The organism is Roseovarius sp. MMSF_3359 (genome assembly GCF_030733385.1).
Classification (GTDB): Bacteria; Pseudomonadota; Alphaproteobacteria; order Rhodobacterales; family Rhodobacteraceae; genus Roseovarius.
Genome location: NZ_JASHJC010000016.1, coordinates 1 through 56152, shown reverse-complemented (window position 1 = coordinate 56152; position 56152 = coordinate 1). Strand labels below are relative to the sequence as shown.

At 61.2% G+C, this 56152-nt stretch carries 58 protein-coding genes (1 of these 58 cut by a window edge); 31 read left to right on the top strand and 27 right to left on the bottom strand.

Translation table 11 applies throughout. The features are described from left to right. The 6 genes from RBB29_RS19115 to RBB29_RS19090 form a co-directional block, all read right to left on the bottom strand. Positions 1-483 carry the 5' portion of a DUF2189 domain-containing protein gene (locus RBB29_RS19115; RefSeq protein WP_306116353.1) on the bottom strand. Its footprint begins 303 nt before the window's first position, so 483 of the gene's 786 nt are visible here — the first part of the coding sequence; it begins with the start codon at positions 481-483; its stop codon lies off the left edge, out of view. Between the two features lie 63 nt (positions 484-546). After that, the gene (locus RBB29_RS19110; protein ID WP_306116354.1) at positions 547-1956 is read right to left on the bottom strand and encodes an amidase; all 1410 of its coding nucleotides are present in this window, start codon (positions 1954-1956) and stop codon (positions 547-549) included. Positions 1957-2025: 69 nt separating this feature from the next. Further along, positions 2026-3153 (bottom strand): peptide chain release factor 2, encoded by a 1128-nt coding sequence (prfB, locus tag RBB29_RS19105; RefSeq protein WP_306116355.1) that lies wholly within the window; start codon positions 3151-3153, stop codon positions 2026-2028. Positions 3154-3244: 91 nt separating this feature from the next. After that, positions 3245-5767: a penicillin-binding protein 1A gene (locus tag RBB29_RS19100; protein WP_306116356.1), complete on the bottom strand. Its 2523-nt coding sequence runs from the start codon at positions 5765-5767 to the stop codon at positions 3245-3247. A gap of 97 nt (positions 5768-5864) precedes the next feature. Further along, positions 5865-7091 (bottom strand): N-acetylmuramoyl-L-alanine amidase, encoded by a 1227-nt coding sequence (locus RBB29_RS19095; protein ID WP_306116357.1) that lies wholly within the window; start codon positions 7089-7091, stop codon positions 5865-5867. Between the two features lie 83 nt (positions 7092-7174). After that, entirely contained in the window at positions 7175-8338 is a 1164-nt protein-coding gene (locus RBB29_RS19090; protein ID WP_306116358.1) for a pyridoxal phosphate-dependent aminotransferase, read from the bottom strand. A gap of 62 nt (positions 8339-8400) precedes the next feature. Here RBB29_RS19090 and RBB29_RS19085 point away from each other — a divergent pair, with 62 nt between their 5' ends. Beyond that, positions 8401-9726, top strand: coding sequence for a M48 family metalloprotease (locus tag RBB29_RS19085; RefSeq protein ID WP_306116359.1), 1326 nt, complete (start codon positions 8401-8403; stop codon positions 9724-9726). 4 nt (positions 9727-9730) lie between these two features. Then, the gene (locus RBB29_RS19080) at positions 9731-10480 is read left to right on the top strand and encodes a DsbA family protein (RefSeq protein ID WP_306116360.1); all 750 of its coding nucleotides are present in this window, start codon (positions 9731-9733) and stop codon (positions 10478-10480) included. A 78-nt stretch (positions 10481-10558) separates the two neighbouring features. Here RBB29_RS19080 and ispG read toward each other — a convergent pair whose 3' ends face one another. The 3 genes from ispG to hemA form a co-directional block, all read right to left on the bottom strand. Beyond that, positions 10559-11686: a flavodoxin-dependent (E)-4-hydroxy-3-methylbut-2-enyl-diphosphate synthase gene (gene ispG / locus RBB29_RS19075; RefSeq protein WP_306116361.1), complete on the bottom strand. Its 1128-nt coding sequence runs from the start codon at positions 11684-11686 to the stop codon at positions 10559-10561. Positions 11687-11851: 165 nt separating this feature from the next. Continuing rightward, positions 11852-13093, bottom strand: a complete 1242-nt coding sequence (locus tag RBB29_RS19070; protein ID WP_306116362.1) for a helix-turn-helix domain-containing protein — start codon at positions 13091-13093, stop codon at positions 11852-11854. A gap of 117 nt (positions 13094-13210) precedes the next feature. Then, a complete protein-coding gene (hemA, locus tag RBB29_RS19065; protein WP_306116363.1) occupies positions 13211-14434 on the bottom strand; it encodes a 5-aminolevulinate synthase in 1224 nt (407 codons plus the stop codon). Between the two features lie 225 nt (positions 14435-14659). On the opposite strand from hemA, the gene RBB29_RS19060 reads away from it, so the two are divergent. Further along, a complete protein-coding gene (locus RBB29_RS19060) occupies positions 14660-16036 on the top strand; it encodes a M20/M25/M40 family metallo-hydrolase (RefSeq protein ID WP_306116364.1) in 1377 nt (458 codons plus the stop codon). A 19-nt stretch (positions 16037-16055) separates the two neighbouring features. On the opposite strand, the gene RBB29_RS19055 is transcribed toward RBB29_RS19060, so the two are convergent. After that, positions 16056-16553, bottom strand: coding sequence for a hypothetical protein (locus RBB29_RS19055; RefSeq protein ID WP_306116365.1), 498 nt, complete (start codon positions 16551-16553; stop codon positions 16056-16058). Positions 16554-16698: 145 nt separating this feature from the next. Here RBB29_RS19055 and RBB29_RS19050 point away from each other — a divergent pair, with 145 nt between their 5' ends. Beyond that, positions 16699-17343 (top strand): alpha/beta fold hydrolase, encoded by a 645-nt coding sequence (locus tag RBB29_RS19050; RefSeq protein ID WP_371931526.1) that lies wholly within the window; start codon positions 16699-16701, stop codon positions 17341-17343. Beyond that, complete coding sequence (locus RBB29_RS22320; protein WP_371931525.1) at positions 17288-17584, top strand: alpha/beta fold hydrolase; 297 nt, start codon at positions 17288-17290, stop codon at positions 17582-17584. Before RBB29_RS19050 ends, RBB29_RS22320 begins: the two co-directional genes overlap by 56 nt. A gap of 6 nt (positions 17585-17590) precedes the next feature. Here the strand turns inward: RBB29_RS22320 and RBB29_RS19045 are convergent, their stop codons facing one another. The 4 genes from RBB29_RS19045 to RBB29_RS19030 are packed head-to-tail and all read right to left on the bottom strand — an operon-like array spanning position 17591 to position 21809. After that, positions 17591-18802, bottom strand: a complete 1212-nt coding sequence (locus RBB29_RS19045; RefSeq protein WP_306116366.1) for a beta-ketoacyl synthase — start codon at positions 18800-18802, stop codon at positions 17591-17593. Next, the gene (locus RBB29_RS19040; protein ID WP_306116367.1) at positions 18799-19056 is read right to left on the bottom strand and encodes an acyl carrier protein; all 258 of its coding nucleotides are present in this window, start codon (positions 19054-19056) and stop codon (positions 18799-18801) included. The genes RBB29_RS19045 and RBB29_RS19040 overlap by 4 nt, the downstream gene beginning before the upstream one ends. A gap of 33 nt (positions 19057-19089) precedes the next feature. After that, a complete protein-coding gene (gene lpxD, locus RBB29_RS19035) occupies positions 19090-20181 on the bottom strand; it encodes a UDP-3-O-(3-hydroxymyristoyl)glucosamine N-acyltransferase (protein WP_306116368.1) in 1092 nt (363 codons plus the stop codon). A 26-nt stretch (positions 20182-20207) separates the two neighbouring features. Then, positions 20208-21809, bottom strand: coding sequence for a murein L,D-transpeptidase (locus RBB29_RS19030; protein WP_371931524.1), 1602 nt, complete (start codon positions 21807-21809; stop codon positions 20208-20210). A 339-nt stretch (positions 21810-22148) separates the two neighbouring features. Between RBB29_RS19030 and RBB29_RS19025 the strand changes: the two genes are divergently transcribed. Continuing rightward, a complete protein-coding gene (locus tag RBB29_RS19025; RefSeq protein ID WP_306116407.1) occupies positions 22149-22718 on the top strand; it encodes a DUF882 domain-containing protein in 570 nt (189 codons plus the stop codon). An 84-nt stretch (positions 22719-22802) separates the two neighbouring features. Here the strand turns inward: RBB29_RS19025 and lipA are convergent, their stop codons facing one another. After that, entirely contained in the window at positions 22803-23750 is a 948-nt protein-coding gene (gene lipA, locus RBB29_RS19020) for a lipoyl synthase (RefSeq protein WP_306116369.1), read from the bottom strand. 283 nt (positions 23751-24033) lie between these two features. On the opposite strand from lipA, the gene RBB29_RS19015 reads away from it, so the two are divergent. Next, positions 24034-24759: a VIT1/CCC1 transporter family protein gene (locus tag RBB29_RS19015; RefSeq protein ID WP_306116370.1), complete on the top strand. Its 726-nt coding sequence runs from the start codon at positions 24034-24036 to the stop codon at positions 24757-24759. On the opposite strand, the gene RBB29_RS19010 is transcribed toward RBB29_RS19015, so the two are convergent. Further along, entirely contained in the window at positions 24756-25877 is a 1122-nt protein-coding gene (locus RBB29_RS19010; protein WP_306116371.1) for a DUF6456 domain-containing protein, read from the bottom strand. The two genes, RBB29_RS19015 and RBB29_RS19010, sit on opposite strands and share 4 nt — an antisense overlap. Before the next feature lie 247 nt (positions 25878-26124). On the opposite strand from RBB29_RS19010, the gene RBB29_RS19005 reads away from it, so the two are divergent. Next, positions 26125-26442, top strand: a complete 318-nt coding sequence (locus RBB29_RS19005) for a DUF6477 family protein (RefSeq protein ID WP_306116372.1) — start codon at positions 26125-26127, stop codon at positions 26440-26442. Here the strand turns inward: RBB29_RS19005 and RBB29_RS19000 are convergent. After that, on the bottom strand, positions 26435-27979 hold the full coding sequence (locus RBB29_RS19000; RefSeq protein WP_306116408.1) for a trimethylamine methyltransferase family protein: 1545 nt from the start codon (positions 27977-27979) through the stop codon (positions 26435-26437). The two genes, RBB29_RS19005 and RBB29_RS19000, sit on opposite strands and share 8 nt — an antisense overlap. 192 nt (positions 27980-28171) lie before the next feature. Between RBB29_RS19000 and guaA the strand changes: the two genes are divergently transcribed. The 9 genes from guaA to RBB29_RS18955 all read left to right on the top strand — a co-directional run bounded on the left by guaA (position 28172) and on the right by RBB29_RS18955 (position 37571). Further along, complete coding sequence (guaA, locus tag RBB29_RS18995; protein ID WP_306116373.1) at positions 28172-29749, top strand: glutamine-hydrolyzing GMP synthase; 1578 nt, start codon at positions 28172-28174, stop codon at positions 29747-29749. Positions 29750-29996: 247 nt separating this feature from the next. Further along, positions 29997-30812 carry an FkbM family methyltransferase gene (locus RBB29_RS18990; RefSeq protein WP_306121204.1) on the top strand — a complete coding sequence of 272 codons (816 nt, stop codon included), beginning with the start codon at positions 29997-29999 and terminating at the stop codon, positions 30810-30812. A gap of 204 nt (positions 30813-31016) precedes the next feature. Continuing rightward, positions 31017-31844, top strand: coding sequence for a DMT family transporter (locus RBB29_RS18985; RefSeq protein WP_371931528.1), 828 nt, complete (start codon positions 31017-31019; stop codon positions 31842-31844). Positions 31845-31989: 145 nt separating this feature from the next. Further along, on the top strand, positions 31990-33060 hold the full coding sequence (locus RBB29_RS18980; RefSeq protein WP_306116376.1) for an OmpP1/FadL family transporter: 1071 nt from the start codon (positions 31990-31992) through the stop codon (positions 33058-33060). A gap of 120 nt (positions 33061-33180) precedes the next feature. Next, the gene (locus RBB29_RS18975) at positions 33181-34038 is read left to right on the top strand and encodes an ATPase (RefSeq protein WP_306116377.1); all 858 of its coding nucleotides are present in this window, start codon (positions 33181-33183) and stop codon (positions 34036-34038) included. Positions 34039-34113: 75 nt separating this feature from the next. Further along, on the top strand, positions 34114-35058 hold the full coding sequence (gene metA, locus RBB29_RS18970; RefSeq protein ID WP_306116378.1) for a homoserine O-succinyltransferase: 945 nt from the start codon (positions 34114-34116) through the stop codon (positions 35056-35058). A gap of 3 nt (positions 35059-35061) precedes the next feature. Further along, positions 35062-36033 (top strand): alpha/beta fold hydrolase, encoded by a 972-nt coding sequence (locus RBB29_RS18965; protein ID WP_306116379.1) that lies wholly within the window; start codon positions 35062-35064, stop codon positions 36031-36033. A 58-nt stretch (positions 36034-36091) separates the two neighbouring features. Beyond that, on the top strand, positions 36092-36961 hold the full coding sequence (gene ppk2 / locus RBB29_RS18960) for a polyphosphate kinase 2 (protein ID WP_306116380.1): 870 nt from the start codon (positions 36092-36094) through the stop codon (positions 36959-36961). Next, positions 36954-37571 carry a TetR/AcrR family transcriptional regulator gene (locus RBB29_RS18955; RefSeq protein ID WP_306116381.1) on the top strand — a complete coding sequence of 206 codons (618 nt, stop codon included), beginning with the start codon at positions 36954-36956 and terminating at the stop codon, positions 37569-37571. The genes ppk2 and RBB29_RS18955 overlap by 8 nt, the downstream gene beginning before the upstream one ends. 3 nt (positions 37572-37574) lie before the next feature. Here RBB29_RS18955 and RBB29_RS18950 read toward each other — a convergent pair whose 3' ends face one another. The 4 genes from RBB29_RS18950 to RBB29_RS18935 form a co-directional block, all read right to left on the bottom strand. Then, the gene (locus tag RBB29_RS18950) at positions 37575-39566 is read right to left on the bottom strand and encodes an acyltransferase family protein (RefSeq protein WP_306116382.1); all 1992 of its coding nucleotides are present in this window, start codon (positions 39564-39566) and stop codon (positions 37575-37577) included. Between the two features lie 122 nt (positions 39567-39688). Continuing rightward, positions 39689-40183 (bottom strand): 30S ribosomal protein S9, encoded by a 495-nt coding sequence (gene rpsI / locus RBB29_RS18945; protein WP_306116383.1) that lies wholly within the window; start codon positions 40181-40183, stop codon positions 39689-39691. Next, positions 40183-40647, bottom strand: coding sequence for a 50S ribosomal protein L13 (gene rplM / locus RBB29_RS18940; RefSeq protein ID WP_306116384.1), 465 nt, complete (start codon positions 40645-40647; stop codon positions 40183-40185). The genes rpsI and rplM overlap by 1 nt, the downstream gene beginning before the upstream one ends. A gap of 164 nt (positions 40648-40811) precedes the next feature. Continuing rightward, positions 40812-42188, bottom strand: a complete 1377-nt coding sequence (locus RBB29_RS18935; protein ID WP_306116385.1) for a PLP-dependent aminotransferase family protein — start codon at positions 42186-42188, stop codon at positions 40812-40814. Positions 42189-42279: 91 nt separating this feature from the next. Between RBB29_RS18935 and RBB29_RS18930 the strand changes: the two genes are divergently transcribed. Together RBB29_RS18930 and RBB29_RS18925 are read left to right on the top strand one after the other, a co-directional pair. Continuing rightward, complete coding sequence (locus RBB29_RS18930; RefSeq protein WP_306116386.1) at positions 42280-42510, top strand: DUF1127 domain-containing protein; 231 nt, start codon at positions 42280-42282, stop codon at positions 42508-42510. Between the two features lie 78 nt (positions 42511-42588). Beyond that, positions 42589-43167 (top strand): GNAT family N-acetyltransferase, encoded by a 579-nt coding sequence (locus RBB29_RS18925; protein WP_306116387.1) that lies wholly within the window; start codon positions 42589-42591, stop codon positions 43165-43167. Here the strand turns inward: RBB29_RS18925 and RBB29_RS18920 are convergent. Then, the gene (locus tag RBB29_RS18920; RefSeq protein ID WP_306116388.1) at positions 43143-43565 is read right to left on the bottom strand and encodes a PaaI family thioesterase; all 423 of its coding nucleotides are present in this window, start codon (positions 43563-43565) and stop codon (positions 43143-43145) included. The two genes, RBB29_RS18925 and RBB29_RS18920, sit on opposite strands and share 25 nt — an antisense overlap. Positions 43566-43608: 43 nt before the next feature. On the opposite strand from RBB29_RS18920, the gene RBB29_RS18915 reads away from it, so the two are divergent. Next, the gene (locus RBB29_RS18915) at positions 43609-44412 is read left to right on the top strand and encodes an enoyl-CoA hydratase (protein ID WP_306116389.1); all 804 of its coding nucleotides are present in this window, start codon (positions 43609-43611) and stop codon (positions 44410-44412) included. A gap of 24 nt (positions 44413-44436) precedes the next feature. On the opposite strand, the gene RBB29_RS18910 is transcribed toward RBB29_RS18915, so the two are convergent. After that, the gene (locus RBB29_RS18910; protein WP_306116390.1) at positions 44437-44676 is read right to left on the bottom strand and encodes a hypothetical protein; all 240 of its coding nucleotides are present in this window, start codon (positions 44674-44676) and stop codon (positions 44437-44439) included. 223 nt (positions 44677-44899) lie between these two features. Here RBB29_RS18910 and trmFO point away from each other — a divergent pair, with 223 nt between their 5' ends. From trmFO to gluQRS, 3 genes are read left to right on the top strand one after another with little or no spacing between them, the layout of a single operon-like run. Continuing rightward, positions 44900-46264, top strand: coding sequence for a methylenetetrahydrofolate--tRNA-(uracil(54)-C(5))-methyltransferase (FADH(2)-oxidizing) TrmFO (trmFO, locus tag RBB29_RS18905; RefSeq protein ID WP_306116391.1), 1365 nt, complete (start codon positions 44900-44902; stop codon positions 46262-46264). 12 nt (positions 46265-46276) lie between these two features. Continuing rightward, positions 46277-46891, top strand: a complete 615-nt coding sequence (locus tag RBB29_RS18900) for a class I SAM-dependent methyltransferase (RefSeq protein WP_306116392.1) — start codon at positions 46277-46279, stop codon at positions 46889-46891. Next, a complete protein-coding gene (gene gluQRS, locus RBB29_RS18895; RefSeq protein WP_306116393.1) occupies positions 46888-47829 on the top strand; it encodes a tRNA glutamyl-Q(34) synthetase GluQRS in 942 nt (313 codons plus the stop codon). Before RBB29_RS18900 ends, gluQRS begins: the two co-directional genes overlap by 4 nt. 30 nt (positions 47830-47859) lie before the next feature. On the opposite strand, the gene hisI is transcribed toward gluQRS, so the two are convergent. Then, on the bottom strand, positions 47860-48222 hold the full coding sequence (gene hisI, locus RBB29_RS18890; RefSeq protein ID WP_306116394.1) for a phosphoribosyl-AMP cyclohydrolase: 363 nt from the start codon (positions 48220-48222) through the stop codon (positions 47860-47862). A gap of 67 nt (positions 48223-48289) precedes the next feature. Here hisI and RBB29_RS18885 point away from each other — a divergent pair, with 67 nt between their 5' ends. Both RBB29_RS18885 and RBB29_RS18880 read left to right on the top strand, forming a co-directional pair. Further along, complete coding sequence (locus RBB29_RS18885) at positions 48290-48745, top strand: iron-sulfur cluster assembly scaffold protein (protein WP_306116395.1); 456 nt, start codon at positions 48290-48292, stop codon at positions 48743-48745. An 8-nt stretch (positions 48746-48753) separates the two neighbouring features. Next, complete coding sequence (locus tag RBB29_RS18880) at positions 48754-48945, top strand: cytochrome oxidase subunit III (RefSeq protein ID WP_306116396.1); 192 nt, start codon at positions 48754-48756, stop codon at positions 48943-48945. Between the two features lie 343 nt (positions 48946-49288). On the opposite strand, the gene lysM is transcribed toward RBB29_RS18880, so the two are convergent. Beyond that, positions 49289-49717 (bottom strand): peptidoglycan-binding protein LysM, encoded by a 429-nt coding sequence (gene lysM / locus RBB29_RS18875; RefSeq protein WP_306116397.1) that lies wholly within the window; start codon positions 49715-49717, stop codon positions 49289-49291. A gap of 101 nt (positions 49718-49818) precedes the next feature. Next, positions 49819-50247, bottom strand: a complete 429-nt coding sequence (locus RBB29_RS18870) for an Lrp/AsnC family transcriptional regulator (RefSeq protein WP_306116409.1) — start codon at positions 50245-50247, stop codon at positions 49819-49821. A 115-nt stretch (positions 50248-50362) separates the two neighbouring features. On the opposite strand from RBB29_RS18870, the gene rocF reads away from it, so the two are divergent. Genes rocF through RBB29_RS18855 form a run of 3 tightly spaced genes read left to right on the top strand, consistent with a single transcriptional unit; the run spans position 50363 to position 53274 of the window. Continuing rightward, positions 50363-51292 (top strand): arginase, encoded by a 930-nt coding sequence (gene rocF / locus RBB29_RS18865; RefSeq protein WP_306116398.1) that lies wholly within the window; start codon positions 50363-50365, stop codon positions 51290-51292. After that, positions 51289-52209 carry a citrulline utilization hydrolase CtlX gene (gene ctlX / locus RBB29_RS18860; RefSeq protein WP_306116399.1) on the top strand — a complete coding sequence of 307 codons (921 nt, stop codon included), beginning with the start codon at positions 51289-51291 and terminating at the stop codon, positions 52207-52209. The genes rocF and ctlX overlap by 4 nt, the downstream gene beginning before the upstream one ends. Positions 52210-52221: 12 nt before the next feature. Then, complete coding sequence (locus tag RBB29_RS18855; RefSeq protein WP_306116400.1) at positions 52222-53274, top strand: ornithine cyclodeaminase; 1053 nt, start codon at positions 52222-52224, stop codon at positions 53272-53274. Positions 53275-53337: 63 nt separating this feature from the next. Here the strand turns inward: RBB29_RS18855 and RBB29_RS18850 are convergent, their stop codons facing one another. Beyond that, positions 53338-53592 (bottom strand): EF-hand domain-containing protein, encoded by a 255-nt coding sequence (locus tag RBB29_RS18850; protein ID WP_306116401.1) that lies wholly within the window; start codon positions 53590-53592, stop codon positions 53338-53340. Positions 53593-53854: 262 nt separating this feature from the next. Here RBB29_RS18850 and RBB29_RS18845 point away from each other — a divergent pair, with 262 nt between their 5' ends. From RBB29_RS18845 to RBB29_RS18835, 3 genes are all read left to right on the top strand, one after another. Further along, positions 53855-54358, top strand: a complete 504-nt coding sequence (locus tag RBB29_RS18845; protein ID WP_306116402.1) for an RNA polymerase sigma factor — start codon at positions 53855-53857, stop codon at positions 54356-54358. 65 nt (positions 54359-54423) lie between these two features. After that, positions 54424-55059 carry an FkbM family methyltransferase gene (locus RBB29_RS18840; RefSeq protein ID WP_306116403.1) on the top strand — a complete coding sequence of 212 codons (636 nt, stop codon included), beginning with the start codon at positions 54424-54426 and terminating at the stop codon, positions 55057-55059. Positions 55060-55331: 272 nt separating this feature from the next. Then, positions 55332-55970, top strand: coding sequence for a hypothetical protein (locus tag RBB29_RS18835; RefSeq protein ID WP_306121203.1), 639 nt, complete (start codon positions 55332-55334; stop codon positions 55968-55970). Positions 55971-56152 lie beyond the last annotated feature (182 nt).

Genomic DNA, 56152 nt, shown 5'->3' with positions numbered 1-56152 from the left:
CCCGTTGCCGGTCAGGAACACCGCATAGGATGACGAGATATTGGTCATTGTCGACAGGCCAAGAAAGAGCGCGAAGATCATATGCGCCAGGAAGAACCAAAAGAGGAAGACGATGATGATAATGGCGCAGATCGACGGCAATTGCCGTCGTCGCTGATGCGCTATGACCCCCAGCACACCCGGCATGTCGAGCGCACGGCCTTCGTCGAGCCTGTGGCTCACCTCGTAAAGCCCAACGGCGGCAAAGGGGCCGATCAAGGGGAACCCGACAGCGGCGAAGATAAGCCAATAGCTATGCCCCGTCGCCAAGGTGATCCAGACCATCACCCAGCCGAGCAGAACGTAGGTCCCGGCGAAAAGCACCGCATAGCCGGGCGCCTGTTTCATATCGCTCCAACCCCGGCGGAGCGCCTCGCCCAACATCGGAAACGTCACCCGGCCCAGGTCGGGCACACCGTGTTCAGGCGTTATCACATCATCCATACCAAACCTCCCTCGCCGCACCGTATCGCGGCGGGGGGCCGGTAAAAAAGATGTAAGTCAGGTTCATATTTCGGGGGGACGTTTTTGCGGCCAAAGCGTCCGGCGGTGATAGGCCTGGCCGAGGGTCAGGACACCCTGATCGTCGCCATGCCGCCCGATGATCTGCATCCCCATGGGCAGGCCATGGGCGCCGAACCCTGCTGGCACCGCGAGGGCTGGCAGGCCGACCAGGCTCGCGGGGATCATCACCTCCATCCAGCGGTGATAGGTATCCATCCCCTGCCCCGCGATCTCGGTCGGATAGGCGGTGTCGATGGCAAAAGGCCAGACCTGCGCCGTAGGCGCTGCCAGCGCATCGTAGCGATCGAAAAGGGCTGCGGCGGCGCGGAACCATTCGGTGCGGATTTCGCTGGCGGCCTGCACCCCCGCCGCGCTCAGCGCCATACCGCGTTCGGCCTCCCAGATGGCCGTGTCCTTGAGCTGCGCCCTGGTATCCGGGCGCGCCATCAGGGGCGCAAGTCCAACGGAAACCGCCCAACTGCGCAACACGGTCCAGCTTTCCCAGAGGGCATCGCGGGAAAATGGCACGGGGATGGCTTCGACCTCACACCCGGCCTCGGCAAAGACGCCCAAAGCGGTCTCGCAGAGATCGAGAATGCCCGCCTCCATCGCCCAAGCCCCACCCCAATCGCGCAGCCAACCGATCCGCTTACCGCGAATTTCCGCATCCTCCGCACTGAAATGGTCCGCCTTCAACCCAAGAGGCTGACGCCCATCTGGCCCCGCCATGACGTTCAGCAACAGGGCGATATCCGCCGGGCTGCGCGCCATGGGGCCGTTGGTCGAAATCTGGTGAAGGTAGCCATCGCCCGCGGGTTCCGCCGGCACCCGCCCCCATGTGGGCCGGAAGCCATAGACATTGTTCCACCCCGCCGGGTTGCGCAGGCTGCCCATCATGTCCGACCCATCGGCAATGGCGGTCATGCGCGTGGCGAGCGCCACCGCCGCGCCCCCAGACGACCCGCCGCAGGTCACGGCTCGGTCATAGGGGTTGCGGGTGGCACCAAAGACCGGGTTGAACGTGTGGCTGCCCAGGCCGAATTCCGGCGCATTAGTCTTGCCGATGAAAATCGCCCCGGCGGCCCGCATCCGCGCCACGTGCAGATCGTCGGCAACCGCGACGCGATCGGCGAAGGCGGGGGAGCCTTCGGAGGTCACAATCCCCGCCACATGGGCGAGATCCTTCACCGCGACCGGAAGCCCATGAAAGGCCCCCCGGTCCGCGGCCTGATCCGCCGCCCGCGCCTCGGCAAGCAACACGTCAGCGTCCCGCAATGACACGACCGCATTGACCGTGCCATTGACCACCGCGATCCGGTCGAGGGTGGCCTCCATCAGCGCCTCGGCGGTCACTTCGCCCGTCGCCATTGCGGTGACAAGCGCGCCCGCGTCCATTTCAAGAAGATCGTCCATCACCGCAGGCTAGTGGCGACGGGGCCGAATACAAGCCCCTGTTTCAGCCGTCCTGCACCGCCGGGATTGTCAGCCGTCGCCCTGCGCCTCGGCACGGGATTTGCCGCTGACATCAAGCGCCAGCGTGGCCGCCATGAACGGATCGAGATCGCCGTCCAGAACACCCTTGGTGTCCGACGTCTCGTGGTTCGTGCGCAGGTCCTTGACCATCTGGTAGGGCTGCAAGACGTAAGACCGGATCTGATTGCCCCAACCCGCGTCACCCTTGCTTTCATGGGCCTCGGTAATTGCCGCATTCCGCTTGTCGAGTTCCAGCTGATAGAGCCGCGATTTCAGCGCCTTCATCGCGATGTCGCGGTTCTGGTGCTGCGATTTCTCCGAGCTGGTCACGACGATGCCCGTCGGGTTGTGGGTGATCCGCACGGCGGAATCGGTGGTGTTGACGTGCTGCCCACCCGCGCCCGAACTGCGGTAGGTGTCAATGCGGATATCGGCCGGATTGACCTCGATCTCGATATCGTCGTCCACCACCGGATAGACCCAGACCGAGCAGAAGGAGGTGTGCCGCTTCGCCGCGCTGTCAAACGGGCTGATCCGCACCAGCCGGTGCACACCGGATTCCGATTTCAGCCAGCCATAGGCATTGTGGCCGCTGATCTTGTAGGCGGCGGATTTGATCCCGGCCTCGTCACCCGACTGTTCCGACTGCAACTCGACGGTATAGCCCCGCTTTTCGGCCCAACGGACATACATCCGCGCCAGCATGCTGGCCCAGTCACAGCTTTCGGTGCCACCGGCCCCGGCATTGATCTCGAGGAAGGTGTCGTTGCCGTCGGCCTCCCCGTTCAAAAGCGCCTCAAGCTCCTTGGCCGCTGCGCGCTTGGCGAGTACCTTCAGCGCCGCTTCGGCATCGGCGACAATCTCGGCATCTTCTTCCATCTCACCCATCTCGATAAGCTCGACGCTGTCGCTCAACTCCTGCTGTATCGCATTGTGCGTGTCCATTGCATCGACAAGGCTCTGGCGGTCCCGCATCAGCTTCTGCGCCTTGGTCGGATCATCCCAGAGGTTCGGATCCTCGACCCGCGCGTTGAACTCCTCCAGCCGGTGCTGCGCGGTCTCCCACCCCATCCGCTGGCGCAACAGCTCCAGCGATTTCTCGATCTCGGAAACAAGGGTCTGGGTCTCGGCGCGCATTCGGGGGGGTCCTGACGGGATTGGTGTTTCTGCTCAGTTTCGGGTGATAGCGCAGCACCGTGCGACGGGCAAGATCACGCGCGATGCACCCTCAATAAAGCCCGCCCGAGCTCAACGTCCCAAAGGTGGCTTTTTCGCCCACCTGCCCAGTCCCGCCGGTCGAGGTAGTCACGTCGCGGATCTCTTCGCTTTCGCCGACACTGAACAGCTCCAGATCGGACCCCATGGCAAAGCCACCGTCAAACATCAGGCCAAAGATCGGGTCCTCGCCATCGCGGAAATACTCCGCCACCACGAAGTCGCCTTGCGAATCCGGCGACAGGCGCGCGCCGGTATAGCGGTCGATCTTAATGAAATGACCGCCCGGCGGGACACGGAATTCACTGCCGCCATACTTGGCCACGGCCTTGGTCATGAATTGCTGAAACACCGGGCCGCACATCGTGCCGCCATAGGCGCCCCGGCCCAGAGTGCGCGGCTGGTCATAGCCGATATAACAGCCGGCGACGATATTGCTGGTGAAGCCGATGAACCAGACATCAAGCGCATCGTTGGTCGTGCCGGTTTTGCCTGCCGTTGGCACCGGCAGGTTGACATGACGCGCCGCGGTGCCGCGTTCCACCACGCCCCGCATCATCGAGGTCAACTGATAGGCGGTGATCGGATCCATCACCTGCTCGCGGTTGGACAAAATTCGCGGCCCCTGCGACGCAGGCAGCGCCGGGTTGTCACAATCCACGCAGTCGCGGGTATCATGGCGATAGACGGTCTTACCGAACCGATCCTGCACCCGGTCAACGAGCGTGGGCTCCACCCGTTCGCCGCCATTGGCAAACATGGCATAGGCCGCCACCATCTTGTAAAGCGTTGTCTCCTCGGAACCGAGGGAGTTGGCGAGGAAAGTGCTCATGTAGTCGTAAACGCCAAACCGTTCGGCATATTGCGCCACGGTTTCCATCCCGACTTCCTGCGCAAGGCGGATGGTCATCAGGTTCCGCGATTGTTCGATCCCGGTGCGCAGCGGCGTCGGCCCGTAGAACTTGTTCGACGAGTTGCGCGGCCGCCAGAGGCCCTGCGGCGTGTCGATCTCGATCGGGGCGTCGATAACGATGGTCGCGGGCGAATAGCCGCTATCGAGGGCGGCGGCATAGACGAAGGGCTTGAAGCTCGATCCCGGTTGCCGCTGCGCCTGCGTGGCGCGGTTGAAAACCGAGTTCTGATAGGAAAAGCCGCCCTGCATCGCCAGGACACGACCGGTATTGACGTCCATCGCCACGAAACCGCCTTGCGCCTCGGGCACCTGCCGCAGGGTCCAGCGGATGAAGGTATCGCTTTCGTCGTCTTTCATCCGGCGGACATGGACGACATCGCCGGGCTCAAACGTCTGCTGGAAATTGCCGGGCAACCAACCGATATCCTTGCGCGGAATGACCTGCGGCTCGGTCTCGGTATTGGCGACGCCATCGACGCCGATCCGCATCTGCTCGTCACCGATTTCCAGCACAACCGCCGGGTACCAATACCCATCAAGGTCGATGTCCCGCGCCACGTCCAGCTCGGCCAACGCCTTCCGCCAGGCAGGCTCATCACCCAGCAGTTCGGCAGGCAATGTCTTGCCCGTGCCGCGCCATTTGCCCTGCGCGCGGTCATATTGCTCTAGCTGGCGCTGAAGTGCGTCCGCCGCCTCAACCTGCATTTCCGGGTCGATCGTCGCGCGCACGCTGAAGCCGCCGGTAAAGAACTCCCCCTCGCCGAAATCCTGGCTCAACTGACGGCGAATTTCGTCGGTGAAGTAATCCCGGGGTGGCAGGGCCTTGGCGAAGGGTTCAAAATCGCCGTTCTGCACGCTGCGCAGGGGCGCTTCGACTTCGGCCAGATAAACGTCCTGGTCGATATAGCCGTTTTCGCGCATCTCCTTCAGCACGAAATCCCGCCGCGCCAGCAGGCGTTCTTTCTGCCGGACGGGATGATAATCACTGGGCGCCTTGGGCATCGACGCAAGGAACGCCGCCTCATGGGGTGCCAGTTCAGCCAGCGTCTTGTTGAAATAGGTCTGTGCCGCGGCGGCAACGCCATAGCTGTTCTGACCCAGGAAGATCTCGTTGAGGTAGAGCTCAAGGATCTTCTCCTTGCTCAGCGTATCCTCGATCCGCGTGGCCAGGATGATCTCCTTAATCTTCCGTGCGATCTTGCGGTCGCCGGACAGAAGGAAGTTTTTCATCACCTGCTGCGTGATGGTCGAAGCCCCGCGCACATCGCGGCCCCGGGTCCGGACCGCTTCATAAGCGGCCGCCGCGATCCCGCGCGCATCATACCCGCCGTGGCTATAGAAATTCTTGTCCTCGGCCGAAATGAACGCCTGCTTGACCAGATCGGGGATCTCTTCGGCCGGAGTGAACAACCGCCGTTCCTGCGCAAACTCGTCGATGATCCGCCCCTCGCCCGAATAGATCCGGCTGATCGTCGGAGGCGTATAGTTCGCCAGTGAATCGTGGCTTGGCAGGTCCTTGCCATAGATGTGGAACACCGCGCCAATGCTGAGCGCGATCAACATGATGCCAAGGGTCATCACGCTGAAAATCGTGCCGAAAAAAGATGTTATTGCACGTAGCACACCACGCCCCACTCATCGTTAACGTCCATATAGGCATCCAGCGGCGCATCGTCAAAACACGATAGGTTGCATCCTGCGCCGGTTTCCGCCCACCCCGTCATTGCCGTACCAGTTCCGCAGCCGCGGCATCGGCGATCGACCAGGCCTTCAGCCCATCGACAATGCCCTGCGCCAGTTTCTGCCGCCAACTCGCGTCCTTGAGGTTTTCAAGATCGCGTGGGCTGGACAAAAACCCCAGCTCAAGCAGGACGGATGGAATATCGGGCGACTTCAGCACGGAAAACCCCGCGGATCGGATTGGCCGCGAATTGATCGGCAGGTCGAACTCCCCGATGCCGAGGATCAGCGCCTCGGACAACACCTTGGCGCGGGGTTGCGTCTCCTGCCGCGCCAGGTCGATCAGGATATCCGCCACGACGTCATCGGTGCCATGCAGGTCAATACCTGAGAGGATGTCACCCCGGTCATGACGTTCCGCAAGCGCCGCGCTGGCCTTGTCCGACGCGCTTTCCGACAGCACGTAGGCCGTCACGCCCGTGGCCTGCCCTTCGGTGACCGCATCCGCATGCAGCGAAATCATCAGGTGGCCTCCCATCTGGTGGGCCAGCGCCACGCGGCGTTCCAGCGAAACGAACACATCCTCTTCGCGGGTCATCACCACCTCGAAACCGCCTGCCCGGATGAGCGCCTCTTTCAGCTCGCGCGCGAAGCTCAGCATAAGGTCCTTTTCAACCGCGCCACCCTTCTCTGCCCCCGGATCAATGCCGCCATGGCCAGGGTCGAGCACCACCACCAGGGGTCCGTCACCGGCCCCGCGGGGGATCATTCGCGCCGGTGTGCCATCCGCGGGCAGATCCCACCCCGGCATGTCCGGGGCCCCTGCCGCCGCGGCGAAAGCCTCGGGCGTGTCCTGGCGCAGCACAACTTCGAGATCGGCCGATCCGTCCGTCGCATCGACGCTGACGGCGGTTGTCTTCAGGACAAATGGCCCCTCCAGGTCGATCACCATCCGCGACCATCCGGGCCGGAACCCGCCCACGCGCACATTGCTGACCCGTTCGCTCTGGTCCAACTCGCGCGGGGCCATGTCGCCCCAATCGACCTCGCGGAAATCCAGCACGAGGCGACGCGGCGCATCGAGTGTAAAGGCCCGGTACGGCACGCCCTGCGACAGCTTAAGATCAACAATCACACTGCGCCCCTTGTCGGTGATCCCGCTTGCCGCCACATCAAGCCGCGCAAGGCCGGAAAACTCCTGCGCAAGGGCGCCAGCGCCAAAACCACTGACCACCAGGGCCAGAAATATCCTGATAAATCTGCTCATTCGCCGATCTTTCGGTCTTCTCTGGCGCAGGCTACACCAACCCGCACCGCTTTGCACCCGCCTACTGCGCCTCACCGGTGAAATTACACAACGCCTGTCTGCGCGCCCCGCTCCGCCATGAACTGGGCCAGCCGCCGCAACCCCTCCTCGATATCCGCCGTGGACCGGGCATAGGAAAACCGGATCGTACCGCCTCCACGCGCCGGATCGAAATCCAGGCCCGGCGTGACCGCAACACCGGCTTTTTCAAGGATCTCCGCCGCGAATGCCCGGCTGTCATCTGTCAGGTGGCTGACATCCGCATAGACGTAAAACGCCCCATCCGGTGGCGCGATCCGGTCAAAGCCCGCCTTTGGCAAGCCCTCCAGCATCAACGCCCGGTTCGCGCGGTAGACATCCATGTTGGCCTGCAACTCCGCCCCACACTCCATCGCTGCCAGCGCCGCCACCTGGCTTGCATGGGGCGGGCAGATGAACAGGTTCTGCGCCAGACGCTCGACGACCCGCACATGATCCTCGGGCACAACCATCCAGCCGATGCGCCAGCCGGTCATGCTGAAATATTTCGAAAACGAGTTGATCACATAGCACTCATCGCTGATCTCCAACGCGCTGACCGCCTTCGCCTCGTATTCGATACCGTGGTAGATTTCGTCGCTGATAAACTGCGCGCCCTGCTCGGCGGTCGCCGCCATCAGCGCCCCAAGCGCCGCATGATCGAGCATCGTGCCGGTCGGATTCGCCGGGCTGGCGACCATTACCCCGGACAAGTCGCGCCCCACCAAGTCCGCGGGCACCGGCTGCAGGCGGCTTTCCGCTGCGGTCTCGATGTCGACGGGAACGAGGTCCAGCGCCTTGAGGATCTGCCGGTAGCTGGGATAACCCGGCGCGCCGATGCCCACACGGTCACCGGCATCGAAAAGGGCCGTGAACGCCAGGATGAAGGCACCGGACGACCCTGACGTGACCACCACCCGGTTGGGCGAGAGGTCGATGTCATACCAATCCCCGTAGAGCTGCGCGATGCGCTTGCGCAGTGCCGGCAGCCCAAGCGCCACGGTATAGCCCATCGCGTCCTCGGTCATTGCCGCGCTCAACGCCCGGCGTGCGCCTTCCGGGGCGGGCGTCCCCGGCTGGCCCACTTCCATGTGGATGATGTGCCGCCCCGCGGCCTCGGCCCGGCGCGCATCCTCCATCACGTCCATCACGATAAAGGGATCAACCTGGCTCCGCCTTGAGTTCCGCATATATTTGTTCCTAACTGGCCACGAGACAGACACCCTTTCACAAGGAAAGAGACGACCCGTCAATGCACGTTCTTCGCCTTCTGATGATCTGCGCCCTGTTCTGCGTGACCACGGCCCTGCCCGCGCGGGCGCTGACGCTGCTGCGCGACCCGGACATCGAATATGCTTTGAAACAACTCGCCACGCCGGTGCTCAAGGCCGCGGGTCTCAGCCCGAGTCGCATCGACATTCTCATCATCGACGACCGGCGGTTGAACGCATTCGTGGTCGATGCCAATGCGATCTTCATCCATTCCGGCCTGATGCTGAAGATGGACAATGCCGCCATGCTGCAATCGGTGATCGCCCATGAGGCCGCCCATATCGCCAATGGCCACCTGGTGCGTCGCCCTATCGCCGCCCGCAACGCCCGCACCGCGGCGGGACTGGGTGCGGTACTCGCCGCCGCTGCCGCCGTGGCCGCTGGTGGTGGCGAAGCTGCCGGCGCGGTGGCTTTGGGCGCGCAGAACACCGCGCGCAGACTCTTTCTTGTTCATACCCGGGCCGAGGAAAACTCCGCCGATAACAGCGGCTTGCGGTACCTCGCCACGGCCGGGATTGACCCGCAGGGGGCCGTCGACGTAATCGACATCTTCCGCGGACAAGAGGCGCTTTCTTCCGCCCGGCAGGACCCCTATGCGCGGACCCACCCGCTCTCGGCGGATCGCTACCGTCTCGTCAAACGCCTCGCCGAAGGCTACAAGGATCGCGCGCGGCCCAACCCGCAGGCCGATTACTGGTTTGCCCGCGCCAAGGGCAAGCTCTCGGCCTTTCAACGCTCGCCGAAATGGACCCTGACCCGCGCTGGCGAAAGCGGATATGCCGACGTCAAGCTGATGCGGCAAGCCGTTGCCCATCACCGGAACTCCAAACTGCGAAAATCGCTCAAGGCGATGGATGCCGCGATCGCGCAACGCCCCAAGGACCCCTACCTGCATGAGTTACGCGGCCAGATCCTGATGGAAAGCCGCCAGAGCAAGGCCGCCGTCGCCGCCTATGCCCGCGCCGCCAACCTGGCGCCAAAAAACGCGCTGATCCTCGGCGCCTATGGCCGGTCGCTGCTGGTCACCGGTCAGACCAAGAAGGCGCAACAATTCCTCGAACGCGCCCGCGCCCGGGATGGCCGTGACGCACGGGTCCTACGCGATCTCGCCGCGGCGCATGCCAAACTCGGCAATAACGGCATGGCCTCGCTGGTCACTGCCGAACGCTACGCCATGCTGGGCCGTCTCAAGGACGCCGGCATTCACGCCAAACGCGCCTCCGACCTGCTGCCACGCGGCTCCGGTGGCTGGCAACGCGCCCAGGATGTGCTATCTGCCTCCAAGGCCGCCAAGAAAAGGAAATGATCCGATGAAACGCCCCCTGCTGACCGCCGCTGCATTTACCACCATGCTGGCCCTACCCGCCCAGGCCCTGGATCTCGACCAGATGAGCGAGGCCGAACGCGCCGCCTTCCGCGCCGAGATCCGCGCCTACCTGCTGGAAAACCCGGAGGTGATTATGGAAGCGGTCGATGTCCTCGAAAAGCGTCAGCAGCAGGCCCGCGCCCAGGACGATACCGATCTGGTGAAGGTCAATGCCGAGGATATCTTTAACGATGGCCACTCCTGGGTTGGTGGCAACCCGGATGGCGATATCACCCTGGTCGAGTTCATGGACTACCGCTGCGGGTACTGCCGCCGTGCCTTTGACGAGGTGGAAACCCTGCTCGAAAGCGACGGCAACATACGCTTTATCGTAAAGGAATTTCCAATCCTGGGCGAAGAAAGCACGCTGGCCTCACGCTTCGCCATCGCCACGCAACAGGTCGCCGGTGATGAGGCCTACAAATCCGTGCATGACACGCTTATGGCCTTCAACGGCGCCATCAACGAGGCCTCGCTGAGCCGCATCGCGGATTCGCTTGGCCTCGATCCGCACGCGATCACCGCCCATATGAACAGCGACGAGGTGACCAAGGTTATCGCGGAAAATCATGACCTTGCGCAGCGTCTTTCAATCAGCGGCACACCGTCTTTCGTGATGGCAAACCATATGCTGCGCGGCTATCTTCCGGCGGAAGACATGCAGCGCATGGCCGACGAAATCCGCACGCAATAAAACGCCTTACGGGATGGTGGGCGGGGCGTCGTTTCGCTGAAGGCGCAAACGCGCGTCGCACCGCCATCCCCGTAAAATCTACTCGGCTGCTTGAGCCGCCACCTCTGCGTCGATCTGCTCGGCCCGCGCCTCGACCTGTTCAACGATATGGTCGATCATCTCGTCATTGGACATCTTGTGGCTGGCTTTCCCGGCCAGGTAGACCATCCCGTTTCCGGCGCCTCCACCGGTAAATCCCACATCGGTCATCAACGCCTCACCCGGGCCGTTCACAACGCAACCAATGATGCTCAGGCTCATCGGCGTCTTGATGTGCTCCAGCCGTTTTTCGAGCGTCTCGACCGTGCGGATCACGTCAAACCCCTGCCGGGCGCAACTGGGGCAGGAAATGATATTCACCCCTCGATGCCTTAGCCCGAGGGATTTCAGCATCTCGTAGCCAACCTTGACCTCTTCGACCGGATCGGCGCTCAACGATACGCGCAACGTGTCACCGATCCCCATCCAAAGCAGGTTGCCCATCCCGATCGCCGATTTGATCGTGCCGGACATTAACCCGCCCGCCTCGGTGATCCCCAAGTGTATCGGCGCATCGGTGGCTTCGGCAAGTTGCTGATACGCCGCGGCGGCCATGAACACGTCGCTGGCTTTCACGCTGATCTTGAATTCGTGAAAGTCATTGTCCTGCAGGATGCGCATATGCTCGAGGCCCGATTCCACCATCGCATCGGGGCACGGCTCGCCATACTTGTCCAACAGGTGCTTTTCGAGCGATCCGGCATTGACCCCGATCCGCATCGAACATCCATGATCGCGCGCCGCCTTGATCACCTCGCGCACCCGATCTTCCGAACCGATATTGCCCGGGTTAATCCGCAGACAGGCCGCGCCCGCCTCCGCCGCCTCGATCCCGCGTTTGTAATGGAAATGAATGTCGGCCACGATCGGCACCGGGCTTTCGCGCACGATCTCCTTGAGGGCTTTCGCACTGTCTTCGTCAGGGACCGAAACGCGGACGATATCCGCCCCGACCTCCGCCGCCGCCTGCACCTGCGCCACCGTGGCCGCGACATCGCGGGTATCGGTATTGGTCATGGTCTGCACGGAAATCGGCGCGCCGCCGCCCACAGGGACGTCGCCCACCATGATCTGGCGGCTCTCCCGGCGGTAAATATTGCGCCACGGACGAATATGGTTGAGCGACATCGGATATGTCCCGTCATTTTGACCTGCTTACATCCTAGATACTGCGCCGATGGCCCGCCCGCAATGCACGGGGGCAAGATTGTCGCGCCACGTTAAGGCGTCAGCAGGTGCAAAAACTCTGAAATTCGGCGAGATCGGACGCAGCAGGTGTGCCGTGCCGTCAGATCATTCCTGCGTGGCGGATGCCGGCTGCAGCTCGGCCACGTAGCGGGAAAGGTCCTTGTCGCGGCTCATATCCGCCACGTCGAACGCGTCCATGAGCATCTTGGCATCCAGTGACAGACCCGAGATGACCGATCCACCCTCGCCCGCCGGGCCGTAATGCTGCCCATTGACCGCGAAATAGATCGCCCCGGATTCGCCTGCGCGCAACGTCGCGGGTTCTTCCGTTGTCGGCACCGCATAGCTTTCACCCGCATTCATGATGCCTTCGTAGATGACACTGCCATCCGCCGCCCGCACCCGGACCCAGGCGGGACGTACCGCCACCATCTGCACACCGGGTGCCGGATCAGCCACAACCTTGGGGCTGTTGACCGGCAAATCCTCGGTCACGACCGGCGCCACGTCAAAGGGCGAGCCATATCGGCCGGCGGTCACATAGGTCGTATCGGTTTCGGGCAATTGCGGGCGCATCGTGCCCACTTCGGACGGATCGAGCGTCGAGATCGGCGCATCCCGCGCCACCATCACCGGCACATCCAGCGCCTCGGGACGGTAAAGCCGGTCAAGACGATCATCCAGCGGTGGCTGGAAGACGCCGTCGGCCTCTGCAACCTCGGTACTCTCGGCCTGGGTCGTAAGCCCGTTGAGCGGATCGAGGTCCGACAGAACATCAGGCGTGTTTTCAACCGGCGCAAACTGAACCCGTTGCACTTCGTTGAGAACACTCCAGCCGCCATAGCCAATCCCGCCGATCAGCGCGACCAGCACAAGGGCCGAGCCGATCGCGCCCGGCTCGATCTGCGAGAACATGCCCTCGGACGCCGGAATGAACGGCGTGCCGGGCGAGACAAACGGATCGCTCCGCCCCACCGAACGCTTTACCGGTTCATTCGATTTGCGGATCGAGGACGCTTCGGCGGACATGCCGTGGGCGGTCGAAAAACCGCTTTCCTTGCAGAAATCGCGGAACGCCTCATCGGGGTCCATGTTGAGATAGCGGGCATAGGAGCGCACGTAGCCGGGGATGAACCCGGGCGTGTCAAATGCATCTGGATCGGAGTTTTCGATCGCGGCCACGTAATTGGCCTTGATCCTGAGTTCACGTTCGACATCGAGGAGGGATTTGCCCATCGTTGCGCGCTCACCGCGCATCGTGTCGCCCAGGCGCAATTCGAACGCATCGAAGCCGCGAACTTCGACCTCTTCCGTTTCCTCATTACGCGACGAACGACGCCGTATCATGAACGCTGCCTCTTACCAGTCCTGACTGCCCCCGGGCCCGAATTTGCCGATTCGAACTTCGCCCCTGTTCTTCAGGCTAAGCTAACACATCGCAAGCAGTTTTGCACGAGACCCTGACTAACCCGTTAATTCGGCACGATTTAGCGCACAATGCGACCAAAGTTCGTCCATTGCACGAACAAGCCGGTCCATTTCGTCCGGGCCGTGGACTGGTGACGGCGTAAAGCGCAGGCGTTCAGTACCGCGCGGGACCGTCGGAAAGTTGATCGGCTGGGCGTAGATGCCATAGCCTTCAAGCAGCATATCGCTCAGGATCTTGGTGTGTTTCGGGTCGCCCACGATCACAGGCACGATATGGCTGCCGTGGTCGATCAGCGGCAGGCCCAGCCCCTTCAGACGCGTCTTGAGGATCTTCGCCTGGGTCTGGTGTTGTTCACGCAGCGCATGGTCGCGCTTCAGGTGCGCAACACTGGCTGCCGCCCCCGCGGCAACCGCAGGCGGCAGCGAGGTCGTGAAGATGAAGCCCGGCGCGTAAGACCGCACCGCGTCACACATTTTCGCCGACGCGGCAATGTAGCCGCCCATCACGCCAAACGCCTTTGCCAGCGTCCCGTTGATGATGTCGAGACGGTGCATCAGGCGGTCACGCTCCGCCACACCGGCGCCGCGCGGACCATACATGCCAACCGCATGAACCTCGTCGATATAGGTCAGCGCGCCGAATTCATCGGCCAGATCGCAAATCGCCTCGATGGGACCGAAATCGCCATCCATCGAATAGACCGATTCGAACGCGATCAGTTTGGGCGTTTCGGGATCATCCGCGGCCATCAACTCGCGCAGGTGCGCGACGTCATTGTGGCGGAAAATACGCTTGGCCCCACCATTGCGGCGGACGCCCTCGATCATCGAGGCGTGGTTCAACTCATCGGAATAGATGATGAGGCCGGGAAAAAGTTTAGGCAATGTGCTCAGCGTCGCGTCATTGGCGATGTAGGCACTGGTGAAGAGCAGTGCCGATTCCTTACCATGGAGGTCCGCCAATTCGGCCTCAAGACGCTTGTGGTAGACGGTCGTGCCGCTGATGTTGCGCGTCCCGCCGGAGCCCGCGCCGGTGGCGTCGATTGCCTCGTGCATGGCGTCCATCACAACCGGATGCTGCCCCATGCCCAGATAGTCGTTGCCGCACCAGACGGTGATCGCCTGTTCGGTGCCGTCGGGGCGGCGCCACATGGCGTGGGGAAACTTGCCCTGTTCGCGCTCGATGTCGATGAAAGTCCGGTACCGGCCTTCTTCGTGCAAACGGTCGATCGCTTCATCCAGCTTGGCGGAATAGTCCACGCGCTTCCCCTCTATGTCGTGTCGGCAGCCGGACCCCGAAAAGGTCCGAAACATCCGATATTCTAACCAGTTGCGGTCAGCTTCGCTAGTTATACAAACCTTACCCGCCCGACAATAGTTACAAAATGTCGCTGCCCGTTCCTTGACTTGTATCAAGCCGCTGGACAGTGCCGCGCGGCCTGCTAGGTTCGCAGCCGATCTTTCACCTACTTCGGGGCCGCCTCCATGTCTCTTGACGCCGTTCTAAGCCGCATTGACGACCAACTGCCTGAGGCGCTGGAGCGTCTGATGGGATTGCTGCGCATCCAGTCTATCTCGACCGATCCGGCCTTTGCCGAGCCCTGCCAGGAGGCGGCAGACTGGCTGGTGGCCGATCTGCAAAGCATTGGTGCCAAGGCCGAAAAGCGCATGACGCCCGGCCATCCAATGGTGGTGGGCCATATCGACGGGCCCGGCCCACATCTTCTGTTCTATGGTCACTACGACGTGCAGCCGGTGGACCCGCTGAACCTCTGGAACAGTGATCCGTTCGATCCGAAACTGGAAGAGACCGACAAGGGACAGGTCATTCGCGGGCGGGGATCGTCCGACGACAAGGGGCAGCTCATGACCTTTGTTGAAGCCTGCCGGGCGTATAAAGAGGTGAACGGCGCGCTACCCTGTCGCATCACGTTTTTCTTCGAGGGCGAAGAGGAAAGCGGCTCGCCCTCGCTCATCCCGTTCATGAAGGAAAATGCAGAGGAACTGAGCGCCGATATCGCGCTCATCTGCGACACCTCAATGGTCGCCCCCGGTGTCCCGTCGATCGCCTCGCAACTGCGCGGGATGCTCAAGGACGAATTCACCATTCATGGGCCGCGGATCGACCTGCATTCAGGCCATTACGGCGGCCCTGGCCTCAACCCCCTGCGGGAAATGTCGCGCATCATCGCGTCTTTCCATGACGACCAGGGCCGCGTGGCGGTCGATGGGTTCTATGACGGTGTGCATGAGGTGCCCGACGAGTTGCTGCGCCAATGGGAAGGCTGCGGCTTCAACGAGGCCGATTACCTGAACTCCGTGGGCTATACCCAACCGCATGGCGAAAAGGGCTATTCCACGCTGGTGCAGCAATGGGCGCGCCCAACACTGGAGATCAACGGGATCTGGGGCGGCTACCAGGGCGCGGGCAGCAAGACCGTGATTCCCGCCGAGGCCCATTGCAAGATCACCTGTCGCCTTGTGGGCGACATGGATCCCGATGACCTGCGCGACAAGATCCGCGCCCATGTCGATGCGCAGCTATCGCCCGACGCCAAGGTGACCTGGGACAATGACCTCGAAGGCTCCCCCGCGGCGGTGATGAATATCGCGCGGCCGGAATTCGAAAAGGCGCGTCAGGCGCTCAGCGACGAATGGAACCGCGAGGCGGTGTTCTGCGGCATGGGCGGGTCGATCCCGATTGCCGGGTTCTTCAAGGAGATCCTTGGCCTCGATGCGATGCTGATCGGGTTTGCCAACGAGGATGACGCGATCCACTCGCCGAATGAAAAATACAACGTCGAGAGCTTCCACAAGGGGATGCGAAGCTGGGCGCGGGTGCTGGATAACCTGAGCCGCTGACCCACGGGGGCCGGTGGCGTTATTGCTGCGCCACCTGAAGCTGCGCCACCATCTCATCGGTGAATTCGGTCGGACCGGCCCCAAGCGCGAGGCCCGCGACCATGCCGATGACGAAGGGCAGCCGCGCGGGCTCGCTCAACACGCGAAACGCGGCCCGCTGCATTTTGAACGCAAAAAACAGCATCACCGCGGCAATCCCGAGAGCCACCGCCCCCATGAGCGGGTTGGTATAAGGCGTCAACACATCGAAGCCGTTCAGCCAGCCATGAATGTCGCGCATCTCTCCCATCACCCAGAAGGTCGCGAACATCAGCGCAAATCCCACGACAAAGCGCAGCGGAAGCAGGCCGCCCGCGCCTTTGGCCGGTCGTGCGGCCTTGGCAGGTTTCTTGGCCTTCTTGGGGGTGGCTTCTTGCACTATCTCGTCCGCAACACCCACCAACAGCCGATCATGCGCGGACTTCCCCTGCGCTTTTTCGATCCGCTGCAAGCGTTCCGTGAAACTTGATTGCGTCATGCCGCCCTCCGTTATTCCCGCTCTGATTGCGGGATGAATCAGGCCAGAATTGGGCTGCGTCGCGGAGAAACTGCGGAACTCCGATAGAATGCAGTCACTTAATCGGGTTACACATGGCCAGCACAAATCTAGCATGGGGCGCGAAATGGCACGCGAGACCAGCAAATTGACGATCCCCGGGTTCACCGATCACACCTTGTCTGCGGGCGATGTCGATATCGCCTATTCCCTTGGTGGCGACGGGCCGCCCGTGCTGCTGTTGCACGGCTATCCGCAGACCCGTGCCCTTTGGCGGCATATCGCGCCTGTCCTGGCGCAGACCCATACGGTCATCTGCCCCGACCTGCGCGGCTATGGCGAAAGTACCAAGCCTCGGGACGTCGCCGCCTATCGTTTTCGCAACATGGCCGCAGATCAGGTGGCGCTACTGCACCATCTGGGGTTCGCCTCGGCCTCGATAATCGGCCATGACCGGGGCGCACGGGTGGCGCATCGCCTGGCGCTCGATGCGCCTGACATGGTGTCGCGGGTGGCGTTGATGGACATCATCCCGACCCATACCCTCTTGGCGGAGCTACGCAAGGACGTGGCCACCGCCTATTATCACTTTTTTTCTGGCCCAGCCCGAACCCGGCCCCGAAGAGATGATCCTGAGCGATCCGGACCGGTATTATCACTCCTGCCTTCTGGGCTGGGGTGGTGCGACGCTCGACGATTTCGACCGGGAGCAACTGATGGCCTATCGCACCGCCTGGCGCGACCCGGAGACGACGCGCGCCATGTGCAATGATTACCGCGCCGCGATCCGGCATGATTTCGACGATGACGCGGAAGATCTTGGCGCACGCATCACCTGCCCCGCCCTCATCCTTTATGGCGCGCAGGGCGCGATGGCCCGCGCCTATGACGTCGCGGCGACATGGGAGATGAAATGCACGCAGATGACGGCGCAGGCAATCCCTGGGGGGCATTTCTTTCCCGACACCAATCCCGGGGACACGGTGACGGCCCTGCAAAATTTCTTGAGGTAACGGCCCCTATGCCACCCGTTTGAGCGCCAGGACCGCGTTCAGCCCGCCAAAGGCAAAGGCGTTGGAAAGCGCAACATTGACCTTCGCCTCGCGCGCCTCATTGGGGACCACGTCGAGCGCGCATTCCGGGTCGGGCTCTTCATAGCCGATCGTCGGCGCAATCACGCCATCCCGCAGCGCCATGATGCAGGCCAGAAGCTCCACCGCGCCGGTACCACCGATGCAATGCCCGTGCATGGACTTGGTGGAGGAGATCATGAGGTTGTCCGCATGGGGGCCAAAGACATCCGCCACGGCGGCGCATTCGGTCTTGTCATTGGCCGCGGTCCCGGTGCCGTGGGCGTTGATATAACCCACCTCTTCAAGCGTGATCCGCGCATCGGCCAGCGCGCCGCGCATCGCCCGCGCCGCGCCCTGTTTCGACGGCATCACGATATCCGACGCATCGGAGGTCATGGCAAACCCGGCCACCTCGGCCAGGATCTCGGCGCCGCGCTTGCGGGCGTGTTCATATTCCTCGAAGACGAACACACCGGCACCTTCGCCCTGCACCATGCCATTACGGTTAGCTGAAAACGGGCGGCAACCGTCCTTGGACATGACCCGCAGCCCTTCCCACGCCTTGACCCCGCCGAAGCAGAGCATGGATTCCGATCCGCCGGTGATCATCACCGGAGCCGATCCGCCATGGACCATCTGGAATGCCTGCGCCATCGCGTGGTTCGAAGACGCGCAGGCAGTCGAAACCGTGAAGCTCGGCCCCTTGAGGTTATACTCCATCGAGATGTGCCCGGCGGCCGCGTTATTCATGAGCTTCGGCACGACAAAGGGATGCACCCGGTTCTTGCCGTCCTCGTAGACCGAGCGGTAATTTTCGTCGAGCGTGGTCATGCCGCCACCGGAATTGCCCATCACGACGCCGGACTTCGCGGCAAGCGCGCCGGAAAACTCCAACCCCGACTGCGCTATCGCCTCTTGCGCGGCGATCAGGGTGAATTGCGTGAACCGGTCATAAAGCGCCAACTGCTGGCGGTTGAACCGGGTTTCGGCGTCATATCCGGTGACCTGTCCGCCGATGCGGATCGACAGCCGTTCGACATCGCGGAATGACAACTCGCCAATGCCACAGCGCCCTTCGCGCATGGCCTCCAGGGTATCCGGCACCGTGTGCCCAAGGGCATTGATCGTCCCGGCACCGGTGATGACAACCCGTTTCACGACTGCTCTTTCATCAGCGTTTCAATCCCGCTGATGATCGACGCCACGGTTGAAATGTCGAAATCGCTTTTCTGGGGCTCGTTAGCGTTGAACGGCACCGAAATGTCGAATTCCTCTTCGATGGCAAAGATGCTCTCGACCAGACCCAGGCTGTCAATCCCCAGGTCCTCCAGCGTGCTGTCCTCGGTCACATCGGAGGGTTCCAGCACCGCCTGTTCGGCAATAATCCCGATGACACGATCCTTGATGCTCATTCCTGTCGCCTTCCAGCTATGGTTGCGCCCGATTTAGTCGCTTGCATCCGGTTTTGAAACCGCTTTCTTCAGGTCCGCGACATCGTTGAACAGCCGCTTGAGGCGGCGCAGCCCTTTGAAGATCTCCATCGTGGTCTCCATCTTCATCGCCGGATAGCCCAGCATCACACGGCCCGCGGGGATGTTGGACAATACAATCGTGCCGCCGCCGGTGATGACATTGTCGCCGATGAAAATATTATCGCTCACGCCGGTCTGGCCGCCCAGAACCACGTTATTGCCGATCCGGGTCGACCCGGCGATGCCGACGCAGCCGCAGAGCAGGCTGTCATTGCCGATCTCGACGTTGTGGCCAACCATCACGAGGTTGTCGATCTTAGTGCCATTGCCGATGCGCGTGTCGCGGATCGTGCCGCGGTCGATCGTGCAGTTGGAGCCCAATTCGACATCATCCCCGATGCTGACCGCGCCGAGGGAATGAATACGGGTCCAGGCCTGCGACCTTGTATCGCCCTGGTCGCCCAGGGTCTGCCGCGCCTGCTCGACCGAGGATTTCTCAGGCGTGACATAGGAAAATCCGTCGCCGCCCACAACGGCGCCCGGCTGCGCAATGAACCGTTCGCCGATCTTGACCCGCGCGCCGATCCGCACCCCTTCGCGCAGGAACCCCATCGTGCCGATCTGCGCATCGGTCCCGACAAACGCCTGCGGCCCGATCACGGTGCCGGCGCCGATCCTGGCACCGGCGCAGACGACGGCCATCGGCCCGACGCTCACGCCCGCCCCCAATTCGGCGCGGTCATCGACAGACGCGGTCGGGTGAATGCCGTCGGCCCAGCCCTGTCCCGGGTCCATCATCGTCGTGAGACCTGACATCGTGTAGCGTGGCCGGGGCGAGATGATCGCCGCCTCCAACCCCAGGGATTGCCAATCCGCCCCGTCCCAGACCATCGCGGCCTTTGCTGCGCCGCTTGGCAGGCTGTCGGCATATTCGGGTTTCATGGCCAGCGCCAGATCACGCGCGGTAGCGTCGGCGGGCTCGGCCAGACCGTCGATTTCCATATCAACGGCGCCAAAGGCTTCCGCCCCAAGCGCCGTTGCAATCTGTTCTACTGTATAGGCCATGGCACTCTCCTCATTCGGAGAGTGGTTTAGCCCTGAACTCCGTCCAGCGAAACCCCTGCCTTGGACAGGGCTTTCCAAATTTTTCCGTCCCGGCCATAGACGTCGCGGCGGAACTGCGTCCGGCCCTTGGCGTGGGTGAAAGCAGTGCGGTAGGTGATGTGCACCGGCACAGGCTTTTCAAGCTGCACAACGGTCTCGCGCCCGGTATCCAGCTTGGCGTGGAAAAACGTCTTGGGGTCACGTTCCTGCTTCGACAGCATCTCGTAGGCGAATTCGAACGGCTGGTGCAGGCGGATGCAGCCATGGCTGAAATCCCGCTTCTCGCGCGCGAACAGAGCCTTTTCGGGCGTGTCATGCAGATAAATGTTGTACTTGTTGGGGAACATGAACTTGACCAGCCCAAGCGCATTACGACGCGACGGCGGCTGCTTGATGTCAAACGGGAAGTTGCGCTCGTTGAAGACCGAGAAGTCGATATTGGCGCGGCTCACCTTGCGGCCACTGGCATTATAGAGCTGCAGATGCCCCGCGGCATTGGGGTTCCGCTTCATCATCGGCAGGTATTCCTTGACCGCGATCGAGCGCGGCACGTTCCAGGTCGGGTTGATGACCAGGAACTCCATCACGTCGGAAAACTCGGGGCTGCGCCGGTCATGCACGTTCTTGCCCACCACGGCGCGGGTCTGGAACGAGACCCTGTCATTATCGACGATACGGGCGCTGAAATCGGTCAGGTTGACCAGAACGTGGCGGGCGCCGCGTTCCTTGTTCATCCAACGCTCCCGCTCCATCGCGACGATCACCGATTGAAGGCGCTCGGCCACCGACCGGTTGATCTCGACCATCGTGCCCTTGCCCACGACACCATCGGGGTTGAGCCCGTGGTCCTGCTGGAAGAGCTGCACGGCCTTCTGTAGCGGTGCGTCATATGTCTGGCTCGACGAACGACGCATATAGCCCATTGAAATCAGACGGTTGCGCAAGGCAACAACGGCACCGCCATTGGCCCCGGGCTTGAGCGATTTGGCGGGCACCTTCTGCCCCCAACCGCCCTGCCGCAGCAGTTTTTCGAGCCGCATCTTTTCCTTCATCAGGCGGGCATATTCATTGGTCGCGGGCGGCAGCGCCCGGAAGAAACTGCGCGGATTGTTGTTGGCAAAGCTCGCCAGATAGCTTGTCCGGCTGCGCAGCGGCACCACCCGTTTGATATCCCCATCCACCTGTGCGGGGGTCAGGACACCGGTCTGCATGTCGCGCGCAAGCTGTACGAATGTGCGACTCAACTCCACCTCGATCAACCCGCGTTCGCGCGGGGAGCGGGCCGCCTTCATCCGCGCCTTGAGACCCCTGGCATCATAGCGCGCCACCGGCAGGCCATGCCGATCCGCGCTGGAAATCGCCTTGAACAACTCCTGCCGACGCCGACGATCCTTGCCGCTGTTGCCGGTCCAGATGCCGCGGTATCCATTCGCCTGATAGAAATTGGCCAGGTCGCGATCTTTCGCGGCGGCCTCGGCAACGGCCTGTTTGAAAGCGGTCACCTGGGCATCGGCCTTGGCTGGCGCCAACAGGCACGCCGCCACAAACGCCATCGCGAAATACAGGCTACGGAAGACAGTCACTTGCATCGTCGAAATCATAAAAATCCCCTTGGAAACGGTCGCGGACGGAATAATCGTGGTGCTCTATCCCGCAGATTGTCAAAACAAGTCCAATCAAATCTTTATCACGGGGTTAATCGCGGATCGAATTGCGGCGAAAACGCATCGGAATTTACATCTTTTCAACATATTCAGGCGGTTTTGCGCAAAAATTCGCCGATCCTGTTTAATCCGCACCGTGCGGTCAAATCCCCCCTTGGTTGGTGATTCCATTTATGTCATAAAACTCCCGCATCTGGGGATGAGATGGCAGGCCTGCCGATAAAGGCGGGTAAACAGGTAAGCGACGGGACAGGCGCTAACTATATGACGGATAATAGCACAACGGGCTTGACCCGACGTGGGGTGCTTCGCGCATTTGCAGCGACAACTTTGATTGCAGCCCCGAGTTTTTCGAACGCGGCGGGATTGCTGCGTGGCGCAGGCGACATTCGCCGGCTTCGCATGACCTCTCCCCGAACCGGCGAACGGATCGACACCATCTACTGGATTGAAGGTGAGTACATCAAGGACGCGGTGAACGAGATTTCGCTCTTCATGCGCGACTGGCGCACGAACGATTCCCGGCCGATTGACCTGCGCACGATTGATATTCTCGCCGCCAGTCACAACCTGCTGGATGTGTCCGAGCCCTACACACTGCTTTCCGGGTACCGGACCCCGAAAACCAACAAGATGCTGCGCAGCCGGTCGCGCGGCGTTGCCAAGAATTCCCGCCACATGAAGGGTCAGGCCGCGGATCTGCGACTGTCATCTCGCTCGGTCGGGCAAATGTATCGCGCAGCGGTGGCTTGTCAGGGGGGCGGCGTCGGTCGCTACTCGCGCAGCAACTTCGTCCACATGGATTGCGGCCCGGTCCGCAGCTGGGGCGGCTGAGCAGCTTCGACTTTCTCGATGTAAAAGAAACCGGCTGACATGGCCGGTTTTTTTGTTTTTTGCGCCGCAAGAACGAGCGGAGAGTTATCCGAACTTGGCGTTCCGGGCAGCCTGCAGGCGGGCGAAGTCATCACCCGCGTGATAGGATGACCGGGTCAGCGGCGTGGCTGACACCATCAGGAACCCCTTGCCATAGGCCGCCTTTTCATAGGCTGCGAATTCATCGGGCGTCACGAAACGGTCCACACGGTGGTGTTTCGGCGTCGGCTGCAGGTACTGGCCGATGGTCAGGAAGTCGATATTGGCCGCCCGCATGTCGTCCATCACCTGGTGCACGGACTGGCGATCTTCGCCGAGGCCGACCATGATGCCGGATTTCGTGAACATCGTCGGATCCATCTCCTTGACCCGCTGCAGCAGGCGCAGGGAATGGAAGTAGCGCGCGCCGGGGCGCACCTCGGGGTAAAGCCCGGGCACGGTTTCGAGGTTGTGATTGAACACATCCGGTTTCGCCTCGACCACGATTTCCAGGACCTTCTGATCGCAATTCAGGAAATCCGGCGTCAGGATTTCGATCGTCGTCGCCGGACTGCGGTGACGAATGGCACGGATGGTCTGCGCGAAATGCTCGGCACCGCCATCCTTGATGTCATCGCGGTCCACGCTGGTGACAACCACATGGTTCAGGCCCAGCTTCTGTACCGCATCGGCCACCCTGCCCGGCTCGAACACATCCAGCGCCTCGGGCGGTTTACCGGTCGCAATGTTGCAGAAGGTGCAGGCGCGGGTGCAGACCTCGCCCATGATCATCATCGTCGCGTGGCCCTGGCTCCAACATTCGCCGACATTGGGGCAACCCGCCTCTTCGCAGACGGTGACCAGCTTGTGTTCACGCATAATACTTGCGGTCTTGCGATAGCCGTCCCCCGAGGGCGCCTTGACCCTGATCCAGTCCGGCTTGCGCGGTTGCGCATTGTCGGGCCGGTGGGCCTTCTCTGGATGTCGCTGCTCAGGGATCTTGAGGTCACGCACGAATTTTTCCCCGCAAAAGGTTTGGTAACACCTCTTATCTATACTGGGTGGCGGTGGAAAGTACCAGTTCTGCAGAGCTGCCATGCAGGCGACGCAGTTTCGTAACCAGTGTCCACCGTTAACTAGTGCGCTGTTGTTAGTGCGGCTCGTGCCCCAAGGGACGCGGGCCGTTTTTACCTTTGTTTTCGTGGGCGGAAGCCGTTCCGCTGGCGCCCGCCCCCTTTCCTGACAGCACCACGCCGCCTATCGTGCACCTGCAGCATCATGATGAAGGGCTGGAGCAATGGATTGGCAGGCACATCGCCGCGAGGCGCATGCCCTGGGCCGCACCCAGGAATACCTCAAACAGATCGTCTATGGCGGCAATGACGGGATCGTCACGACCTTTGCCATCGTCGCGGGATTTGCCGGCGCCGCGGCCGATGGCGTGGCGCAGATCGGGGGGCTGGCGGTGCTGGTCTTCGGGCTTGCCAATCTCTTTGCCGATGCGGTCAGCATGGGGTTGGGTGAGTTTCTCTCGCTGAGATCACAACATGACCTTTACCGCGCGCGGCGTGAAAGCGAGTTGCAGGAGATCAGGCGCAACCCGCAACAGGAACAAATGGAGCTGTTCGAGATCCTGCGGCAGCGCGGGCTGCCCGCCGGTGAAGCCGACACCACCGCCGCCATACTGGCGCGCCACCCCGAGATGATGGCCGACCTGATGATGACCTATGAGTTCGGGATGCAGGACCCGGACGAGGAAAGCCCGGCATTGAACGGTCTTTTCACTTTTGGCGCCTTCGTGATCTTTGGCGCCGTCCCCCTTGTCCCCTATTTCATATATGAGCCTACCGGTCAGACATTCACGATGTCGCTTGCCACGACCTTTTCCGCCCTCGTGGCCCTTGGCCTCCTGCGATGGAATGCAACCGGCGAAAAGCTCCTGCGGTCGGTGGGCGAGACTGTCCTGGTGGGGACAGTCTGCGCGCTTGTCGCGTATCTTGTGGGGTGGATTGTCGGCGGTTAACCGATCATGCCCCCGGCATCGCCGAGGTCGTCGAAATGGCGCTTCAACCGCTGCAGCGCGATGCGCAGAACGATCTTGCCGGACCGCGCGGACCAGCCCATGCGCTTTTCGGCACGCTCCAGCCCTTCGAGATAACAGCAGCAGCGCAGCGCCACATCCCCAAGGCCAGGCCCCAGGTCGCGAAGCGCATTGGTGACCCGCACTCGGGCAGCCTCGGCCCCGCGGGCAGATCCGTCAAGCGGCGCAATGGCGCGTTCCGTATTGGTGAGGAACTTGTCCCAGTTGGCCTCGTTCCGGCGGCTCATCTGGGCCAGTTCGAAGTCTTCGCGCAACCGTTCACCGGCGCGCACCAGATCGCTGGACAGGAAGGGTTCCCCGTCCCGGTCCTTGCGGCGCGCCAGGGCGGACAAGGGCGTTTCAGCCATGTTGTAGCGCACACGTTTGGAGGGGTTGGCCCGGGGTTTCGCCTCGTCGCGCAGATCCGTATTGGCGGCCCCGAACGGCCCATCGAAAGATGCCTGCGCCTCGGCGAAACCGACGGCCTTGTTTTCAGCTTCGGCCAGCATCATGTTCAACGCGGTCCGGCCTGAGCGGGTGATGTGATAGCGCGCGATACGGCCCGGCGCATCGCAGGCAATCCACTCCTTGAGCGCCATCGCCTCCGCGATCTCGCGATCCACGATACCGGTGCGTACCGATTGCCCGTCACCGGTCTCACGCACCACCACCGCCTTGTCCATCTCGGCCGCGACGGCCAGCACGGCACCGGTTTCACACAGGTTTCGAAGAATGCGCTTGCTTTCTTCCTTCAGCCGCCCCTCCGACAGAGCTTCGTTCTCGGGTTCAGTCTTTGGCAGTGCACTCATCTTGCTCTCCATAAAGGAAGAACCGGTGTTTTCCACTCTGTAGAACTGTCGGCCCAATCGGCGCAGCGCCTGGTCCACCAGCAGATCATCGCGGCGCGCTTCGAAGCTGCGGATCTGGCGCAAAACGGTCGAGGCATGACAGCCTGCATCGCGCGCCAGGGCCCGGATGGGTGTACCGATCTCGGTATGCATGAGGTAGTGCGAAACAGTGTCCGGAACCCAGGACGGCAGCTGCTCACCGCTGTCCTCCATTCCCCCATACTGCCCCAATGACCTTCCTCGTGCCAATCCGTCACCCAACTCTTGGACCGTTTATCCACAGATTTTCCACAACCTAAGCGAGTAATTATTACCGGTTCGTTAATTGTTGCGAACTTTACAACCATTGTTTCTAGGGTGTGAACAATTGCCCTGCGTTGCGAACGGCGGATTGGCGTCCGGCGCAACACCCGTATTGGTTGTGCCAACAATAGGTCGACTCAAATTGGGGAGAGGCACCATGAAAGACCTTCTGACAAAACTCGACAACCTTAAGCGGCCACGCCTTTTGATCCGCGCAGCCCGCATCGGCATGGGGGATTACCGCCGTGACGTGCACCTGCGACGGCATCTGGGGCATGGCCCGCTGCCGCGCAGCAGTGCGGCGCTGGAACAGCTTGTCGAGATTGAGTCAGGCATGAATGAGCAGCGCCGCGAACGTAATGCGGGCTACTCATCCATACGTCATGTCGATCTTCTGATCGCGATGATGGCCGAGGCGCGCATCGTGCGCGCCACGCAGGCCGATATCGTTCCCCTGCGCAAATGCGTCAGGTGAAAGAATCTGGCATAGAGGCTTTCTTTTCAGCCACATAGGCGGACAGCGCCTGAGAAATCGCCGGGTCGAGCGCAGGCTGCTGATAGTTGTTCAGCAGATACGCAACCCGGTCGGTTGCCAGCTTGTAGGTATCGCGCTCGCCCTCTTCGGCCCAGGTCTCGAACGGCTTGTAATCAAACAGGTTCGATTTCCAGAACGCCGTCTTGAAGTTGTTCTGGGTGTGGGCGCAGCCAAGGTAATGCCCGCCGGGTCCGACCTCGCGGATGGCGTCCATGGCCTGGCCGTTTTCGTCAACCGGAATGCCCTGCGCCATGTGGTGCAGCACGCCGAGCTGATCCGCGTCCATCACGAATTTCTCGAAGTCCGCAACCAGCCCGCCTTCGAGCCAGCCGCAGGAATGCAGCATGAAGTTCACACCTGCCATCAGACCCATGTTGAGACTGTTCGCCGTTTCATAGGCCGCCTGCGCGTCGGGCAGCTTGGAGCCACAGAAAGATCCCGAAGACCGGAACGGCAGGTTCAGGCGTCGCGCCAACTGCCCAGCGCCATAGGTCACCAGCGACGCCTCGGGTGTCCCGAAGGTCGGCGCACCGGAGCCCATGTCGATCGAGCTGACGAAGGCGCCGAAGATCGCCGGCGCACCGGGACGCACAAGCTGGTTATAGGCGACGCCAGCCATCACTTCGGCTAACACCTGGGTCAATGTCCCGGCGACCGATACCGGCGCCATGGCACCACCCACGATGAAGGGTGAGATGATGCAGGCCTGGTTGTTCTGGGCATAGACCTCAAGCGCGCCCATCATCACATCGTCGAAAGTCATCGGCGAGTTGATGTTGGTAAGCGAAGTCATGACCGTGTTCTGCTGCACGAACTCTTCGCCAAAGAGGATACCGCACATATCGACACTGTCCTGCGCGCGGCTTGGATCGGTCACCGACCCCATGAACGGCTTGTCGCTGAGGGTCATGTGCGACAGGAGCATGTCCAGGTGGCGCTTGTTCACAGGGATATCGGTTGGCTCACAGACCGTCCCGCCGGAATGGTGCAGCCACTTCGACATATAGGCCAGCTTCACGAACTTGTTGAAATCATCCATCGTCGCATAGCGGCGGCCGCCCTGGGCATCGCGCACGAAGGGCGGGCCGTAGACCGGGGCCAGCACCAGGTTCTTGCCGCCGATGACAACCGATTTTTCCGGGTTGCGCGCGTGTTGGGTGAATTCCGATGGTGCGGTCGAGCAGAGCTTGCGCGCCAGGCCCCGCGGCAGGCGCACCCGCTCGCCATCCACATCCGCCCCCGCTTCGCGCCAGCGTTCCAGCGCCGCGGGATTGTCGACGAAGTTCACGCCAACCTCTTCAAGGATCGTGTCGGCATTATGCTCGATGATTTCGAGCGCCTCGTCGTTCAGGACTTCGAAATTCGGAATGTTCCGTTGAATATATTTTGCAGTCTCGATGCTGACTGCGGTCCGTTCCGCCCGTCGGGCGGCCCCACCGCCACCGCGTCCACGTCTGCGGGCTGATGCCTCGGCCATATTCGTTACCTTTGTCTTGCTGAGCGCCCACAGCAGGCGCCGATTGACCATTTTTACCGCGCCCCTGCGGCGGGCCACGGGAGGTTTCCGCCCTCTGAGGCGGGAAAACGACATTGTGGGTCGCAGGACATGTTTTTGAACGAGCCATCGCCAAGTCTTGCGGAATCCCGGCCCTTGGCCTACGAGGCAGACATGAGCCAGACATCCCATGACCGCCTTCTGATCATCGACTTCGGCAGCCAGGTAACGCAGCTTATTGCCCGCCGCCTGCGCGAATTGAACGTCTATTGCGAAATCCACCCCTACCAGAACGTCACCGATGATTTCCTGACCCGCTTTGCACCCAAGGCCATCATCTTTTCCGGCGGCCCCGATTCGGTTGTGCGCGACGGCAGCCCCCGTCCCCCCAAGGCCGCCTATACGATGGGCGTACCAATACTGGGGATCTGCTATGGCCAACAGGTGATGATGCAGGATCTTGGCGGCACCGTCGAAGGTGGCAAGATCTCGGGTGGTGGCGGCACCGCGGAATTTGGCCGCGCCTTTGTCACCCCCGCGGGTGAGGCGCTGCCGCTGCTTGACGGCTGGTTTACTGAAGGGCGCGAACAGGTCTGGATGAGCCACGGCGATCACGTCAGCAAGCTCGCCCCCGGGTTCGAGGTTTTCGGTACATCACCCAACGCGCCCTATGCGATCACCGCGGACCCGGCCCGGCAATTTTACGCGGTACAGTTCCACCCCGAGGTGCACCACACCCCGAACGGCAAGACGCTCTATGAGAATTTCGTGCGCGCCGCGGGCTTTACCGGCGACTGGACGATGGGCGCCTATCGCGAGGAGGCGATCCGCAAGATCCGCGAACAGGTCGGCGACAAGCAGGTCATCTGCGGCCTTTCCGGTGGCGTCGACAGTTCGGTTGCGGCGGTGCTCATTCACGAGGCTATCGGCGATCAGCTGACCTGCGTTTTCGTCGATCACGGGCTTCTGCGGCAGAACGAGGCGGACGAGGTCGTGACCATGTTCCGCGACAATTACAACATCCCGCTCATTCACGCCGACGAATCCGAGCTTTTCCTAGGCGAACTCGACGGCCAGTCCGACCCCGAGACCAAGCGCAAGATCATCGGCAAGCTCTTCATCGACGTGTTCCAGAAACACGCGAATTCGATCGAGGGGGCCGAATTCCTTGCGCAGGGCACGCTTTACCCAGACGTGATCGAATCCGTCAGCTTCTCGGGCGGCCCGTCGGTCACCATCAAATCGCACCATAATGTGGGCGGATTGCCGGAAAAAATGGGCCTGAAGCTGGTCGAACCGCTGCGCGAACTTTTCAAGGACGAGGTGCGGGCGCTTGGCCGCGAACTCGGGTTGCCGGACAGTTTCATCGGCCGCCACCCCTTCCCCGGCCCCGGCCTTGCCATCCGCTGCCCCGGTGAGATCACCCGCGACAAGCTCGAGATTCTGCGCAAGGCCGATGCGGTCTATATCGACCAGATCCGCAAACACGGGCTTTACGATGAGATCTGGCAGGCGTTTGTCGCGATCCTGCCGGTGCGGACCGTGGGCGTGATGGGCGACGGGCGCACCTATGATTTCGCCTGCGCCCTGCGCGCCGTGACGTCGGTTGATGGCATGACGGCGGATTACTACCCGTTCAGCCACGAGTTCCTGGGCGAGACCGCCACGCGGATCATCAACGAGGTCACCGGCATCAACCGCGTGACCTATGACATCACGTCGAAACCCCCCGGCACGATCGAGTGGGAGTAGAGCTCAACTTGCAGGCCATCGATAGCAGTACTTCGTCGCACGAATTCTGTGCCGGCAAGGTTTAAACAGTAATTTCAAGAAATTCCTCGCCGGCCAGCTTATGCCGTTTCTTGCCCAATCCGGTCGATCGCAGGTATCAAACTGGACAAAAGCCAATCACACCGTCAGAAAGATAACAAAAAGTTGTTCTACCACGATATGGAAGAATGAGGGGTGTCTGCGTTCTGGTAAAAGGTGGGGTGGCGTAGTGAAGAATTTTATTGCCAAGCGGCTGAAGAAATTTCCCGCTCGATTTGGTCTCCGGCCGGTCGAAGAGAATGACCGGGTTAATTCCTACACCATTATGGGAAGAGCTTTGTCCTACGCGCGCCTGGACAGCGAAATGCAGAAATTCCTGACCCACAGCAAAAGCCAACATGGTCAGGACTGGCTTGTGGAAAAACTGACCGGCCAGAAACCGAATGAAGGCTACTTCGTTGAGTTTGGCGCCGTTAACGGCATTCAGAACAGCAACACCTACTACATGGAAAAGATCCTGGGCTGGAAGGGTATCGTCGGTGAACCGGCGCGGAAATGGCATGAAGCGCTGCGCAAGAACCGGGGCTGCTCCATAGAAACACGATGCGTCTACAAGAACACGGGCGATCAGCTGGAATTTGTCGAGACCGGAAGCTGGATGGGCGGGAACACCCTGAGCGCGCACAAGAATGACGATGGTGCTTATCGCGAAATAAGCGACAGATATATCGTGGATACGATTTCGCTCAATGATCTGCTGAAAACTCACAACGCCCCCAAGTATATCGACTTCATGTCGGTAGACACCGAGGGGAGCGAGTTTGAAATTCTGAACGCTTTCGATTTCAGCCAGGCCAGCTTTGGAGTGATCCTGGTGGAGCACAATCGGGTTGAGACCAAAAGACAAGCCATTCGGTCATTGCTCGAGGAAAACGGCTACAAGCATATGCAAATCCCCGAAGAGATTTCGGTGGTCGATGACTGGTATGCATCCGCCAACATATACAAGGCATTCGAGGCCCTGGTCGCAAAGCAATCTGCCTAGATCCCTGCGAACTATATTGGCTTTGGCGCAGAAATAGTAGACAAACATCTTGAAACAGGGCGGAGCAGACGTGACTTCGGCCCATCCTAAGCGAAATCATCCAGAGAACTGGCGGGTGAACCGATTTGAACAAACCTGCGCTGTGGTCCCGTGACTTTGACCACCCAAAGCGATAGCGGCCAAACACTGCGGGCCGCCCTTTGGATGATCGGCGCGATTGTGTCGTTCACGATGATGGCAGTGGCCGGTCGTGCGGTCAGTTTCGAACTCGATACGTTCGAGATCATGATGTACCGCAGTTTCGTCGGCACCCTCATCGTCATCGCCTGTCTCACGGCGACCGGCACCTGGGATCGGGTCCGGTTTACGCACACCCGGCTGCACCTGGTGCGCAACGGGTTTCACTTCATGGGGCAGAACCTCTGGTTCTACGCGCTGACGGCGATCCCGTTGGCGCAGGTGTTTGCGCTTGAGTTTACCTCGCCGCTTTGGGTGCTGGTCCTGTCGCCGCTGATCCTGGGCGAGCGATTGACGCGCATTCGGGCGATCTCGGCCATTGTCGGCTTCATCGGTATCCTGATCGTCGCCCGGCCCAGCCCCGAGACGATCAACGCGGGCACCATCGCGGCGGCAACGGCGGCGATCGGTTTCGCCGGGGCAATCATGTTCACCAAGAGACTGACCCGTGTGACGACACTGGCCAGCATCCTTTTCTACCTCACCGTGACGCAGAGCCTCTTTGGCATCATCTTCGCCGGGGCCGACGGCGACATCGCCCTGCCCTCCGCCCCGGCGCTGCCCTGGCTCATCGTGATTGGCATCGGCGGGCTGGTGGCGCATTTCTGCATGACGACCGCGCTGTCGATCGCACCGGCAACGGTTGTGACACCGGTGGATTTCACCCGCCTGCCGGTCATCGCCATCATCGGGGCGCTTTTCTACAACGAACCGATCGACGCTTTGGTCATTCTGGGCGCCGTGATCATCTTCGGGGCTAATTACCTGAATATATGGTCAGAAACGCGAAAATAGCCCGGCATCAACAAATTTTCGCGTATAAAGTGTGTCACGTAAAACACCTATCACATTCGATCACAATGTGACGCGGCGTTAGTATTTGACGATCACGTAACTGCCTATAAGCATCGACCCCAATGTTTTTCGGAGGAGAGGGAACATGAGGAAACATGCATTGGCAGCCACCGCGCTGACCATCGCCACGACAGGCGTCGCCCACGCCGGTGGCATCGGACGCGACGGAGACCGTTCGCAGATTCTGTTTGAAGAGGGCAGGAACTATGTCGAGTTCACGGCGTCCGCGGTCGACCTGAATGTCAGCGGCTCGCTGCTCGGCGGCGCACTGGGCTCCGGCAACATCCAGAAGAGCTTTCTGAGCTTCTCGGGGGCCTACAAGTTCCAGCCGAACGATCAATGGGCCTTTGCCATCGTTGCCAATGAACCGGTTGGTGCCGACGTGGCGTATACCGCCGGTACCCCCTACCCGTTCTCCGGCTCTAGCGCCACGGTCGAATCGATCGCTGTGACCGGCTATGTGAAGTACAACTTCAGCGAACGTGTCAGCGCCTATGGTGGTCTGCGCGTACAGGGCCTCACCGGTGACCTGGCGATCCGCACCGCCGGCCTGCCGCTGCCGCCGGTCTACAACCTGAACGTCGATCAGGATTTCCGCTTCGGTTATGTCGTCGGTGCCGCCTACCAGATCCCGGATATCGCGATGAAGGTCGCGCTGACCTACGAATCCGAGATCGAGCACAGCTTCATCGACAACACCGGCACCAATTTCGACGTGACCATCCCGCAGGCCGTGACCCTGCACGCCCAAAGCGGCATCTCGCAGAACACGCTTCTCTTCGGGTCGATCCGTTGGCAGGAGTGGACCGAGTTCCAGATCCGCCCGCTCGACTTCCTGGGTGGCGCGGTCGCCATCGCCAGCGAGCCGTCGGACATCTGGACCTATGAGCTGGGTGTTGGTCAGCGGTTCAACGAGAACTGGTCGGGCGCCCTTACCGTGGGCTACGAAGAAGACCAGGGCGACATCGTCGGCAACCTGTCGGGTAAAGACGGCTTCACCAGCTTCGGCGTGGCCATGAAATACAAGAAAGAAGGCTGGGAAGTGACCACCGGCATCAAGTATTTCGACATCGGCAGCACACGCACCAGCATTGGCGCCAACTTCTCGGGCAACGACGCGGTTGCCGCGGGCGTCAAGGTCGGCTTCCGCTTCTGATCGCCTGCCATGCGACATCTAAACCCGCCCGTTCGCCCGGGCGGGTTTTTTCGTGGCCGGTATCGTTAGGGTTTGACCCGCCCCGCCCCGCTTTGTACCAAAGCGCAAAAGGGACAGGCGATGATCTATACTTCCGCAAAAGACTGGCTTGGGGCCTCCCATAAGCGCGTGCTGTTCTACGGCATGTCCGGCCTGGGCAAGACCCACTTGTCCAACATGCTGCGGGATCACGGCGATTGGTTCCACTACTCCATCGACTACCGCATCGGCACCAGGTACATGGGCGAACTCATCGCCGACAACGCCAAGGCACATGCGATGAAGGTGCCGTTCCTGCGCGAACTGTTCCTGACGGATTCGATCTATATCGGCTCCAACATCACCTTCAACAACCTGGCCCCCGTTTCGACCTACCTGGGCAAACCGGGCGACCCGGCCAAGGGCGGCATGCCGATTGACGAATACCGCCGCCGGCAGGAACAGTTCCGCCGGGCCGAAATCGCCGCGCTCAATGACACCGGCTATTTCATAGAGCGCGCGCAAACACTTTATGGTTACCCGAACTTTATCTGTGACACCGGCGGGTCGATCTGCGAATGGGTCGATGGCAATGATCCCGACGATCCGTTGCTACGCGAATTGGCGTCACAATGCCTTCTAGTGCGGATCGAAGGCAGCGAAACCCATACGCAGGAGCTGATCCGCCGTTTTGATCGCGCCCCGAAACCGATGGCCTATCAGTCGCAGTTTCTGGATGCCGCCTGGGGCGAATATCTGAGCGAAAACAATATTTCACCGGATGATATTGATCCTAACGCCTTCATCCGCTGGACCTATGCCCGCGCCCTGGCGCACCGCAAGCCGCGCTATGAGGCGATGGCCCCCTGGGGCATCACCGTTTCCGCCGACCAGGTCGCCGCGGTGACCTCGTCCGAGGATTTCGACGCGATGATCGCGGCCGCGCTCGACGCGGCCTGACGCCTCGACGCCACGGCTGGCAATCGCGGCAAAAACTCCCTATCTCTTCGGCTCATTCACCTAAGGACAGAACCAATGCCCATCAAGATCCCCGCCAACCTTCCCGCCTATGACGTGCTGACGCGCGAAGGCGTGATGGTCATGGACGAGGATCAGGCCGCACGGCAGGATATCCGCCCCCTGCGCATCGGGCTTCTGAACCTGATGCCCAAGAAGATCCAGACCGAGAACCAGTTCGCCCGCCTCATTGGTGCCACGCCTTTGCAGATCGAACTGAGCCTCATCCGGATGAGCGAACACCGCACCCGCAACACGGCGGCGGAACATATGGCGAGTTTCTATCGCCCGTTTTCCGAGGTGTTCGAAAGCGGCGAGAAGTTCGACGGCCTGCTCATCACCGGCGCGCCCATTGAGCATCTTGAGTTCGACAAGGTGACCTATTGGCAGGAATTGCGCCAGGTTTTCGATTGGACCCAGACCAACGTGCATTCCACCTTCGGCGTCTGCTGGGGCGGGATGGGGATGATCAACCATTTCCACGGGGTCAAGAAACACATCCTGCCGGCCAAGGCTTTTGGGTGTTTCCGGCACCGCAACATGGCGCCCGCCTCGCCCTATTTGCGCGGGTTTTCCGATGATTGCGTGATCCCGGTCAGCCGTTGGACCGAGATGCTGCAATCCGAGATCGACGCGGCCACCGGCCTCAACACGCTTTTGCACAGTGACGAGGTCGGCCCCTGCCTGGTCGAAGATCCCGCGCATCGCGCGCTCTATATCTTCAACCACTTGGAATATGACAGCGACACCCTAAAACAAGAGTATGACCGTGATGTATCCGCCGGTGCGCCGATCAACGTGCCGTGTAACTATTACCCCGGGGACGACCCTAGCCAACCGCCACAGAACCGCTGGCGCAGCCACGCGCATCTGCTCTATGGCAACTGGATCTCCGAGATCTACGAAACCACGCCGTTCGATATCTCCAAGATCGGTCTTGAGAGCACCGACCTGCGGGCCTGATCCATGAGCTTCGCGATCAAAGCCTCTCTGCTTCTGCTCGTTGCGCTCGTCGCGGGCTGCTCCGTGCTGGCGGAAAAACGCGAGAGCACGGCGCGCGAGGCCTATCCGCCTCTGGGCCAGGTCCTCGACGTCGACGGGACCCGCGTCCATGCCTGGGTCTCCGGCTCGGGGCCTGACCTGGTCCTGATCCACGGTGCCGGGGGCAACCTGCGGGAATTCACCTTCGATCTCGCCGGGCAGTTGACCGACCGCTACCGCGTGATCGCGTTTGACCGGCCCGGCCATGGCTGGACCGACCGGCTGCCGGGCTACGGCGGGCTGGGCAGCACCAAAGGCGAAAGCCCGATGGAACAGGCCGCCCTTCTGCAAAAGGCCGCCGCGAAACTGGGTGTTGAGCGGCCAATCGTGGTGGGCCATTCCTATGGCGGCGCGGTGGCGCTGGCCTGGGGCCTGAGCCAGCCGGAGGACACCGCTGCCCTGGTCACCCTCGGCGGTGTCTCCAATCCCTGGCCCGGTGAGCTTGACCGGCTCTACAAGGTCACCGGCTCCGCGGTCGGCGGCGCGACGGTTGTGCCGCTCATCACCGCCCTTGCGCCGGAAAAACGCATCGACACCGCCATTGCCTCCATTTTCGATCCGCAGGACCCGCCGGAGGGCTATATCGACTATATCGGTGCCGAACTGACCCTGCGCCGCGAAGCCCTGCGCGCGAACGGTCAGCAGGTCAAAAGCCTGCGGCCTCATATCGTCGAGATGGAGCGGCAATATGCGACCGTCCTGACCATGCCGCTTGAAATCGTTCATGGGACCGCTGACGAAACCGTCCCGATCGACGTCCATGCGGAGAAGATCGTGACCCAGGCCCCGCGTGCCAACCTGACGCGGCTTCCGGGGATCGGTCACATGCCGCACCATGCCGCCCGTGCCGAAACCCTCGCGGCAATCGACCGCGCCGCTGCCCGCGCGGGCCTCTAGCCTCAGATTGCACCCGCCGCTCAGAGCGGCCATAGTACGGGAAAAACAGGAGAGGCCCATGCAGTTGCCCTTTGACGGTGCCATCAGCGCCTATTTCGAGAACGATGCACCCGAAACGGTCCGCAATGCCATTCGCCGGGCGGAAAAAGGCGACATCATCGACGCCTCCTACCCGCATTCCGAACGCATGCCACGCAAGGCCTATGAGCAGGACATCGCGAAGCTCCAGATCGAGCTGGTCAAGATGCAGGCCTGGGCCAAGGAGAGCGGCGCGCGTATCGCCATGGTCTTCGAAGGCCGCGATGCCGCGGGCAAGGGCGGCACGATCAAACGGTTCCGCGAAAACCTCAACCCACGTGGTGCCAGGGTGGTGGCGCTGTCGAAACCGACCGAGGCCGAGGCCACGCAATGGTATTTCCAACGCTATATCGACCACCTGCCCTCGGGCGGGGAAATCGTGTTTTACGACCGAAGCTGGTACAATCGTGGCGTGGTCGAGAAGGTGTTCGGATTTTGCACTGACGAACAGCGCGCGCATTTCTTCACGCAGGCCCCGGATTTCGAGAAAATGCTTGTTGATGAAGGCATTACCCTCGTCAAATTCTGGCTGAACGTGGGTCGGGCGGAGCAGTTGCGGCGGTTCCTCAAACGCGAAAACGATCCTCTGAAGCAGTGGAAGTTAAGCTGGATCGATGTTGAGGGCTTGAAGAAATGGGATGACTATTCCACAGCCATTCGCGAAACGCTGGATCGGACCCATACGGATGTCGCGCCCTGGACGGTGATCCGATCCGATGACAAGCGCCGCGCGCGGCTGGCCGCCATCCGGCACCTGCTGCAATCGGTCGATTACGCCCATAAGGACGCCGCGGCCATCGGCAGCATTGATGCAAGCGTCTGCGGCGGCCCCGAGATCTGGGATGCCTAAACGCGGCTATCATCACGGCAATCTGCGCCAGGCGCTGGTCGAAGCAGCCCTGCAGTTGATCGAGGCCAAGGGACCGACCGGCTTCACCCTCTCGGAGGCGGCGAAACAGGCGGGCGTGACCCCGGCGGCAGTCTATCGTCATTTCGAGGGCCGCGAGGACCTGATTGCGGAGGCCGCGCGTCAGGGCTACGAGGTTTTTGCCGACCTGATGCAGCACGCCTATGACAAGGGGCAACCTTCGGCCCTGGCGAGTTTCGAGGCGACGGGGCGCGCTTATCTCGCCTTCGCGCGCCGCTATCCCGGCCATTACATCGCGATGTTCGAAAGCGGGATATCGGTCAATCGCACGCCTGAACTGGCCGCGATTTCCGGTCGGGCGCGCAAGGTGCTCGAGCGCGCCGCCGAGGAGTTGAGCGAACATATCCCCCCGGAAAAACGCCCGCCCCCGGCGATGTTTTCGGCCCATGTCTGGGCGCTCAGCCACGGTGTTGTCGAACTTTTCGCCCGGAATTCACCGGGCACCCAAAGCCCCTTCCCGCCCGAGGATCTGCTGGAAACCGGGATCGGCGTCTATCTCCGTGGATTGGGGCTGATCCCGCCGGACGAGTAGGGCCTAGCGCGCGCCGTAATGGGCAGAAATCAAGGGGCCAACGCTGACCGCGCCCCGCGTGGAGAGGTGGTCGCTATCGCGATAGAGCACGGTGTCATCAAGGAACCACGCATACCGCTCGCCCTCGGCAAAGAAATCCGTAAGGGACAAGACCTCGACCTCATCCTGTTGCGCGACCCCGGCCAGGACAGAATCGGCATAGCTCATCAATGCGTCATGACGCGCGCGCTTGACGAAACTCGCCGCGAATTTCTCTCTTGCCTGCTCGGGCGACACACCTTGTAACATCGCTTGCAGCAACACGTTTTCCGGCAGCACCCATTGCTGTGGCACCTGTTCGATCAGGACAACACGGATCCCCGCCTGACGGAAAAAATTGACGGTGTTCTCAATCCCGGCTTCGAAACCGGCCCGGCGCTCCTCGTCGCTCTTGACCCGGCCACCGGCGGTTTGGGTCAGCGCAAAGCTACTCTCGTCGCCGCCGTAATCCCCGGTGGCGTAAAGGCTCCAGCGGGAGGCGATAAAGACCGTATCCACCTGGGCCACGACCGCCTGATTGGCCAGGTGCTGGACAATATTGGCGCAGATCAGCGCCTCGGCCCCGCCACTTGCCAGGTAGACGCCAAGCAATGGCGGACAGGCCGCCCGGACACCGCGCATCACGGTGACATCATGATCCTGCGAAACACGCTCAAAAGCTGGCAAGATGGACTGCGCGTGGCTGTCGCCCAGCAAAGCCACGGCTCCCACTGGCGCGTCGGGGCGGTAGATCGTGCACAACCTGCCCTCTTCCATCGCCTCCTGATCCTGACAGATATCCTCGCGGCGAATTTCATAAAGCTGCTTGCGCCATTCGGTCATGAGCCCCGGCGTGGTCTCTTCGACGCGGAACGGAAACCCCTTTGAAAGATCGCCCCAGGTGCCAAAGCCTGCAAAAATCGCGATGCCAAGGGCACTCGCCTGCAAGAGCCGTCGGCGCTCCGGCAACCAGGTGCGGCGGCGGAACGGTGTCTCGACATAGCGCCAGGTCAGCCAGGCGAGCGCCAGCGACGCAAGGGCCAGCCCGCTCATCAGGAGAAGCGATGGCTCCGACACGCTGCGGATCCGGGCAAAAACAAAGAGCGGCTGGTGCCACAGATAGGCGCTGTAGCTGATGAGGCCGATCGCGACCATCGGTTTGACGGACAAAAGCCGGGCCACGATCGTCCCCGGTGCGGCAAAGAGGATGATGAGCACCGTCCCAAGAACGGGCACCACCGTGTAGACCGAGGGGAACGGCAGGCTGCCGTCGAAGAACACGATGCTGTAGAGGATCAACGCAAGGCCTGCGATGGCGCCCAGTTCGTTGCGCATCTGGGCGCGGTTGAAGAGCAGTGCCGCGCAGATCGACCCGGCCAGGAGTTCCCAGAGCCGCGATGGCGAGAAAAAGAAATTCTCGGTCGGGTAATTGCGCCACCCCCATTCCGCGAGAGCAAGCGACAGGGCCGACAGGATCAGGAAGACAAGAATAAACTTGGTGCGGACGAATTGGCCCAACGCCCACAGGACCAGCGGAAACAGCAGGTAATACTGCTCTTCTACCGCAAGGCTCCAGGTATGCAGAAGCGGCCGGAACTCCGCTCCGACATCGAAATACGAGGATTTTTCGAGGAAGTGGATGTTCGAGATGAACATCGCCGCATAGCTGAGGCTGCGGGCGTAATCCTCGAACGGGTCCGGGGGGATCCACCGCCACGCAAAGGGGATCGTGCAAACCAGCATGAAAAAGAGTGCCGGCAGGATGCGCCGCGCGCGCCGCTCGTAAAACCCCAGCAGCGAATAGGTGCCGTTTTCGCGCTCGGAGATCAGGATGGTGGTGATGAGGTAGCCGGAGATGACGAAAAAGACGTCAACGCCCACATAGCCGCCGCTGAACAGCGAAAAGCCCGCGTGAAACAGAATGACCGGCAAGACCGCGACTGAACGTAACCCATCAATCTCTGGACGGTACTTCATCGAAATTCTCAACTCGGAAATCGGGTTGGATGACCCCCACGAACACCCTTGGCCCTAAGTGCAAAGAGGCGCCGGGATTGGTCCTCGGCGCCTCTTCACGATCACATTGGCAGTTGCCCGCCTTAACGTTTCGAGAACTGGAAGCTCCGGCGCGCCTTGCGCTTACCGTACTTCTTCCGTTCGACCACGCGGCTGTCGCGGGTCAGGAAGCCCGCGGCCTTAAGCGCACCGCGCAGCGACGGATCATAAAGCTGCAGGGCTTTCGAGATACCGTGCTTGACCGCACCGGCCTGACCCGAAAGGCCACCGCCCTTGACGGTCGCCATCACGTCGAACTGATCTTCGACACCGGCAACCGAGAACGGCTGACGCAGGATCATCTGCAGAACGGGACGCGCGAAGTAAGCATTCATTTCCTTGCCGTTCACTTCGACCTTACCGGAGCCCGGTTTGATCCAGACACGGGCGACCGCGTCCTTCCGCTTGCCAGTGGCATAGGACCGGCCCAGTTCGTCACGGACGGGTTCACGCGGTTCAGCGGTTTCGACTACGGCATTGGCGATCGAACCTTCGGCGACCGCTTCCAGACCTTCGAGAGAGTTGATTTCTTCAGCCATCAGATTGCCACCCGGGTGTTCTTGGAGTTCATGGATTTCACATCCAGCACTTCGGGGCTTTGTGCCTCGTGGGGATGCTCGGTTCCGGCATAGACGCGCAGGTTAGTCATCTGCTTGCGGCTCAGGCGGTTGCCCGGCAGCATGCGCTTGACCGCCTGGGTCACAACACGCTCGGGATGTGCGCCTTCGAGGATCTGGCCGGTGGTGCGCGACTTGATGCCGCCCGGATGGCCAGTGTGCCAGTAGTTCGGCTTTTCACGCTTGTTGCCGGTCAGCTGGACCTTGTCGGCATTGATGACGATAACGTTGTCGCCCATATCCATGTTCGGTGTGAACGACGCCTTGTGCTTGCCGCGCAGGCGCATGGCGATGATCGACGCAAGACGGCCCAGGACAACGCCCTCGGCGTCGATCAGGATCCACTTCTTGTCGATATCTGCCGGTGTTGCAGAGAATGTTTTCATAAGGGGAAACCCTATTGTTTGACGTTCGAGGGCCAAGCCTATGCCTGTCCCGGAATTGATGGGCGGGTTATATAGGGTGCAAAGATCGCGTCAAGCCAATCAACGTCAATAAAAACATTCCAAATCAACGAGTTAGAAAATAGGTATTATTTTACCCCAAATAATCAGACCGAAATATCGTCCTGCGGGTTGTCCAAAAGATCACGGATCGTATCAACCGCCTTTTCAAAGCAGCCGGTGGCGATCTGCGCGTTGATCGCCATGCGCACGGAATGCGGCGCGCGATTGTCGCGCAGCACGAAATCCTCGGACGACTTCAGCAACACGCCACGGGCCTGCGCGGCGCGGACAAAACGGCTTGCCCGCCAGCCGCCAGGCAGGGAAATCCACAAGAAAGGCACATCTTCGTGCCAGGTCACGTCATGACCGCCCAGGTGATTGACCGCAAGCCGCACCCTTTCGGCCAGGGTCGCGCGGGTCTGCTGCAGGATGTCCGGCAGGCGAGGATCGCTGAGGACCGCATTGGTGATATCGGTCAGCGGCCGCGCCAGGCCGAAACACGCAAAGCTGACCGTCCGCGAAAGTTCCTTGGAGCGGCGGCGCGGGCCAATGACCCACCCCACTCGCAGCGATGGCGTTAGGGATTTGGACAGCGACGACACGTACCAACCCAAATCCGGCAACAAGGCGCGGTAGCTTTCGGCGCTCGCGGGCGTCAGCTTGTAGCAATCGTCATCCACCACATGCAGGTTATAGCGGCGCGCGACCGAGGCGATCTCGCGGCGGCGGCGCGGGGTCGTGCGCCGCAGGGTTGGATTGTTCACCTCGGCCGAGGTCAGAAAGACCTGCGCTCGGTGCCGCCGGATCGCTTCCTGAAGCAGATCGGGGCGCGCGCCCTCATCATCACATTCGATGGCCACCACCCGCGCCCGGCAAAGCTCTGCCGCCCGGCGGAACCCCGGATAGGCATGCTGCTCTACCAGCACGACCGGGTCGGGCCCGTCCAGGACCGTCTGCAGAACCGCAAGCATCGCGTTCTGGGCGCCATGTGCCAATACAATGTCATCCGCTTCGAAATTCCCGATCGGCAACCCCGCCAGATGCGCACGCATTGTGTCACGTAGCGGACGGTCATCGGCGTCATTGGGATAGCGCATCAGGCTTCGGGTGTTGGCGCCTTCTGCGACCGTGCGCAACGCATCCCGCATCAATTCGGTCTGCCCCACATCCGGCAACCAGGGGCTGCGGAACGACACGGTTTCGGGCCATTCACTCGGCGCTTGGGGCGTGACCTGCGTATCGGCCACAAAGGTCCCTCGCCCGACCCCCGCCTCCAGCAAACCCTCGTCGATCAACAAGGAATACGCGCGCGCAACCGTTCCCGGGGTGACGGATGTCCGATAGGCAAGGTCGCGTACCGGCGGCAATTTACTCCCTTTTGCGAGCACCCCATCGGCGATCCCCTTGCGCAGGGCATTGGCCAGCGCGCGGTACTTGGATTTCCCGGCCCGGGAGAGGTCCAGCTGCCACATTGTACCCATTACAATCTTTTCCTCGACGTAACGCTTCGCAAATTGTATCACTTTTTTACGGATTAACTTGAATTGTGTCAATACAATTATGGAGATTATCATGGCACACGTACACGTCATCACCCTCGCTGACCGCCTGAAAACATCCGGCGGCTACCCCCTGCCCCTGCTGGCCCGGCTGGCCATGCAGTTCGCGGTGATCGTGACCACGTGGGACATGAAACACCGCACGCGAAAACAGCTTCTGCGCCTTGACGCGCATTTGCTGCGCGACATCGGCATCGAACGTGACGCGGCTTATACGGAGGCCCGTCGCCCATTCTGGCACTAACCATCCCTGATTGCCGGAATGTCCTGAGGGTCGGAGCTTGCCTCCGGCCCCTTTTTGTCCCCCGAAGAGGCGCGCCCCATGCTAGACACACCCATGACCGCGACCGAGACATGTTTCGATAGTGATCGGCTGATCCTGCGCTCCTGGCGGGCGACGGATCTGACGAACTTCACGCGGCTGCATGCCAACCCCCTGACGATGCGGGACTATCGCGGCCCGATCAGCGCCGAGGCCAGCCGGGAAAAGTTCAACGACTACCGCGCCCAATACCGGCGTCACGGGTTTATCCGGTGGCACGTCGCCGACAAGTCGGGGGCGTTTTTGGGCTATGTCGGGCTCTATCCCAATGGCGCCGACCATCCTTTGGGCGTCAACGCGGATATCGGCTGGCGCCTTCTGCCGGAGGCTTGGGGAAAAGGGTACGCGACCGAGGCCGCGCGCGCGACGCTGTTCCATGCGTTCGAAACCTACGGCCTGCCCGAAATCCTGGCCTATACCCAAGCAGAGAACCTGGCGTCACAGGCTGTCATCAACCGCCTGCCCCTGCACCGCGATCCCACGCGGGACTTTGTGATCGAGGACGAGATCGCCGGAACCTGGCGCGGCATGACCTGGGTCGCACGTCCCCCGGGTCACCCGGAGGGCGGGATCGAATAGGTCATGCTGGCCCGTGCAACCGGCTTTTCCAGCCCTTCGGAGAAGATCAACACCTCCCCAACCGCGAGAACGCGGCCCAGTTTCAACAACCGGCATTCGGCGATCAGATCCGCGCCCGCCGCCGGTTTGCGCATGAAATCAATCGAGCAATTCGTCGTTACCGCAAGACCCACGGGGCCGATCATCGCCAGTACCGCCAGATAGACGGACACATCCGCCAGCGCAAAAATCGACGGACCCGACACCGTGCCGCCCGGGCGCAGATGCCGCTCGCCCACGTTGAGGCGGGTACGGATGCGCATCTCTCCCAGGTCCTCGATGGTAAACTCACCAGTCACCTGCGGAAATTCGCGATCCAGAAACGCCATCAACCCTTCGGCATCCATCTGCAAAGCCATGCTTCCCTCCTTCTGCGTTCAGGGCTAAGAATGCCCCCAACAAATGCGGAGACACAAGATGCCAATTCTCGAACGCAGGGACCAAGGCGCGGTCGCACGGCTGACGCTGAACGCGCCGGAGAAACTGAACGCGCTGAGCGATGCGATGCTGGCAGCGTTGCAGGAAGAGTTCGACCGCCTGCGCGAGCAGTCGCACATCCGCGCGGTCATCATCGCCGGGGCCGGCAAGGCATTCTGCGCAGGCCACGATCTCAAGGAAATGACCCAAGGGAGGCAGACCGAGGACGGCGGCAAGGCCTACTTCGCCGATCTCTTCGCGCGGTGTGCGAAAGTGATGCTCTCGATCCGCGCCCTGCCCCAACCGGTCATCGCGCAGCCCCATGGCATCGCCACCGCCGCCGGGTGCCAGCTTGTCGCCACCTGCGACATGGCGGTTGCCGCCGAAGGCACGCGATTTGGGGTCAACGGCGTCAATATCGGGCTTTTCTGTTCCACCCCGATGGTCGCGCTCAGCCGCAACATCCCGCGCAAACAGGCGTTCGAGATGTTGACCACCGGCGAGTTCATCGACACCGACCGCGCCCTGTCGCTTGGCCTCATCAACCGCGCGGTGCCATCGGAGGACCTGGAACAGGCCACCGATGAGCTGGCGCAAACCGTCGCCTCGAAACTGGGCGTTGCGGTCAAGATCGGCAAATCAGCCTTCTACAACCAGATCGAAATGCCACTGGACGCGGCCTATGACTACACCGGGCAAGTCATGGTTGAAAACATGCTGCACCGCGATACCGCAGAGGGCATCAGCGCGTTCATCGAAAAGCGCCCGCCGGAGTGGCAGCAGGACTAGGCTCACGATCATCCCGCAATGGAATCAACCGCTTGGCGGATCGTTTCCCCAAAGATTACAGAAAGTTTCCAACCTTTTACTTTTCAGCTCTGCCACTTTTTTGCCATGATTGGGCCAGAGCTGGCGTGTTTGCCTTTCACTATTTTTCTTTTCTCTACGGTCAAAGTCCCGTCGCAACTGCGCCAGCTCTACGAAATCCTTAAAATTCAATGAAGTATTGACGGATTTCACTGTTTCCAATCCCGCGCCTCTGAATTTCCACATTTGCCATTTTCTTGCCGCAATTCTAGGGCTAGAACGCTGTTGTGGGGCGCAGTCGCACCGCGCAATTTATACGAGCGGGGGTCACCGGCACCTTATGGTTCCTCCAGGTCAGCCTCTCACTGACCGCCATTTTATCCCGCCTGGTGACCCGCTCGACCCTCTCCCTCAAATTGACCCTCGCGCGCCCTTTCCAATCCCGCGCCAATATCCTACATCGCAGCCCATGACAGAGGTGTTGCACATCATCGGCGGCGGCATGGCCGGGTCCGAGGCCGCGTGGCAGGCGGCCAATATGGGCGTGCGCGTGGTCATCCACGAAATGCGCCCCAAGGTCGCAACCTTTGCGCACCGTACCGGCGACCTGGCCGAGATGGTCTGCTCCAATTCCTTCCGCTCCGACGATGACGAACAAAACGCCGTGGGCCTCCTGCACTGGGAAATGCGGGCCGCAGGTGGGCTCATCATGCGCACTGCGGATCAACATCGCCTCCCCGCTGGTGGCGCACTTGCCGTCGATCGCGATCCTTTCGCCGCCACCGTCACCGCCGCGTTGAAATCGCACCCGCTGGTCTCGGTCGAAGAGGGCGAAATCACCGCCCTGCCCGACGATGGACACTGGATCATCGCGACCGGCCCGCTGACCTCCGAAGGGCTGGGGCAGGCCATCGCAGAAGAGACCGGCGCGGAGGCGCTGGCGTTTTTCGACGCCATCGCGCCCATCGTCTATCACGAAAGCATCGACATGACCCGCGCCTGGATGCAGTCGCGCTATGACAAGGGCGAGACCGAAGAGGAGCGTACCGCCTACCTCAACTGCCCGATGAACCGCGACCAATACGAGGCCTTCATCGACGCGCTTCTGGCGGCGGACAAAACCGAATTCCACGAAGGTGAGACCGCCGGGTATTTCGACGGCTGCCTGCCCATCGAGGTCATGGCCGAACGCGGCCGGGACACGTTGCGGTTTGGCCCGATGAAGCCCGTGGGCCTGACCAATCCGCATGCGCCCGATGACAAACCCTATGCGGTGGTGCAGCTGCGCCGGGATAACGCGCTTGGCACGCTCTACAATATCGTGGGCTTCCAAACCAAGATGAAGTACGGCGCACAAACATCTGTTTTCAAGATGATTCCTGGGCTTGAAAATGCGCAGTTTGCCCGCCTCGGCGGCATTCATCGCAATACGTTCCTGAACTCGCCGACGCTTCTTGACCATCAGATGCGGCTTAAATCCCGGCCACATGTCCGCTTCGCCGGACAGATCACCGGCGTTGAGGGGTATGTGGAATCCGCCGCGATGGGGCTCCTTGCGGGACGTCTCGCCGCCGCCGAAATCCTGGGCCATGCCCTGCCTGACCTGCCACAGGATACCGCCATGGGCGCGCTCATCCATCACATCACCGGCGGGGCCGAGGCCAAGACCTTTCAGCCGATGAACGTCAATTTCGGTCTTTTCCGCCCGGTGGACGGCCTCAAAGGCGGAAGGCGGGGCCGCAAGGACCGCTACAAGGCCTACACGGACCGTGCCAAGGCCGCCTGGACAGCATGGTTAGCCGAAACCGCACTGGACGAAACGGAGACGGTGTGATTTTCTTGCGTTATGCAAGATACGTTTCTCGACAAGGCCTATGCCCTCGAAACCGCCGAAGATACCCAGAAGCTCTATAACGACTGGGCCGCCAGTTACGATGCCGAGATTTCGGAAAACGGTTATGCCACCCCGGGCCGCGTGGCCGAGGCGCTAGATAAGCACCTGAACGAAAAGGATGTCCCGATCCTCGATTTCGGCTGTGGCACCGGGCTGTCCGGGCTGGCGCTGAAGCTGAGTGATTTCGCGGTGATCGACGGCATGGACCCGAACCCGCAGATGCTGGACCAGGCCCACGCCAAGGATGCCTATCGCCGCCTCACATTGCTGGACCTCGAAGACGAGACACCGATCGAACAGGGCAGCTATGCCGCGATCGCTGCAATTGGCGTCATCGGCACCGGCGCTGCCCCGGCCAGCACGCTCGACCTGCTGATGAACGCGCTCAACCCGGGCGGCATGCTGGCCTTCAGCCTCAACGACCATGCGCTCGCGGATCATCAATACCCCGCCCGCCTGAACCAATGGCTCGATTGCGGCGCGGCACGGCTTCTGTTCCAACGCTACGGTCCGCACCTCCCGAAACAGGGCATCAAGTGCAACGTCTACGTTATTGAAAAAGCGTGACATTCACTACACGCTTCGCGCCATCCCCCACCGGACCGCTGCATCTCGGCCATGCCTATTCTGCCCTGCTGGCGCATGATATGGCACAGGCCGAGGCGGGCCTCTTCCACTTGCGCATTGACGATCTGGACACAACGCGGTCGCGCATGGAATGGGAAGAACAGCTCAAATCGGACCTCACCTGGCTGGGCATTTCATGGCCCGAACCCTGCCGACGCGAATCTGATCATATGGCGAGCTATGACGCCGCGCTGGACCGCCTGTGGGAAATGGGCCTGCTCTACCCCTGTACCTGCTCTCGCCGCGACATTCGCGAGGCCCTGTCCGCACCGCAGGAAGGTGAATCCATCGAAGGCCCGGATGGGCTTGTCTATCCCGGCACTTGCCGGAGCGAAATGGCATATGAACGCAGCTTCCCGGAAAATCATGCGCGTCCCAAGGGTGTGACCATGCGCCTCGACATGTCGATGGCCTGCCAGATGCTGAGCGACGGACCACTCGCGTTCTTTCGGCATCGGATTGATACCCCGGAGGGCGGCTGGCACAGATATGGCTCCTTTACCGAGACGGGTGAAGGCCCCAGTGGTGAAACCGGTCTAATTGAAATTGCACCGGAGCATCTGTGCCAGGCCGTTGGGGATGTAGTCCTCTCGCGCAAAGATTCTGGTGCCGCCTATCACTTGGCGGTCGTGGTCGATGACGCGGCCCAGGGGATCACCCATGTCATCCGCGGCCAGGACCTGTTCGAGGCCACCAAGATCCACGTCACCCTGCAACATCTGCTCGACCTGCCCACGCCGACCTACCATCATCATGGCCTCATTCGCGACGACCAAGGCAAGCGCCTCGCCAAACGCGACGATGCCCGCGCCATCGCCAAATACCGCCAGGACGGCGCCACACCGCAGGATATTCGCGCCATGGTCGACCTGGGCTAATTCTTCTTGGCAAAAATACTCAAATTGCGCTCAGCCCGCCTGCGGCGCCATCGTCACGACTTCCTTCCCGTCGCGTATCGCCGTGTAGAAGCAGCTTCGCCGGTTCGTGTGGCACGCAGCCCCCGTCTGCCGGATCGACAAAAGCAGGCAATCGCGGTCGCAATCCACCCGCAATTCAACGAGTTCCTGCACATGCCCCGACGTCTCGCCCTTGATCCAGAATTGTTGCCGCGACCGGCTCCAATAGGTCACGCGCCCGGTCTCCAGTGTCCGTGCCACCGCCTCGGCGTTCATCCACGCCATCATCAACACGTCGCCATTCTCGGCGTCCTGCGCAATCGCGGGGATCAATCCCGCCTCGTTATAGCTCAATGTCGCCGGATCGAACTCCATCACCAGACACCCTTTTCAACTCTCTTCGCTGCCTCTATTTATGGGGTCGATCCGGAAAGGAAAAGCCATGAGCACGGAAACTGACCTCATCAAGCTCTACTCCGCGCGCATTCTCGCGCTGGCCGCCGATATTCCGCGCCATGGCCGGCTGGATGCGCCCAATGCGTCGGTGAAACGCCGTGCGCCGCTTTGCGGGTCCACGGTGACCGTTGACATCAATGTCATCGACGGTCGGATCAGCGATTACGCGGCCGAGGTCAAGGCCTGCGCCCTGGGACAGGCCGCCGCCAGCGTCGTGGGCGCGGGCATTATCGGCTGCAGCGCCGAGCAAGTGATCACGGCCCGCGATCAGCTCAAGGCAATGCTGAAAAACGACGGACCGGTCCCCGATGCGCCATTTGACGGGCTTGAGGTGCTTCAACCGGCAAAAGACTACAAGAACCGCCACGCCTCGATCCTGCTGACGCTTGAAGCCTCGGTGGAAGCTCTCGAGGAAATCGGCGCCAAGTCCTCCTGCGCCTGAGATCACGGATGTCCCCACGTACTGTATGGCAGTTCAATTTCACCGGCTGGCTTCTCTTCACGGTCTCCGCAGTATTCTTCCTCTGGGGCACCTGGAAAGCCGGCGACGTGATCGGCATCCTCGCCAGCCTCGCGTTTCTCATCGCCTGTATCGTCTTCATCATCCCCGTCTGGATTCACCGCCCCGGCAAGGGTGATTGAACGCCCAGGGAAACAGCATCTGCAGATTGGGCGGCTGCCTTGAGCCCTAAGATGGACGTTTCGAGTGTCTGCACGCGCGGGATCCAGGCGCGTAGCGCCGCCGCGCGATCGCCAGGCCGCCCACAAGGGCTGGCGATTGGGAGAGATTGCGCACCGATCAGAGGTCTTCCAGACCTGGCAAAGATAAAGTGTGCCTAAGAACGGTTGATCGCCATCCCGCGGTCTGGCCATCGCACGCCTCGTTCTTGGATGTCAGGCTCGTCCGCAAAGCGGGCATCCCGCAAAAAACTCAAGGTATCGTGCAAAAAAAAGAGCGCCACGGGGCGCTCTTTTCTAGATGGTTTCAGGCGGCGCTGTCCTGCGGGATGCGCAGAACCTGACCGGGATAGATCTTGTCGGGATGCGACAGCATCGGCCGGTTAGCCTCGAAAATCTCGTTGTAGCGGTTCGCATTGCCAAGCGTCTTCTTGGCAATCGCCGACAGCGTGTCACCGCTTTCGACCGTATGGAACACGGTACCCTCGCCGTCGCCATCATCTTCGACAGCCGCCACACCGGCCACGTTGCCAACAGCCAGCATGACCTTCTCACGGATCTCCTGGCTCACTCCCATACCGGCGACTTTGACCTTGTCGCCCTCGACCGAAATATCGAGACCCTCAGTATCGAGGCCCAGATCGGCCACCTCTTTCTCCAACGCCTCTGCCGTCGGCTCTTCATCGCCGCCAAACAGTTTCTTGCCCGAGTCCTTCATGAAACTCCACAAACCCATTATTCCACCCTCATTAAGTTTCGATGGCCTGACGATGCGCAAAGCCCGCCCGCAAGGCTAGTGGGAAAAATACCGGTTCGGCATCAAATCCGGGCTGCCTCCTATGCGGAGGACTTGCGCGTACTCAACAGCAGGTTCGTCTCGGAATGGGCAATGCCATCAAGCCGCCGGATCTGGGCCAGTGTGCTGTCCAGCGCCTCCAGCGTTTCGGTGCCGATCTCGATAATGACATCCCACCGTCCGTTGGTGGTGTGAATGGCCCGCACCGCACTCATCCCCGACAATTGCCGCAGGATGCGCTGCGTCCCGCGCCCCTCGATACCAAGCATCATCAGCCCGCGCACGGGATCACGCGCCACGTCGCCCTTCAAGACGACGGTAAAGCCCACGATCTCGCCAGCATTGCGCAGCCGTTCGATCCGGCCCCGCACGGTCGTACGCGACACGCCAAGCGATGATGCCAGATCCGAAAGCGACGCCCGGGCGTCATGGCGTAGGGCAGAAATCAGGCGGCGGTCGGTTTCGTCCATTTTGGAGGTTTCCATTTCCGTTTTGCTAAAAGGCCGCCCAATAAGTGCAAAATGAGGGGTTAAATTCAACCCATTTCGGCAGAATCATATGGGAAATCGAGAAAACGAGGCGAATATGACCCAAAAAACATGTATTCTGATTGGCGCACCGGTTGATAGCGGCAAGGCGCGTCAGGGCTGCCTGATGGGGCCGGATGCGTATCGCGTGGCGGGAATTGCCGAGGCATTGTCGGACCTGGGCCACAGCGTGGTTGACATGGGCAACCTCAGCCCTGCGCAGGTCGATGCCCCGAAGGACGCGCCGGACCACCTGGTGAAACCGGCCGAGACCATTGGTTGGACCATGACCTTGCGCGATGCGGCACAGGATGCGATGAAAAACGGTCTGCCAATTTTCCTGGGCGGCGATCACAGCCTGTCACTGGGGTCGGTCACCGGCGTGGCAAACCACGCGGCGCATGTGGGCCGTCCGCAATTCGTGCTCTGGCTCGATGCGCATAGCGATTATCACACCCCCTACTCGACCGCGTCGGGCAACCTGCACGGCACACCGGTGGGGTATCTGGCGGGTCTCGACGGGTTCGATGGCTTTCCCAAGGTCAAGAACCCCGTGCCGCAGGAGCAGATCTGCCTGCTCGGCCTGCGGTCCGTGGACGGCCCGGAGCGTGAGAAGCTGCAAGCCACCGACATTCACTGCCACGACATGCGCGCGATCGACGAAACTGGCATCGCTCGGCCGTTGACCGCCTTCCTCGACCTCGTGGCCAAGGCGGGTGGTGATCTGCATGTCTCGCTTGACGTGGATTTCCTCGACCCGTCCTTCGCCCCTGCCGTCGGCACCACCGTCCCGGGGGGCGCGACCATGCGCGAGGCGCATCTGGCGATGGAGATCATCTGCGACAGCGGTTTGATGACCTCGCTCGACCTGGTGGAACTGAACCCGTTCCTGGACGAGCGCGGACGCACCGCGCAGGTCATGGTCGATCTGGCCGCCTCGGCGCTTGGCCGCCGCGTCTTTGACCGTCCGACCCGGGCCTTTTCATGAGTGTGCAGGCCCCTTCCAGCGTGGTGATGATCCGGCCCAACCGGTTTCACCCCAACCCCGAGACCGCGGGCGACAACCGGTTCCAGTCGATCCCCGACCTCTCGGCAGAGGAAGTGGCCGCCCGCGCCCAGGCGGAGTTTGACGGCGCAGTTGCCAAGCTGCGAGAGGCGGGCGTCACCGTTCACGTCTTCCAGGATGAAAACGACGACACACCGGATTCGATCTTTCCGAACAACTGGTTCTCGACCCATTCCGGCGGCCATGTGGCGATCTATCCGATGTTCGCCGAGAACCGGCGGCGCGAGCGGCGCATGGACGTGATCGAGATGCTCAAGACCGAGTACCGCGTGGCCGAGGTGACGGATTACTCCGGGCTGGAGCCTGATGGCCTGTCGCTTGAAGGCACCGGCGCGATGGTGCTCGACCATATCGGGCGGCTGGCCTTTGTGGCGCGGTCGCACCGGGCCGATCCGATCCTGCTGGAGCGGTTTTGCACGCGGTTTGGCTACGAGCCCATCGTCTTCGATGCGGTCGATGAAAGCGGCACGCCCGTCTATCACACCAATGTGGTGATGGCGATTGGCACCGAGGTGGCGATGGTCGGCCTTGATATGGTGCCCGGTGACGAACGACGTGCAACCATTGTCGAGCGCCTTGAGGAAACCCGGCGTGTCGTGATCCCGCTCAGCCACCGTCAGATTGCCGAATTTGCCGGCAACGCGATCGAGCTTGAAACGCCCGGCGGGCTGGTCCTCGCCCTCTCGGCCCGCGCCCTGGCCGCGCTTGATGCCGATCAGATTGCCATTCTGGAAAAATCCGTGCGGCTGGTCCCTCTCGACCTGCCCACCATCGAAAGCGCCGGCGGCTCCGCCCGCTGCATGATCGCGGGTCTGCACCTGGCCCGCCGCCCCAATTGAAGGATTGCTGATATGACCAACCTTTCCCCCTCCGACAAGGCCCTGGTGCCGTTTGTCTCCGTCGACAACATGATGAAGCTGGTGCATCACATCGGGCTTGAGCCGATGCTGAAGGGCCTCGCCGACTATATCGAGGCCGATTTCAAGCGTTGGGAGCTTTTCGACAAGACCCCGCGCGTGGCCAGCCATTCCGCCGAGGGTGTGATCGAACTGATGCCCACCTCCGACGGTGAGGTCTATGGGTTCAAATACGTGAACGGCCATCCGAAGAACATGAAAGAAGGCCTGCAAACCGTTACGGCATTTGGCCTTTTGGCCGATGTGGGCAACGGATACCCGGTGCTGTTGAGCGAGATGACCGTGCTCACCGCTCTGCGCACCGCGGCGACTTCGGCCATGGTCGCGAAGCACCTTGCCCCCAAGGGCGCGACCACCATGGCGATGATCGGCAACGGCGCGCAATCCGAATTCCAGTCGCTGGCGATGAAGGCCATTTGCGGCGTTGATACCGTGCGGCTATACGATATCGACCCGGCGGCCACCGAAAAGGCCGCGCGCAACCTCGAAGGTTGGGGCATGAAGGTTGTTGCCTGCAAAAGTGCCGAGGAGAGCATGGAGGGTGCGGGGATCATCACAACCTGCACCGCCGACAAGCAATATGCCACGATCCTGACCGACAACATGATCGGTGCGGGTGTACATATCAACGCGATCGGGGGCGATTGCCCCGGCAAGACGGAGCTGCACAAGGATATCCTGACCCGCTCGGACGTCTTCGTGGAATACCCGCCGCAGACCCGGATCGAGGGAGAGATTCAACAGATGCCCGAAGATTTCGCGGTGACCGAGATGTGGGAGGTGATCAACGGGACCGCCGAGGGCCGCACGAACGAGCGGCAGATCACGCTTTTCGACTCGGTTGGCTTTGCGATCGAGGATTTCAGCGCCCTGCGCTTCGTGCGCGATCGCATCCAGGGGACGGAGCTTTTCATGGATCTCGACCTGCTGGCCGATCCGGACGATCCGCGCGACCTCTTTGGCATGGTGCAGCGCGCGGCAGTCTGATTTTTCTCCCCGGGTCCGGTGGTTTGGGGAACCGTGGACCCGGGGAGAGAGTGACGACCAGGCTCAGCCGTCACTGGGGGACGGTACAAGGCCCTTCTCGAGCCCCATAATCATCTCGTCATCGTCCAGCACACCGTCATTGTTGGTATCGACCTCGGCAAAGACCTCCGCGGTGATATCGGGATAGACTGCCTGCACCTCGTCGACGGTCATCACACCGTCGCCATTGGCATCGACCTCAACGGCGCGCTCACCCATGGCGATGGCCGAGTTGGCAAGCGCGCCAAGCCCGATCAGGATTGCGATAAATTTGGTCATGTGATGTCTCCTTGGACAATGATTTCGGCAAGGACGCGGACTGCGCCCCTTTCGACATGCAAGACGGGGAAACCGGCATTTGCGTCCGGTCAAAACGGCGCCCGGCGCCGCCCGCGCAAAGCCCCGCCTATCGCTTAGGTTGCAAGCGGCAGAAGCCTGCCCAAAAAGGGGCCGATTGCCGGATCGGCGGAATCTGCCCATTTGAAACCCGCGTGTCATCGGCGCAAACAGGCGGCAGGATTGATCATGACCGGGATACCCAATGCCCTGCCCGACCGACCCGCCCACCGCCCTGTGCGACCTGATGCCCGCGATGACCCGCCTGGCGCGGCACCTGACCGGCAATCGGGACCAGGCGCAGGATCTGTGTCAGGAGGTTCTTTTGAAGCTCTGGGCACGGCTTCAGGCAGGCCACGAGGTTGAGGACCTGCGTGCCTATGCGATGGCCGCCCTGAGAAACCAATACCGGCAGCAGTTGCGCGAAATCGTCCCGGCAACCGAGTTGAACGAGGTGGACGAACCGGTGGCGCCCATCGTCTTTGCCACGCTTGCGGTGCATGACCTGGAAGAAGCGATTGCTGACCTGCCCACGCCCCAGGCCCGCCTGATCCGCCTTGTGGCCGAGGGCGAAACCAGTCCGATCAGGCTCGCGGAGATCGTGGACTGTCCGGTGGGGACTGTCATGTCGCGCCTCGCCCGCGCGCGGGCCAAACTGCGGGCCAAGGTTGGGTTAGGCGAAAATTCACCAACTGCCGACCTCTTGTGACGCAGGCTTGCGTGAATGCGCCGCTCTGCTTAGAGATGTAGGTAAGGTATTGTAAGGGCAGTGAGTTGGAAGCTTTAAGAAACTGGCAGGATCGACGCGAACACCCTTGGAAAGACGTCTATTATGACGCTTTGCGCCTATGGCGGGGGGAGCGCGGGCATACCCTGCTCTATGATTACATGGATCTGCCCGAAGGCGGCACCGTGTTCGATTTCGGCGGCGATGATGGCAAGTGGGCCGAGATTGTCCTCAACCAGCAGCCCGATTGCACCATCCACCTCTTCGAGCCGCACCCGCGAAAAGCGGCCAGCCTGCGCGGGACCTACCGCGAAGATGACCGGGTGAAGGTCTATGACTACGCGCTCGGCTCGGCCGAGGGGAAGCTGCCCCTGCCCGAAGCCTCGGTCAGCGGGGTCGAGGCCACCGTCGATGTCGTTTCGGTCAAGCGGTATTTCGACACGTTCGACTTCCCGCAGATCGACCTGATGAAGCTCAATATCGGTGGGGCGGAATATGATCTCCTCCCGGCGCTGATGCGGGGTGGCGTTTTGCAGCGGACCAAACGGGTGCAGATCCAATTCCACCTCAAGGGCGAAAGCCAGATCGCCGATCGCGACGATATCCGCGCCGGCATGGCCGCCAGCCACGATTGCGCCTGGAGCTATCCGTTTATCTGGGAAGAATGGCACCTGCGGGCGTAACGTAGGACTTTTGGAATTCCAAGGCAGCATCGAGTCCAATACTGCCAGTATTCCACCACGCAGTGAATGTCTGTTATTCTGGATTCAGCCCAAAGAACTGCCGACGGTTGTTTGACGCGCTTCCTTCATTTTGTGCTACATTGACGTGTAAACTCGCTAAACTTAGTTTTGCAAGAATGCGGATCGGTATCTAAAGCAATCTTCGCGAGTCAGACTTCAGAAAAAACTTCATTTTCCGAGTGAAGGTGACAATTTGGTTTTTGGATTTTGAAATGAATAACGATAAGAACTCAAGCCTTATAGATAGAGTATTTATCACACTCCTTTCGATAACTGCTTTCGCGCTTGTGTTGTTCCTTTTCAGCGGTTTCTCCGCAAGCAGAAACCTCAATAAGCAGTATCCAATTGTAGGGGAAGCCATGGAACTCGAAGTGCCCGGAAAGTGGTTCGAGAAGTGTTATACTCATCTGTTTGGTTTGGCACACATTTCGTCACATGGTGTATTCGATTACAACACTACTGAGAGTGTTCCGTTCAAGGAAATCTATAGCACGAACAGCGGCTATTTGATGGACTATATCACTCAGGTCAACGCGCTTCCCGGACAGTATGATGGCATCGTCTCAGATGTGATTTCCAGCAATGACGGACCATTTCCCGAATATACTCTTGAAAAACTCGAAGATGGAGCTGTTGAGATGCGCCTTGCGAGAAAAACGCAACTCTCTCAAAGCGCTGACGGCTACGGATTTTGTACGTTCAGATCTGTCGATAATGATTTAATCCAGCAAGTAGGCTTTAATCTCTCTGACCCAGTGGATTACTTGCGGAAACCAATTAACGGTGAGGTTCGCTTTGAGGTGGTCAACGATGCCTTATTGTCGTTGCCCGATGATGGTATGAATCGTTAATCACTGGCCAGCAAAAATGACCTATTTGGAGAACATTCGTTCGAGATTTTGGTGAACAACGTTTTACCAGGCGGATAGTAGTTTCTTTAAAGCAGCCGTGGGTGGTGACCTGAGCCCCAAGTTTCCTCCACCTTGCGGAGAGTCCTTGGTTTGGGTTTGATCGCCTTACGCGGCCAGTTTGT

Bases quoted from the DNA above. Each gene is read 5' to 3' on its own strand.
- RBB29_RS19110 (WP_306116354.1), bottom strand. From the start codon at position 1,956: ATGGACGATCTTCTTGAAATGGACGCGGGCGCGCTTGTCACCGCAATG.
- prfB (WP_306116355.1), bottom strand. From the start codon at position 3,153: ATGCGCGCCGAGACCCAGACCCTTGTTTCCGAGATCGAGAAATCGCTG.
- RBB29_RS19095 (WP_306116357.1), bottom strand. From the start codon at position 7,091: ATGAGCAGATTTATCAGGATATTTCTGGCCCTGGTGGTCAGTGGTTTT.
- RBB29_RS19090 (WP_306116358.1), bottom strand. From the start codon at position 8,338: ATGCGGAACTCAAGGCGGAGCCAGGTTGATCCCTTTATCGTGATGGAC.
- RBB29_RS19085 (WP_306116359.1), top strand. From the start codon at position 8,401: ATGCACGTTCTTCGCCTTCTGATGATCTGCGCCCTGTTCTGCGTGACC.
- RBB29_RS19080 (WP_306116360.1), top strand. From the start codon at position 9,731: ATGAAACGCCCCCTGCTGACCGCCGCTGCATTTACCACCATGCTGGCC.
- ispG (WP_306116361.1), bottom strand. From the start codon at position 11,686: ATGTCGCTCAACCATATTCGTCCGTGGCGCAATATTTACCGCCGGGAG.
- RBB29_RS19070 (WP_306116362.1), bottom strand. From the start codon at position 13,093: ATGATACGGCGTCGTTCGTCGCGTAATGAGGAAACGGAAGAGGTCGAA.
- RBB29_RS19060 (WP_306116364.1), top strand. From the start codon at position 14,660: ATGTCTCTTGACGCCGTTCTAAGCCGCATTGACGACCAACTGCCTGAG.
- RBB29_RS19055 (WP_306116365.1), bottom strand. From the start codon at position 16,553: ATGACGCAATCAAGTTTCACGGAACGCTTGCAGCGGATCGAAAAAGCG.
- RBB29_RS19050 (WP_371931526.1), top strand. From the start codon at position 16,699: ATGGCACGCGAGACCAGCAAATTGACGATCCCCGGGTTCACCGATCAC.
- RBB29_RS22320 (WP_371931525.1), top strand. From the start codon at position 17,288: ATGGCCTATCGCACCGCCTGGCGCGACCCGGAGACGACGCGCGCCATG.
- RBB29_RS19040 (WP_306116367.1), bottom strand. From the start codon at position 19,056: ATGAGCATCAAGGATCGTGTCATCGGGATTATTGCCGAACAGGCGGTG.
- lpxD (WP_306116368.1), bottom strand. From the start codon at position 20,181: ATGGCCTATACAGTAGAACAGATTGCAACGGCGCTTGGGGCGGAAGCC.
- RBB29_RS19030 (WP_371931524.1), bottom strand. From the start codon at position 21,809: ATGCAAGTGACTGTCTTCCGTAGCCTGTATTTCGCGATGGCGTTTGTG.
- RBB29_RS19025 (WP_306116407.1), top strand. From the start codon at position 22,149: ATGACGGATAATAGCACAACGGGCTTGACCCGACGTGGGGTGCTTCGC.
- RBB29_RS19015 (WP_306116370.1), top strand. From the start codon at position 24,034: ATGGATTGGCAGGCACATCGCCGCGAGGCGCATGCCCTGGGCCGCACC.
- RBB29_RS19010 (WP_306116371.1), bottom strand. From the start codon at position 25,877: ATGGAGGACAGCGGTGAGCAGCTGCCGTCCTGGGTTCCGGACACTGTT.
- RBB29_RS19005 (WP_306116372.1), top strand. From the start codon at position 26,125: ATGAAAGACCTTCTGACAAAACTCGACAACCTTAAGCGGCCACGCCTT.
- RBB29_RS19000 (WP_306116408.1), bottom strand. From the start codon at position 27,979: ATGGCCGAGGCATCAGCCCGCAGACGTGGACGCGGTGGCGGTGGGGCC.
- guaA (WP_306116373.1), top strand. From the start codon at position 28,172: ATGAGCCAGACATCCCATGACCGCCTTCTGATCATCGACTTCGGCAGC.
- RBB29_RS18985 (WP_371931528.1), top strand. From the start codon at position 31,017: ATGATCGGCGCGATTGTGTCGTTCACGATGATGGCAGTGGCCGGTCGT.
- RBB29_RS18980 (WP_306116376.1), top strand. From the start codon at position 31,990: ATGAGGAAACATGCATTGGCAGCCACCGCGCTGACCATCGCCACGACA.
- RBB29_RS18975 (WP_306116377.1), top strand. From the start codon at position 33,181: ATGATCTATACTTCCGCAAAAGACTGGCTTGGGGCCTCCCATAAGCGC.
- metA (WP_306116378.1), top strand. From the start codon at position 34,114: ATGCCCATCAAGATCCCCGCCAACCTTCCCGCCTATGACGTGCTGACG.
- RBB29_RS18965 (WP_306116379.1), top strand. From the start codon at position 35,062: ATGAGCTTCGCGATCAAAGCCTCTCTGCTTCTGCTCGTTGCGCTCGTC.
- ppk2 (WP_306116380.1), top strand. From the start codon at position 36,092: ATGCAGTTGCCCTTTGACGGTGCCATCAGCGCCTATTTCGAGAACGAT.
- RBB29_RS18955 (WP_306116381.1), top strand. From the start codon at position 36,954: ATGCCTAAACGCGGCTATCATCACGGCAATCTGCGCCAGGCGCTGGTC.
- RBB29_RS18950 (WP_306116382.1), bottom strand. From the start codon at position 39,566: ATGAAGTACCGTCCAGAGATTGATGGGTTACGTTCAGTCGCGGTCTTG.
- rpsI (WP_306116383.1), bottom strand. From the start codon at position 40,183: ATGGCTGAAGAAATCAACTCTCTCGAAGGTCTGGAAGCGGTCGCCGAA.
- rplM (WP_306116384.1), bottom strand. From the start codon at position 40,647: ATGAAAACATTCTCTGCAACACCGGCAGATATCGACAAGAAGTGGATC.
- RBB29_RS18935 (WP_306116385.1), bottom strand. From the start codon at position 42,188: ATGGGTACAATGTGGCAGCTGGACCTCTCCCGGGCCGGGAAATCCAAG.
- RBB29_RS18930 (WP_306116386.1), top strand. From the start codon at position 42,280: ATGGCACACGTACACGTCATCACCCTCGCTGACCGCCTGAAAACATCC.
- RBB29_RS18925 (WP_306116387.1), top strand. From the start codon at position 42,589: ATGCTAGACACACCCATGACCGCGACCGAGACATGTTTCGATAGTGAT.
- RBB29_RS18920 (WP_306116388.1), bottom strand. From the start codon at position 43,565: ATGGCTTTGCAGATGGATGCCGAAGGGTTGATGGCGTTTCTGGATCGC.
- RBB29_RS18915 (WP_306116389.1), top strand. From the start codon at position 43,609: ATGCGGAGACACAAGATGCCAATTCTCGAACGCAGGGACCAAGGCGCG.
- RBB29_RS18910 (WP_306116390.1), bottom strand. From the start codon at position 44,676: ATGTGGAAATTCAGAGGCGCGGGATTGGAAACAGTGAAATCCGTCAAT.
- trmFO (WP_306116391.1), top strand. From the start codon at position 44,900: ATGACAGAGGTGTTGCACATCATCGGCGGCGGCATGGCCGGGTCCGAG.
- RBB29_RS18900 (WP_306116392.1), top strand. From the start codon at position 46,277: ATGCAAGATACGTTTCTCGACAAGGCCTATGCCCTCGAAACCGCCGAA.
- hisI (WP_306116394.1), bottom strand. From the start codon at position 48,222: ATGGAGTTCGATCCGGCGACATTGAGCTATAACGAGGCGGGATTGATC.
- RBB29_RS18885 (WP_306116395.1), top strand. From the start codon at position 48,290: ATGAGCACGGAAACTGACCTCATCAAGCTCTACTCCGCGCGCATTCTC.
- RBB29_RS18880 (WP_306116396.1), top strand. From the start codon at position 48,754: ATGTCCCCACGTACTGTATGGCAGTTCAATTTCACCGGCTGGCTTCTC.
- lysM (WP_306116397.1), bottom strand. From the start codon at position 49,717: ATGGGTTTGTGGAGTTTCATGAAGGACTCGGGCAAGAAACTGTTTGGC.
- RBB29_RS18870 (WP_306116409.1), bottom strand. From the start codon at position 50,247: ATGGACGAAACCGACCGCCGCCTGATTTCTGCCCTACGCCATGACGCC.
- rocF (WP_306116398.1), top strand. From the start codon at position 50,363: ATGACCCAAAAAACATGTATTCTGATTGGCGCACCGGTTGATAGCGGC.
- ctlX (WP_306116399.1), top strand. From the start codon at position 51,289: ATGAGTGTGCAGGCCCCTTCCAGCGTGGTGATGATCCGGCCCAACCGG.
- RBB29_RS18855 (WP_306116400.1), top strand. From the start codon at position 52,222: ATGACCAACCTTTCCCCCTCCGACAAGGCCCTGGTGCCGTTTGTCTCC.
- RBB29_RS18850 (WP_306116401.1), bottom strand. From the start codon at position 53,592: ATGACCAAATTTATCGCAATCCTGATCGGGCTTGGCGCGCTTGCCAAC.
- RBB29_RS18845 (WP_306116402.1), top strand. From the start codon at position 53,855: ATGCCCTGCCCGACCGACCCGCCCACCGCCCTGTGCGACCTGATGCCC.
- RBB29_RS18835 (WP_306121203.1), top strand. From the start codon at position 55,332: ATGAATAACGATAAGAACTCAAGCCTTATAGATAGAGTATTTATCACA.